This window comes from Streptomyces sp. Root1310 (assembly GCF_001426425.1).
Lineage (GTDB): Bacteria > Actinomycetota > Actinomycetes > Streptomycetales > Streptomycetaceae > Streptomyces.
The window spans coordinates 1-54,566 of record NZ_LMEQ01000033.1; the positions used below are offsets into that span (position 1 = coordinate 1).

Annotated in this window: 55 protein-coding genes, 1 tRNA gene and 4 pseudogenes (1 of these 60 running past the window's edge); 33 read left to right on the forward strand and 27 right to left on the reverse strand. The window is 71.5% G+C overall.

The genetic code is table 11. The annotated features are described in order from the left end of the window. The 4 genes and pseudogenes from ASD48_RS36165 to ASD48_RS36175 form a co-directional block, all read left to right on the forward strand. Nucleotides 1-1,563, forward strand: a 1,563-nt coding sequence (locus tag ASD48_RS36165) for a (Fe-S)-binding protein (RefSeq protein ID WP_057606473.1), incomplete at both ends; no start/stop codon positions are given. Between the two features lies 1 nt (nt 1,564). Further along, nucleotides 1,565-1,789, forward strand: a pseudogene (locus ASD48_RS43945) (hypothetical protein); the annotation flags it as partial. A 157-nt stretch (nt 1,790-1,946) separates the two neighbouring features. After that, nucleotides 1,947-3,038, forward strand: coding sequence for a Yip1 family protein (locus tag ASD48_RS36170; protein ID WP_057606136.1), 1,092 nt, complete (start codon nt 1,947-1,949; stop codon nt 3,036-3,038). A gap of 218 nt (nt 3,039-3,256) precedes the next feature. Beyond that, nucleotides 3,257-4,033, forward strand: coding sequence for a hypothetical protein (locus ASD48_RS36175; RefSeq protein WP_242432837.1), 777 nt, complete (start codon nt 3,257-3,259; stop codon nt 4,031-4,033). 128 nt (nt 4,034-4,161) lie between these two features. On the opposite strand, the gene ASD48_RS36180 is transcribed toward ASD48_RS36175, so the two are convergent. Together ASD48_RS36180 and dcd are read right to left on the reverse strand one after the other, a co-directional pair. After that, nucleotides 4,162-4,680, reverse strand: a complete 519-nt coding sequence (locus ASD48_RS36180) for a phosphoribosyltransferase (protein WP_057606474.1) — start codon at nt 4,678-4,680, stop codon at nt 4,162-4,164. Between the two features lie 11 nt (nt 4,681-4,691). Next, nucleotides 4,692-5,267 (reverse strand): dCTP deaminase, encoded by a 576-nt coding sequence (gene dcd, locus ASD48_RS36185; RefSeq protein ID WP_057606138.1) that lies wholly within the window; start codon nt 5,265-5,267, stop codon nt 4,692-4,694. A 527-nt stretch (nt 5,268-5,794) separates the two neighbouring features. Here dcd and ASD48_RS36190 point away from each other — a divergent pair. Continuing rightward, nucleotides 5,795-5,868: transfer RNA gene (locus ASD48_RS36190), tRNA-Gly, on the forward strand. Nucleotides 5,869-6,010: 142 nt separating this feature from the next. On the opposite strand, the gene ASD48_RS36195 is transcribed toward ASD48_RS36190, so the two are convergent. After that, the gene (locus tag ASD48_RS36195) at nt 6,011-6,862 is read right to left on the reverse strand and encodes a LysR substrate-binding domain-containing protein (RefSeq protein ID WP_242432838.1); all 852 of its coding nucleotides are present in this window, start codon (nt 6,860-6,862) and stop codon (nt 6,011-6,013) included. 80 nt (nt 6,863-6,942) lie between these two features. Between ASD48_RS36195 and ASD48_RS36200 the strand changes: the two genes are divergently transcribed. Both ASD48_RS36200 and ASD48_RS36205 read left to right on the forward strand, forming a co-directional pair. Further along, a complete protein-coding gene (locus ASD48_RS36200; protein ID WP_057606139.1) occupies nt 6,943-7,452 on the forward strand; it encodes a cupin domain-containing protein in 510 nt (169 codons plus the stop codon). Between the two features lie 151 nt (nt 7,453-7,603). Then, nucleotides 7,604-7,966: a DoxX family protein gene (locus tag ASD48_RS36205; protein ID WP_057606140.1), complete on the forward strand. Its 363-nt coding sequence runs from the start codon at nt 7,604-7,606 to the stop codon at nt 7,964-7,966. Here the strand turns inward: ASD48_RS36205 and ASD48_RS36210 are convergent. Further along, entirely contained in the window at nt 7,926-10,340 is a 2,415-nt protein-coding gene (locus ASD48_RS36210; RefSeq protein ID WP_057606141.1) for a histidine kinase, read from the reverse strand. The two genes, ASD48_RS36205 and ASD48_RS36210, sit on opposite strands and share 41 nt — an antisense overlap. A gap of 137 nt (nt 10,341-10,477) precedes the next feature. On the opposite strand from ASD48_RS36210, the gene ASD48_RS36215 reads away from it, so the two are divergent. The 3 genes from ASD48_RS36215 to ASD48_RS36225 all read left to right on the forward strand — a co-directional run bounded on the left by ASD48_RS36215 (nt 10,478) and on the right by ASD48_RS36225 (nt 13,418). After that, nucleotides 10,478-11,569, forward strand: coding sequence for a CPBP family intramembrane glutamic endopeptidase (locus ASD48_RS36215; protein WP_079074200.1), 1,092 nt, complete (start codon nt 10,478-10,480; stop codon nt 11,567-11,569). Between the two features lie 107 nt (nt 11,570-11,676). Then, nucleotides 11,677-11,964 (forward strand): DUF4190 domain-containing protein, encoded by a 288-nt coding sequence (locus tag ASD48_RS36220; protein ID WP_057606477.1) that lies wholly within the window; start codon nt 11,677-11,679, stop codon nt 11,962-11,964. 392 nt (nt 11,965-12,356) lie between these two features. Beyond that, nucleotides 12,357-13,418 carry a YihY/virulence factor BrkB family protein gene (locus tag ASD48_RS36225; RefSeq protein ID WP_057606142.1) on the forward strand — a complete coding sequence of 354 codons (1,062 nt, stop codon included), beginning with the start codon at nt 12,357-12,359 and terminating at the stop codon, nt 13,416-13,418. Nucleotides 13,419-13,494: 76 nt separating this feature from the next. Here ASD48_RS36225 and ASD48_RS36230 read toward each other — a convergent pair whose 3' ends face one another. Continuing rightward, complete coding sequence (locus ASD48_RS36230) at nt 13,495-14,685, reverse strand: saccharopine dehydrogenase NADP-binding domain-containing protein (RefSeq protein WP_063887538.1); 1,191 nt, start codon at nt 14,683-14,685, stop codon at nt 13,495-13,497. 151 nt (nt 14,686-14,836) lie between these two features. On the opposite strand from ASD48_RS36230, the gene ASD48_RS36235 reads away from it, so the two are divergent. Next, the gene (locus ASD48_RS36235; protein ID WP_057606143.1) at nt 14,837-15,841 is read left to right on the forward strand and encodes a helix-turn-helix domain-containing protein; all 1,005 of its coding nucleotides are present in this window, start codon (nt 14,837-14,839) and stop codon (nt 15,839-15,841) included. A 154-nt stretch (nt 15,842-15,995) separates the two neighbouring features. Here ASD48_RS36235 and ASD48_RS36240 read toward each other — a convergent pair whose 3' ends face one another. Both ASD48_RS36240 and ASD48_RS36245 read right to left on the reverse strand, forming a co-directional pair. Continuing rightward, entirely contained in the window at nt 15,996-17,150 is a 1,155-nt protein-coding gene (locus tag ASD48_RS36240) for an aromatic acid exporter family protein (protein WP_057606144.1), read from the reverse strand. Between the two features lie 123 nt (nt 17,151-17,273). After that, nucleotides 17,274-17,750, reverse strand: a complete 477-nt coding sequence (locus tag ASD48_RS36245; protein WP_057606145.1) for an SRPBCC family protein — start codon at nt 17,748-17,750, stop codon at nt 17,274-17,276. Nucleotides 17,751-17,875: 125 nt separating this feature from the next. Between ASD48_RS36245 and ASD48_RS36250 the strand changes: the two genes are divergently transcribed. The 4 genes from ASD48_RS36250 (at nt 17,876) to ASD48_RS36265 (ending at nt 22,894) form a co-directional block, all read left to right on the forward strand. Next, nucleotides 17,876-19,408: an FAD-dependent oxidoreductase gene (locus ASD48_RS36250; RefSeq protein WP_057606146.1), complete on the forward strand. Its 1,533-nt coding sequence runs from the start codon at nt 17,876-17,878 to the stop codon at nt 19,406-19,408. A 260-nt stretch (nt 19,409-19,668) separates the two neighbouring features. After that, nucleotides 19,669-20,511: a polyphosphate polymerase domain-containing protein gene (locus tag ASD48_RS36255; protein WP_057606481.1), complete on the forward strand. Its 843-nt coding sequence runs from the start codon at nt 19,669-19,671 to the stop codon at nt 20,509-20,511. After that, nucleotides 20,508-21,185 (forward strand): DUF4956 domain-containing protein, encoded by a 678-nt coding sequence (locus ASD48_RS36260; RefSeq protein WP_020133233.1) that lies wholly within the window; start codon nt 20,508-20,510, stop codon nt 21,183-21,185. The genes ASD48_RS36255 and ASD48_RS36260 overlap by 4 nt, the downstream gene beginning before the upstream one ends. Next, nucleotides 21,185-22,894 (forward strand): CotH kinase family protein, encoded by a 1,710-nt coding sequence (locus ASD48_RS36265; RefSeq protein WP_057606147.1) that lies wholly within the window; start codon nt 21,185-21,187, stop codon nt 22,892-22,894. The genes ASD48_RS36260 and ASD48_RS36265 overlap by 1 nt, the downstream gene beginning before the upstream one ends. A 130-nt stretch (nt 22,895-23,024) precedes the next feature. Here ASD48_RS36265 and ASD48_RS36270 read toward each other — a convergent pair whose 3' ends face one another. Continuing rightward, nucleotides 23,025-23,543, reverse strand: coding sequence for a lamin tail domain-containing protein (locus tag ASD48_RS36270; RefSeq protein ID WP_057606148.1), 519 nt, complete (start codon nt 23,541-23,543; stop codon nt 23,025-23,027). Nucleotides 23,544-24,041: 498 nt separating this feature from the next. Further along, complete coding sequence (locus ASD48_RS36275) at nt 24,042-24,698, reverse strand: response regulator transcription factor (protein ID WP_057606149.1); 657 nt, start codon at nt 24,696-24,698, stop codon at nt 24,042-24,044. A 447-nt stretch (nt 24,699-25,145) separates the two neighbouring features. Between ASD48_RS36275 and ASD48_RS36280 the strand changes: the two genes are divergently transcribed. After that, complete coding sequence (locus tag ASD48_RS36280; protein WP_157880766.1) at nt 25,146-25,466, forward strand: hypothetical protein; 321 nt, start codon at nt 25,146-25,148, stop codon at nt 25,464-25,466. Nucleotides 25,467-25,500: 34 nt separating this feature from the next. Here ASD48_RS36280 and ASD48_RS36285 read toward each other — a convergent pair whose 3' ends face one another. Next, on the reverse strand, nt 25,501-26,358 hold the full coding sequence (locus ASD48_RS36285) for a polysaccharide deacetylase family protein (protein WP_057606482.1): 858 nt from the start codon (nt 26,356-26,358) through the stop codon (nt 25,501-25,503). Nucleotides 26,359-26,492: 134 nt separating this feature from the next. Between ASD48_RS36285 and ASD48_RS36290 the strand changes: the two genes are divergently transcribed. The 4 genes from ASD48_RS36290 to ASD48_RS36305 all read left to right on the forward strand — a co-directional run bounded on the left by ASD48_RS36290 (nt 26,493) and on the right by ASD48_RS36305 (nt 30,308). Continuing rightward, nucleotides 26,493-26,960: a DUF5990 family protein gene (locus tag ASD48_RS36290; RefSeq protein ID WP_242432839.1), complete on the forward strand. Its 468-nt coding sequence runs from the start codon at nt 26,493-26,495 to the stop codon at nt 26,958-26,960. Nucleotides 26,961-27,033: 73 nt separating this feature from the next. Beyond that, on the forward strand, nt 27,034-28,149 hold the full coding sequence (locus tag ASD48_RS36295) for a substrate-binding domain-containing protein (protein ID WP_057606152.1): 1,116 nt from the start codon (nt 27,034-27,036) through the stop codon (nt 28,147-28,149). Between the two features lie 33 nt (nt 28,150-28,182). Next, nucleotides 28,183-28,962 (forward strand): ATP-binding cassette domain-containing protein, encoded by a 780-nt coding sequence (locus ASD48_RS36300; protein ID WP_199876136.1) that lies wholly within the window; start codon nt 28,183-28,185, stop codon nt 28,960-28,962. Further along, a complete protein-coding gene (locus ASD48_RS36305) occupies nt 28,953-30,308 on the forward strand; it encodes an ABC transporter permease (RefSeq protein ID WP_079074202.1) in 1,356 nt (451 codons plus the stop codon). The genes ASD48_RS36300 and ASD48_RS36305 overlap by 10 nt, the downstream gene beginning before the upstream one ends. Nucleotides 30,309-30,351: 43 nt before the next feature. Here the strand turns inward: ASD48_RS36305 and ASD48_RS36310 are convergent, their stop codons facing one another. From ASD48_RS36310 to ASD48_RS36320, 3 genes are all read right to left on the reverse strand, one after another. Then, nucleotides 30,352-31,296: a CPBP family intramembrane glutamic endopeptidase gene (locus ASD48_RS36310; RefSeq protein WP_079074203.1), complete on the reverse strand. Its 945-nt coding sequence runs from the start codon at nt 31,294-31,296 to the stop codon at nt 30,352-30,354. Nucleotides 31,297-31,429: 133 nt separating this feature from the next. Then, nucleotides 31,430-32,161, reverse strand: a complete 732-nt coding sequence (locus tag ASD48_RS36315) for a response regulator transcription factor (RefSeq protein WP_057606153.1) — start codon at nt 32,159-32,161, stop codon at nt 31,430-31,432. Then, on the reverse strand, nt 32,158-33,468 hold the full coding sequence (locus ASD48_RS36320) for a histidine kinase (protein ID WP_242432840.1): 1,311 nt from the start codon (nt 33,466-33,468) through the stop codon (nt 32,158-32,160). Before ASD48_RS36320 ends, ASD48_RS36315 begins: the two co-directional genes overlap by 4 nt. Before the next feature lie 405 nt (nt 33,469-33,873). Between ASD48_RS36320 and ASD48_RS36325 the strand changes: the two are divergent. The 7 genes and pseudogenes from ASD48_RS36325 (at nt 33,874) to ASD48_RS36355 (ending at nt 39,463) form a co-directional block, all read left to right on the forward strand. After that, nucleotides 33,874-34,777 (forward strand): annotated as a pseudogene (locus tag ASD48_RS36325) (glycoside hydrolase family 11 protein). A 37-nt stretch (nt 34,778-34,814) separates the two neighbouring features. Then, nucleotides 34,815-35,719, forward strand: a pseudogene (locus tag ASD48_RS36330) (polysaccharide deacetylase family protein). A gap of 320 nt (nt 35,720-36,039) precedes the next feature. After that, nucleotides 36,040-36,243: a cold-shock protein gene (locus ASD48_RS36335; RefSeq protein ID WP_020133169.1), complete on the forward strand. Its 204-nt coding sequence runs from the start codon at nt 36,040-36,042 to the stop codon at nt 36,241-36,243. A gap of 216 nt (nt 36,244-36,459) precedes the next feature. Further along, nucleotides 36,460-37,950, forward strand: coding sequence for a DEAD/DEAH box helicase (locus tag ASD48_RS36340; RefSeq protein WP_057606154.1), 1,491 nt, complete (start codon nt 36,460-36,462; stop codon nt 37,948-37,950). Nucleotides 37,951-38,005: 55 nt separating this feature from the next. Beyond that, nucleotides 38,006-38,293, forward strand: coding sequence for a CBS domain-containing protein (locus tag ASD48_RS36345; protein ID WP_057606155.1), 288 nt, complete (start codon nt 38,006-38,008; stop codon nt 38,291-38,293). A gap of 6 nt (nt 38,294-38,299) precedes the next feature. Next, complete coding sequence (locus ASD48_RS36350; RefSeq protein ID WP_057606156.1) at nt 38,300-38,611, forward strand: SCO5918 family protein; 312 nt, start codon at nt 38,300-38,302, stop codon at nt 38,609-38,611. Nucleotides 38,612-39,118: 507 nt separating this feature from the next. Next, nucleotides 39,119-39,463, forward strand: a complete 345-nt coding sequence (locus tag ASD48_RS36355) for a MerR family transcriptional regulator (RefSeq protein ID WP_057606157.1) — start codon at nt 39,119-39,121, stop codon at nt 39,461-39,463. 70 nt (nt 39,464-39,533) lie between these two features. On the opposite strand, the gene ASD48_RS36360 is transcribed toward ASD48_RS36355, so the two are convergent. The 6 genes from ASD48_RS36360 to ASD48_RS36385 all read right to left on the reverse strand — a co-directional run bounded on the left by ASD48_RS36360 (nt 39,534) and on the right by ASD48_RS36385 (nt 43,885). Beyond that, complete coding sequence (locus ASD48_RS36360; protein ID WP_057606158.1) at nt 39,534-39,884, reverse strand: hypothetical protein; 351 nt, start codon at nt 39,882-39,884, stop codon at nt 39,534-39,536. Further along, nucleotides 39,881-40,102 carry a hypothetical protein gene (locus ASD48_RS36365; protein ID WP_057606159.1) on the reverse strand — a complete coding sequence of 74 codons (222 nt, stop codon included), beginning with the start codon at nt 40,100-40,102 and terminating at the stop codon, nt 39,881-39,883. Before ASD48_RS36365 ends, ASD48_RS36360 begins: the two co-directional genes overlap by 4 nt. A 94-nt stretch (nt 40,103-40,196) precedes the next feature. Continuing rightward, the gene (locus tag ASD48_RS36370) at nt 40,197-41,294 is read right to left on the reverse strand and encodes a CU044_5270 family protein (RefSeq protein ID WP_057606160.1); all 1,098 of its coding nucleotides are present in this window, start codon (nt 41,292-41,294) and stop codon (nt 40,197-40,199) included. Further along, nucleotides 41,291-41,974 carry a sigma-70 family RNA polymerase sigma factor gene (locus ASD48_RS36375; RefSeq protein ID WP_057606161.1) on the reverse strand — a complete coding sequence of 228 codons (684 nt, stop codon included), beginning with the start codon at nt 41,972-41,974 and terminating at the stop codon, nt 41,291-41,293. The genes ASD48_RS36370 and ASD48_RS36375 overlap by 4 nt, the downstream gene beginning before the upstream one ends. Before the next feature lie 118 nt (nt 41,975-42,092). Beyond that, complete coding sequence (locus ASD48_RS36380; RefSeq protein ID WP_057606162.1) at nt 42,093-42,770, reverse strand: SRPBCC family protein; 678 nt, start codon at nt 42,768-42,770, stop codon at nt 42,093-42,095. A gap of 83 nt (nt 42,771-42,853) precedes the next feature. Then, the gene (locus ASD48_RS36385; protein ID WP_057606163.1) at nt 42,854-43,885 is read right to left on the reverse strand and encodes a medium chain dehydrogenase/reductase family protein; all 1,032 of its coding nucleotides are present in this window, start codon (nt 43,883-43,885) and stop codon (nt 42,854-42,856) included. Nucleotides 43,886-44,044: 159 nt separating this feature from the next. On the opposite strand from ASD48_RS36385, the gene ASD48_RS36390 reads away from it, so the two are divergent. Further along, nucleotides 44,045-44,704, forward strand: a complete 660-nt coding sequence (locus ASD48_RS36390) for a TetR/AcrR family transcriptional regulator (protein ID WP_057606164.1) — start codon at nt 44,045-44,047, stop codon at nt 44,702-44,704. Between the two features lie 70 nt (nt 44,705-44,774). After that, complete coding sequence (locus ASD48_RS36395; protein ID WP_057606165.1) at nt 44,775-45,239, forward strand: TIGR03618 family F420-dependent PPOX class oxidoreductase; 465 nt, start codon at nt 44,775-44,777, stop codon at nt 45,237-45,239. Between the two features lie 141 nt (nt 45,240-45,380). Here ASD48_RS36395 and ASD48_RS36400 read toward each other — a convergent pair whose 3' ends face one another. Together ASD48_RS36400 and ASD48_RS36405 are read right to left on the reverse strand one after the other, a co-directional pair. Further along, the gene (locus ASD48_RS36400) at nt 45,381-46,964 is read right to left on the reverse strand and encodes a carbohydrate-binding protein (protein ID WP_057606166.1); all 1,584 of its coding nucleotides are present in this window, start codon (nt 46,962-46,964) and stop codon (nt 45,381-45,383) included. A 327-nt stretch (nt 46,965-47,291) separates the two neighbouring features. Next, entirely contained in the window at nt 47,292-48,221 is a 930-nt protein-coding gene (locus ASD48_RS36405; protein ID WP_206780427.1) for a hypothetical protein, read from the reverse strand. On the opposite strand from ASD48_RS36405, the pseudogene ASD48_RS46260 reads away from it, so the two are divergent. Continuing rightward, nucleotides 48,210-48,387, forward strand: a pseudogene (locus tag ASD48_RS46260) (TauD/TfdA family dioxygenase); the annotation flags it as partial. The gene ASD48_RS36405 and the pseudogene ASD48_RS46260 overlap by 12 nt on opposite strands. Before the next feature lie 124 nt (nt 48,388-48,511). Next, entirely contained in the window at nt 48,512-48,967 is a 456-nt protein-coding gene (locus ASD48_RS36410) for a TerB family tellurite resistance protein (protein ID WP_057606168.1), read from the forward strand. A gap of 189 nt (nt 48,968-49,156) precedes the next feature. Here ASD48_RS36410 and ASD48_RS36415 read toward each other — a convergent pair whose 3' ends face one another. Continuing rightward, on the reverse strand, nt 49,157-49,519 hold the full coding sequence (locus ASD48_RS36415; RefSeq protein WP_057606490.1) for a DUF952 domain-containing protein: 363 nt from the start codon (nt 49,517-49,519) through the stop codon (nt 49,157-49,159). 22 nt (nt 49,520-49,541) lie between these two features. Next, nucleotides 49,542-49,835, reverse strand: coding sequence for a hypothetical protein (locus tag ASD48_RS36420; RefSeq protein WP_057606169.1), 294 nt, complete (start codon nt 49,833-49,835; stop codon nt 49,542-49,544). Nucleotides 49,836-50,203: 368 nt separating this feature from the next. Here ASD48_RS36420 and ASD48_RS36425 point away from each other — a divergent pair, with 368 nt between their 5' ends. Both ASD48_RS36425 and ASD48_RS36430 read left to right on the forward strand, forming a co-directional pair. Then, entirely contained in the window at nt 50,204-50,407 is a 204-nt protein-coding gene (locus tag ASD48_RS36425) for a cold-shock protein (protein WP_020133270.1), read from the forward strand. A 131-nt stretch (nt 50,408-50,538) separates the two neighbouring features. Then, on the forward strand, nt 50,539-52,047 hold the full coding sequence (locus ASD48_RS36430; RefSeq protein WP_057606170.1) for a DEAD/DEAH box helicase: 1,509 nt from the start codon (nt 50,539-50,541) through the stop codon (nt 52,045-52,047). A 24-nt stretch (nt 52,048-52,071) separates the two neighbouring features. Here the strand turns inward: ASD48_RS36430 and ASD48_RS36435 are convergent, their stop codons facing one another. The 4 genes from ASD48_RS36435 to ASD48_RS36450 all read right to left on the reverse strand — a co-directional run. Next, nucleotides 52,072-52,284: a DUF4287 domain-containing protein gene (locus tag ASD48_RS36435; RefSeq protein ID WP_057606171.1), complete on the reverse strand. Its 213-nt coding sequence runs from the start codon at nt 52,282-52,284 to the stop codon at nt 52,072-52,074. A 92-nt stretch (nt 52,285-52,376) separates the two neighbouring features. After that, on the reverse strand, nt 52,377-52,730 hold the full coding sequence (locus ASD48_RS36440) for a hypothetical protein (protein WP_057606172.1): 354 nt from the start codon (nt 52,728-52,730) through the stop codon (nt 52,377-52,379). A gap of 266 nt (nt 52,731-52,996) precedes the next feature. After that, entirely contained in the window at nt 52,997-53,338 is a 342-nt protein-coding gene (locus ASD48_RS36445; RefSeq protein ID WP_057606492.1) for a VOC family protein, read from the reverse strand. A 52-nt stretch (nt 53,339-53,390) separates the two neighbouring features. After that, nucleotides 53,391-54,566, reverse strand: partial view of an AAA family ATPase gene (locus tag ASD48_RS36450; RefSeq protein ID WP_057606173.1) — the 3' portion only. The gene runs 1,851 nt beyond the window's last position; the window shows 1,176 of its 3,027 coding nt (coding positions 1,852-3,027); its start codon lies off the right edge, out of view; the stop codon is at nt 53,391-53,393.

The following is a 54,566-nucleotide window of genomic DNA, read 5'->3' on the forward strand; positions in this document are numbered from 1 at the left end:
TCGTTCATCTGGATGATCGTGGTCTCGCTGAACACCAACATGGGTGTGGCCTGGCACCGGTTCCTGGCGTTCCCGAACATCTGGTTCAAGCGCAACGCCGACGGCGCGACCGCGCTGGGCGCGCTGCTGCCGATGACGTCGGGCGGCAGGCCGATCGACTTCGCCGATCCCGGCGACGACGACGTCTTCGGCGTCTCCCAGGTCGAGCAGTTCTCCTGGAAGGGCCTGCTGGACTTCTCCACCTGCACCGAGTGCGGCCGCTGCCAGTCCCAGTGCCCCGCCTGGAACACCGGCAAGCCGCTGTCGCCCAAGCTGCTGATCATGTCGCTGCGCGACCACGCACACGCCAAGGCCCCCTACCTCCTGGCCGGCGGCGGCAAGAGCGCCGAGGGCGAGGAGAAGGCCTCCGCCGAGCAGCTGGCGCAGGTCCCCGCCGCCGCGCTCGCCGAGGCCGAACGCCCCCTGATCGGCACCGCCGARGAAGGCGGCGTCATCGACCCCGACGTGCTGTGGTCGTGCACCACCTGCGGCGCCTGCGTCGAGCAGTGCCCSGTCGACATCGAGCACGTCGACCACATCGTCGACATGCGCCGCTACCAGGTGATGATCGAGTCCGCGTTCCCCTCCGAGGCGGGCACGATGCTCAAGAACCTGGAGAAGAAGGGCAACCCCTGGGGCCTGGCGAAGAAGCAGCGCCTGGAATGGCTCAAGGAGGTCGACTTCGAGGTCCCCGTCGTCGGCCGCGACATCGAGGACCTCACCGAGGTCGAGTACCTGTACTGGGTCGGCTGCGCCGGCGCCCTGGAGGACCGCGCGAAGAAGACCACCAAGGCCTTCGCCGAACTCCTGCACATCGCCGGCGTCAAGTTCGCGATCATGGGCGGCGACGAGAAGTGCACCGGCGACTCCGCCCGCCGCCTCGGCAACGAGCCCCTCTTCCAGGAGCTCGGCATGGAAAACGTCATGGCGCTCAACACGGCCTTCGGCGAGGAGACCGACGACGACGGCAACGTCACACCCGAGTCGAAGAAGCCCAGGTCGGCCAAGAAGATCGTCGCGACCTGCCCGCACTGCCTCAACACGATCGGCAACGAATACCCGCAGATCGGCGGCGACTACGAGGTCATCCACCACACCCAGCTGCTCCAGCACCTCATCGACGAGGGCAGACTGATCCCCGTCACCCCGGTCGAGGGCCTCATCACCTACCACGACCCCTGCTACCTGGGCCGCCACAACAAGATCTACACGCCCCCGCGCGAGATCATCGCCAGCGTCCCGGGCCTGCGCAACGAGGAGATGCACCGCCACAAGGAACGCGGCTTCTGCTGCGGCGCCGGCGGCGCCCGGATGTGGATGGAAGAACGCATCGGCAAGCGCATCAACAACGAGCGCGTCGACGAGGCCCTGTCGCTCAACCCCGACATCGTCTCCACCGCCTGCCCGTTCTGCCTCGTCATGCTCACCGACTCCGTCAACGGCAAGAAGAACGAAGGCAAGGCCAAGGAGTCCGTCCAGGTCGTCGACGTCTCCCAGCTGCTGCTGGAGTCGGTCAAGACCACGNCCCTGTGGCTCCGCTGGGACCCTCTCCACCGCCTGCCCGTTCTGCCTCGTCATGCTCACCGACTCCGTCAACGGCAAGAAGAACGAAGGCAAGGCCAAGGAGTCCGTCCAGGTCGTCGACGTCTCCCAGCTGCTGCTGGAGTCGGTCAAGACCCCGGTCGACGACGAACCCCCGGCGGGCGAGGCGCAGACCGAGAACGAGCCCGAACCGCAGCCGGTCAAGTAGCCCGAACGGCCGCATCGACGCCCCCGTGTCCCACCGTGGACACGGGGGCGTCGCCGTTCACGCCCTCACTCCCCCGCACACCCGCCACAACCCCCGCACCCCCTACGACCCTCCCCCGAACAACCACTGATTCCCGCCCCGTTACTCCCCTTAGGGGATGTCACAGCTCGGCAGCAAAGCCGTGCCCGAAGGGCAGGCTCCGCCGCGTCACTCTCCGGGACCAGGTACGTTCGAAGGCGTGGCTGGATTCAGGATCGGACGCGGCGGCCGGGACAACCGTGCCCCGCAAGCGCGACCGCAAGACCCTCCGTACGGGCAGCAGGCGCCCCGGGGGCCGTCGCGGTCCCCGGGACCGTCGGGACCCTCGGGGCCGTCGTACGGCTACCCGTCGGCCCAGCCGCCGTACCCGCAGCAGCGCCCGCCGTACGGCGGTACCGGCGCGGGCGGCGGCCAGTGGCCGCAGGCGAACGGCGGAGGGTACGGCGGCCAGAACGGCGACGAGCCGGAGTACTTCGGCGGCGACGCCCCGTACGGCGCTCCGGGCGGCCCCGGTGGGCCCGGCGGCCCGGGTGGTGCCCCGCACGACCCGTACGCCGCGAACAATCCGGGGCACACCCAGGCCTTCTCGATCGACGACCACAACCAGTACGACCAGTACAACCAGGGGGGCACGTATCACGCGGGTTCCGCCCCGGCGGGCCCGGTCGGCCCGCGTCTGCACTGGAAGGAGCTGCTGAAGGGCATCGTCCTCAACCCCAAGCAGACCTTCCTCCAGATGCGGGACTACACGATGTGGGGCCCCGCCCTCATCGTCACGTTCCTCTACGGCCTGCTCGCGGTCTTCGGCTTCGACGACACGCGCGCGGACGCGATCAACGCGACGCTGTCCAACGCGATCCCGATCGTCCTGACGACGGCCGTCGCGATGGTGCTGAGCTCCTTCATCCTGGGCGTGGTCACCCACACCCTGGCCCGCCAGCTGGGCGGCGACGGCGCCTGGCAGCCCACGGTCGGCCTCTCCATGCTGATCATGTCCCTCACGGACGCCCCGCGTCTGGTCGTCGCGATGTTCTTCGGCGGCGACGCGTCGTTCGTGCAGCTGCTGGGCTGGGCGACATGGGTGGCGGCCGGGGCCCTGCTGACCCTGATGGTGAGCCGCTCCCACGACCTGCCGTGGCCGAAGGCGCTGGGCGCGTCGTCGATCCAGCTGATCGCACTGCTGTCGATCGTGAAGCTGGGCACCTTCTAGTACCGGCGGACACCCGCAGGGCCCTCGGCGGATCGCCGGGGGCCCTTGGCATGTCGTCACCGATAGCAAGATGTCGCGAGCATCCACGGGCGGCACCCGAGCATCCACGGTCGGCACCAGGGCAGAACAAACCAGCCGAACAACCGCATGTCGCATCATGACAACTACAGAGCGTAATTTAGTGTGACTGTTCCCTACACCTCCTACAAGGAGTGCGCGTGAAAGCTCGCTTTGGCGTGAGGCGGGGAACGGCGCTCGTGGCCGCCCTGCTGGTCGCCGTCATCGCCCTGGTCCTTCCGGGATCGGCAGCCGCACGGACGGACGACAACGGAGCCCACTCGGACCACTGGGGCGTGATCGCCCGCAGCACGTTCGGCTCCCCGGTCGCCGAACTGCGCAACGGGCCCTACGGCCCGTTCGGCACGACGGGCGGGACCGCCAGGCCGCCGTACGGGCGAGGCAGCCTCGGCATCGAGGTGTCGGGCGCCACACGGACGGTGACCCCGACAGTCGTCGAGAAGGTCTACTTCGGCAACGAGGTGGACTTCTTCGGGAAGCAGGTGCTGGGGCTGCGGCGAGTCGGTTTCCACGTGTTCCAGACGAGCCAGAACGTCGGCTACGGCGGCCCGACGAACATGCCGAACATCAGGTTCGAGATCGACCCGAACGTGACGTCCACCGACGACTACGCCACGCTGGTGTGGGTGCCGACCGCGTCCCCGGTACGGAACGGCTGGAGCCCCTTCCTCGACGCCACACGGACCGGCTACTGGTACCTGACGGGCGGCGAGACGACCTGCAACCGGGCCGCCCGGTGCACCTTCTCCCAGCTGAAGGCGTCGTTCACCCGCGTCAACGCCAGGCCGACGGTCTACACGGTCGCCGTGGGCAAGGGACCCGACTTCATGTGGATCGGCGCGGTCGACGGCCTCCGGCTCAACGACTACGTCTACGACTTCGAGCGGGCCGGCGTCAGAGTACTTCGCGCGAAGTGAGCAACGGCAACGCCGAGAAACAGAAGAAGACATGAGCCGGACCGGGCCTGCCGACGCCGGAAACGGCCGGCCCGCCTCGCCCGGGCCCCGGACGGCCCACTCCGGGAGGGCCGTTCCGCACAGGGTCGCTAGAGGGCTTCCCTGGAGGGCGTGACGGCCTCCCCCGCCTTACGCACCACCGGCAGCACGCTCCACGGGAAGTTGATCCAGTCGTCGGTCCGCTTCCACACGTACTCGCACTTCACGAGCGACTGCGGCTTCTCGTAGATGACGGCGCTGCGCACCTCGGCGACGGCGTCCAGGCAGAAGTCGCGGACGAGCTTGAGCGTCTTGCCCGTGTCGGCGACATCGTCGGTGATCAGGACCTTCTTTTCCGAGAAGTCGACGACATCGGGGACGGGCGCGAGCATGACGGGCATCTCGAGCGTGGTCCCCACCCCGGTGTAGAACTCGACGTTCACCAGGTGGATGTTCTTGCAGTCGAGGGCGTAGGCGAGCCCGCCGGCGACGAACACTCCTCCCCGGGCGATGCTCAGCACGACGTCGGGTACGTAACCGTCGTCGGCGATGGTCTGCGCGAGCTCACGGACGGCGGTGCCGAACTGCTCGTAGCTCAGGTTCTCCCGCGCAGGGTCCGCGCCGCTCATGCCGTCGCCGCTCACACCTGGGTCCGGTGGAAGTTGAGGAAGGACCGGGAGGCCGTCGGCCCGCGCTGGCCCTGGTACCGGGATCCGTACCGCTCGCTGCCGTAGGGGGACTCGGCCGGCGAGGTGAGCCGGAACATGCACAGCTGGCCGATCTTCATGCCGGGCCAGAGCTTGATCGGCAGGGTGGCGAGGTTGGACAGCTCGAGCGTCACATGCCCGGAGAACCCGGGGTCGATGAACCCGGCGGTGGAGTGGGTGACCAGCCCGAGCCGCCCGAGGGAGGACTTGCCCTCGAGCCGGGAGGCGAGATCGTCGGGAAGCGTGATGACCTCGTAGGTACTCGCGAGTACGAACTCCCCCGGGTGGAGGATGAACGGCTCGTCGCCCTCGGGCTCCACGAGCCGGGTCAGGTCGGCCTGCTCGATGGAGGGGTCGATGTGCGGGTACCGGTGGTTCTCGAACACCCGGAACAGCCGGTCCAGCCGCACGTCGATGCTCGAGGGCTGCACCATGAATTCGTCGTAGGGATCGATCCGTACTCGCCCGGCGTCGATCTCGGCCCGGATGTCCTTGTCTGAGAGAAGCACGTCCCGAGGATACGCAAAGCGCGCGGAGCGACCACCATCGGACGACTCCGCGCGCCAGACCGGCGGCGCCTCCAGCGCCTCCGGCTCCTGTTGCCGCTACCGCTTCTCGAGAACCACCGGTACGGCACTCCGCAACCGGGTGCACCGAGGGCACCGGACGAGCCGCCCGGGACCGAGCCGCTCGGCCTGCTGCATCGGGAACGAAGCGGTGCTGAACACGTGCCCATCGGCACAACGGACGACGGTGCGCTCCATCAAGTCCTAGAGTCCCTTCCCCAAGAGCCCTGTCCGGCTGCTGCCCGCCGGACCACGAAAGCCACATTACGGGACGAACGGGACGGCCCTCCAGGCGGCACTCCGACCCCGCCCGGCCCCACTTCCACCACCCCACCGTACGCCCCAACTCCGGCCGCCCGCAGCAGGATCCACCCCCTGAAACGCCCTCAGGCCCCACGGCTTCATCGCCCGGGGCCTGGCATGAGGTAGAGTGACGGAGCGTTCCGACACCGGTCGAACCGGCGTCTTACGCGGGTGTAGTTTAATGGTAGAACATCAGCTTCCCAAGCTGAGAGCGCGAGTTCGATTCTCGTCACCCGCTCCACAGTCAAGGCCCAGGTCATCGACCCGGGCCTTTTTGCTTCAGTGTGGCTTCCTCCGGCGTTTGGCGCTCGTAGCCCATCGTGCGATCGAGGGGCGTAGCCGGCCGGTGCGAGGCCGGGACACGCCGGCCCGGGGCGGCAAGCTCAGTGGCGGTACGCGGCTGTCGCGATGTCGGTGAACGAGCGGATCAGCGGGTTGGTGTCGTCCTCGTTCCACACCGCCACCACGCGGCTCGGCGCCATGTCGGTCAGCGGGACCACGGCCAGTTCCGCGGGCAGGTCGTGCCCGAGCGGGGCCAGGCCGACCGTGCCGTTCCAGAGCACGGCTTGCAGGCATTCCTGGACGACGCGCACCACGGGGCCCTCGCGCGGCTCGCCGCCGTTCCAGTACGACTGCCAGATCGGGTCGGTGCCCTGCGGGAACTGGAACCAGCGGCGTTCGTCCAGGTCGGCCAGCCGCAACCGGCTGCGGCGGGCCAGCGGATCGTCGGCGCGCAGGACCACACCCACCGGATCGGTACGCAGCTCGCGCACCGTCAGGGCGGTCTCGTCGAACGGCGCCCGGGTCAGGGCGACGTCGACGAGTCCGGCGCGCAGCCCGCAGGTCGGGTCGGTCAGGTCGGTGTCGCGGACGCGGATGTCGATGCCGGGGTGGCTCCGACGGTAGGCGGCGGCCAGCCTGGCCGTTCCCGGGTCGGTGCCGTCGCCCAGGATGCCGACGGTGATGGCCGCGACGCCGGCGGCCGCGCTCACGCGTACGCGGACGCGGTCGGCCTGGTCGAGCAGGGCCCGCGCCTCGTCGAGCAGCACCGCGCCCACCGGAGTGAGCGTGACGCCGACAGGAGAGCGGACGAACAGCGGGGCACCGATCTCGGTCTCCAGTCGCTTGATCGCCCGGCTCAGCGGCGGCTGGCTCATGTGCAGCCGAGTGGCGGCCCGGCCGAAGTGGAGTTCCTCGGCGACCGCCACGAAGTAGCGCAGGGTACGTAGCTCCACGCTGCAACGATACCCAAGCGGTATGGGCGTCGCGGAACAGGTCTTGGACAGTCGCGGGGCCCTGGCGGTGCACTCGGAGCATGACCGAAGAAGCGAAGACCGGCGCACCGCAGGCCGACCCCGCCGTATCGGTGGTCGGTCCGGACGACGGTGAGACGATCGTCCTGGGCACCACGCGCATGCGCGTCCTCGAGGACGGCAGCCATACCGGGCACCGCCTCGGAATCGCCGAGTCCGTCCTCGCCCCGCACACCCCGGGACCGCCGCAGCACCGCCACGCCCGGCACGACGAGGGCTTCTACGTCGTCTCCGGCACGGTGCGGTTCACCGTCGGGGACGAGGACCACGACGCCACCGCGGGCGCGCTGGTGATGGTCCCGCCCGGCGCCCCGCACACCTTCGCCAACATCACCGACCAACCCGCCGTCATCCTCACCACCTTCACGCCCGACCTGTACGTGCAGTACTTCCGGGACCTCCGGAACGTGACCGTCAGCGGCGGGCCGCTGACGCCACAGGCCGGCATCGAGGCGATGAGGCGCTACGCGACCGAGCCCGCCGGCGACCCCACCCGAAGCCGTTCGGGATGACACCACCCGGTCGTCCCCTCACCTGCCCCGCGCAGCCGGGACGTCCCACCTTTCGACTTCCGGGTCACTCGGACGAGGGCCCGGTCCATCTCCGGGGGTTGCCCTGGAAATCGACGGGTCACCCGCACATCGGTGACCGTGGACGGGAACCATGAACCTCGCGTATTGGATCGTCGCCGGACCGCTCGCCCTCTTCTACCTCTACTCGGGCGCGATGAAGGTCATCCGCAGCCGAGATCAGCTCCGCCCGATGATGGCCTGGGTCGATCGCATGCCCCTGCCCGCTGTCAGGGCGCTGGGGGCGGTCGAGACGCTCGGTGCGACCGGGCTGATCCTGCCGCCCCTGACCGGCATCGCACCCTGGCTGGCACCGGCCGCGGCCATCGGGTTCGTGCTCCTGCAGATCGGGGCGATCGCCGTCCACCTGACCGGCGAGGACCGCCGGATCACACTCAACATCGGGCTCGTCGCCACTACGGCCGTGGCCGTCTGGGCGGCCACCACCCGGCTGTGACCGACGCCGGTGACGCCGGTGACGCCGGAAGCGCCTCCCGTACGGGCGCCGGACCGGGCCGGGTCGACATCAACGCCCTGACGACACCGGCCTGTTCGAGAGTGATGCGTCCGGCACCCGTCCCCGCCCGCACCTTCAGACGTTCGGCCACGGGGCCGGTGACGGCCAGTGGTACGCCCGACACCGTCACACGCAGGGTGTCCCGCCGTCGCCTCAGCGTGACCCGGGCCGGCCCCCGATCGCCCGCGCCGAGCGCCGCCTCGACGATCCGGTACGCCGACAGGGCCACATCGGGCGGCAGCTCCCGGGCGGCCTCGGGAAGACCCCTCAGGGTCACGTCCCGCCCGGTCGCCCGCACGGTCCGGCACAGCGTGTCGAGGTCGGCGGCGGTGGGCGCCGGAGCCAGTCCCGGTCCGGGATCCTCCGACTCGCCCAGGCTGTGCAGGAGTTCACGCATGGCGGCGAGTGCCGAACGGGCCTCGGCGGCCACCGCCTCCAGTCGCCCCTGCCGGGCCTGCTCGACCAGTGCCGCCGTGAGGTGCAGGACGGCGTCGCGCAACTTCGCCGCCAGCCGGTGCCGTTCGGCGTCCGCGGCCCGTTCCGCGTGCCACAGCGCGCCGGCCAGCGCGAAGTCGTCCAGGGCCAGGATCCGCAGCCGTCGGCGCCGCACGGCGAGCCCGGCACCCCACAGGCCGGCGAACAGCGCGCCCAGCACCATGGCCAACGGCACGGACATCACCACGGCCGTGGGCCACATCGACTCCTCGCCCGACAACGCGCCGTCCGCGCCCGCCGTCGCGACGAGGGTCCCGGAGAGCGAGACCGTCGCGGCGCACCACGCGGGCCAGGTACGGGTGGCTCCCCGGCCGTAGACCGCCACCGCGTACACCGCCAGCAGCTCCGCGAGCGCTCCGCCGGCGAAGAACACGAACACCCGCGACGGCAGCCCGGCCCCGGCGACCGCCGCCGGCCACAGCCACGACGTGGCCAGCACGCCGAGGAGCGCCTGCCACGGAGCACGCCGCCGCCACAGCAGCGGCAGCGCGTGAGCGGTCAGCAGCACCGCCACGACGAGCAGTCCGGGCACCGCGGCGCGCAGGCTCGCACCGGTCCACTCCTCCGCCGTGATCAGGGCGAACACCAGGGGAAAGAGTGTCGCCGTGCACACCAGCGCGGGGTCGGCCAGCCGCTGATCCCGCAGCACGTCACGCCGGCCCGTGCCCTCGGGCGGACCCCACGGCCCCGTGACGTCGGGCAGGGTGGCCCGGACCCGCCAGCCACCGCCGGGTGCGGGGCCGGCCGTCAGTTCCCCGCCGACGGCCGCGGCCCGCTCCCTCATCCCGGCGACGCCGCGTCCCGACCCCAGTCCGTCGACGGCGCCGACGCCGTCCGGTGCCGAGCCGCGCGGCGGAGCGTTGTCGACGCTCAGTTCCAGGACGCCCTCCCCGCGCCGGACACTGACGTGCGCGGCGGAGCCCGGGGCGTGCCGCAGGGCGTTCGTCAGGGCCTCGCGGACGATCCCGTGGACCGCCTCGGCCGCGGGTCCGGCCAGGTCGTCGGGGAGCACGGCGTCGATCGGACGCCCCAACCGGCCGAATCCGGCGATGAGTTCCTCGATGCGCGCGGTCATCGGCGGGGGAGCCGGACGGTCGGCGTCACGCAGCAGACCCACGAGCCGCTGCAGCGCCGTCAGGGTCTCGGTGCCGGTGCGCTCGGCGAACGACAACGCCTCGGCCGTCAACTCGGGCCTGCTGTCGCCGAGTCTTCGCGCGGCGTCGACCGTGATGACGACCGAGGTCAGGTGATGGGCGCTCACGTCGTGCAGTTCACGGGCCAGCCGCCGCCGTTCGGTATCGCCCGCCCGCCGCCGGGCCTCCTCCGCGCCGGCCAGCAGACGGGTCGCGAGCGACCGCCCCTTGAGCCACTGCCGTCGGGCCTCGCCGAGCCCCGCGCAGACGACGTACAGGAGCGCGCCGAGCACCCACTCGGAGGCGAGTGCTGGCCGGACCCCGACAAGGAGGAGGGACAGGAGCCACTCGACGCCCACGGCCGCGGCGACCGCGCGTACGGTCACGGGCACGGGGCGGCGGACCGCGACCGAATACAGCGCGATCGGCGCGCCCACCCCGAAGTAGCCGTCCTCCCAGACCAGTTGGCCCAGCAGGAGAGTGCCGAGGGACCAGGCGAGGGCCCGGACCGGCGCCTGCCGTCGGCGGCCCAGCGCGGCCGTCTCCACTACCAGCGCGCCGAGCACGGCGACGACGGCGGCCGCCCCGGGCATCTCCTCGCCGGCCAGCCCGGCTCCGGGCCACAGCCAGGCGAGCTGTCCGGTCGCGAGCAGTGCGGGGAGCAGCCAGTTGCGTATCGTCTCCATCTCGGCACGAGCGTAGGGCGGGCTGCGACGGCGCGGTATCGGCCCCGGGCAGGAGGCCGCTCTCCATCCTCCGACAGAGACGACCTTCGTGCCCGCGGCCGATGTGGGCGCACGCGCCCGCCGGGAGGCTTGTCGCCATGACGCATCCGCTCGCCGCCCCGCTGCCCGCGCTCCTCCCCGAACTGCTCCCCTACCACCGCATGGCACGCGTCTCGCCACGTCACCGGTGGTGGCGGCCCGTGCTCGGGACCGGGTTCGTTGCCGTGGCCGGCGTGCTGGTGGCCGTCCTGCTCTACGCCCTCGCATCCGCCCTGGGAGCGGCCAGGGGGTACCCCGAAGCGCCCGACGGGACCGTCGAGTTCGGCCCCGTCTCCGGCACCGCCCTCGACCTGCTGGCGATCGCCTCCGCGCTCCCCGTCGTCCTGCTCGCGGTGCGCTGGATCGGCCGCCGCCCGGCGGGCACGGTCTCGTCCGTGACGGGCGGACTGCGGTGGCGCTGGCTGGGGCTGTGCGGGCTGGTGGCCCTCCCGGTCCTCGCCGTGACCACCGGGGCCATGCTCCTGCTGCCCACGGACGATGCCGCGCCGTCGCGGTGGGCGGGCTGGGAGGTCTTCGGACCGGCCCTCGCGATGCTGGTCGTCCTGGTACCGCTGCAGGCGGCCGCCGAGGAGTACGTCTTCCGGGGCTGGCTCGCCCAGACGGTCGGCGCCTTCCTGCGCTCCCCCTGGTGGGCGCTCGTGCCCCAGGCCGTCCTGTTCGCCGCCGCCCACGGCTGGGGCACCCCGTGGGGCTTCGCCGACCTGGTTCTGTACGGAATGGTCGCGGGCCTGCTCACCGTACGCACCGGCGGGCTGGAGGCGGCCATCGGCCTGCACGCCGTGAACAACCTGCTGGCCTTCGGGATCTCGGCGGCCGCCGTCGACGGACTCAAGAGCGACGACACCGCCGCCGACGCTCCCTGGCAGGTCGTGGCCCTCGACCTGGCCGGCATCGCCCTGTACGCGGCGGCCGTACTCTGGCTGGCCCGGCGCCGCACGCCGACCCGCACCGTCCCCGCGCCGGCAACGGCACCGGCACCTGTTCCGGTCCCCGCACCCATTTTTGTCCCCGCCCCCGTCCCCGCCCCCGTCCCGCCTCCGTGGGCCTTTCCCGACCGGCACCCCCGGACCCTCGACGCCCAGCCCCCTGACCCCTGGTCGCCGACGTTGCGTGATCCGCAACGAAACTGACGGTCCGTCGACATGGGAACGCGCCTGAGGGGCACCCGGAGGAGCAAGTCGAAAGTGAGGAGCGCGTGGCCCGTCCGGTCCGTGCAACCGACAACCGGGAGTGTTCGATGACGAGTTATGGCAGCTCTTCCACCGCGTCCTCGGGATCACGCACCAACGGCCTGGCGATCGCGAGCCTCTGCTGCGGCATCGTCGGGCTGTTCATCCTGAACATCGTCCTGGGGCCGCTGGCCATCGTCTTCGGTGCCGTCTCCCGGCGCCAGGCGGGAGTCAGGAGCGGCGCCGGCATGGCGAAGGCCGGCATCATCCTCGGCATCGTCGACGTGGTGCTCTGGCTCGTACTGCTGGCGGTCGCCGCCAGCAACGGCGGATTCAGCTGGTACGTGGGCGGCTGACCGACGCAGGCGCGCGGCGGGGCGCCGGCCCGAGGTGACAACCTCGGCCCGGCGCCGACGCGTTGGCGGGAGGGGTCCGGGGCCGAGGCCGGGGCCAAGGCCAGGGGCCAGGGGCCAGGGGCCAGGGGCCAGGGGAGATATTGGGTGCGAGCTCTCGGATCCGGGTCCGGCGATCCGGGGATCCGGGATCCGACGTCCGGGACCCGAGACCGGGGATCCGAGGTCCGAGGTCCGAGGTCTGGGGTCCGAGGACCGGGGTCTGGTGTCTGGGGACCGGGGTCCGGGGTCCGGGGTCTGAGCTCCGGGATCCATGGGAGATATTCACACCGTCGTAAAGTCCGATATTTCCCATATCTGCGCATGGGTGATGCCCAGCCGGATACCCGTACGGCATGGTACGGACACTGAGGCCGCACAGGCGGCACGGCGAGCGCACGGCGGACCGCGAGGGCGAGGACGGACAGGATCCGGTCGCCGCCGGTCCGGACGAGCAGGTGGAGCGGCAGGCCCCTGACAAGCCCACGGACCTGCCCAAACGCTCCTGGGCAGCGGTGCTCAAAGGCACCCTGAAGGAGTTCAAAAAGGACGAGCTGGCCGACCGTGCGGCGGCCCTGACCTACTACTCGATCCTGGCACTGTTCCCCGCGCTGCTGGCGCTGGTGTCGCTGCTGGGGATCGTCGGGCAGTCGGCCACGCAGGCGGTCCTGGACAACATCCAGAAACTCGCGCCGGGCGCGGCTCAGGACATACTGCGCAGCGCGGTGCAGCAGATGCAGGGCAAGGGCGGGGTCGGCTCGGTCATGGCCATCGTCGGTCTGCTGCTGGCGGTGTGGTCGGCGTCCGGCTATGTCGCCGCGTTCATCCGCAGCGCCAACGCGGTCTACGACATCCCCGAGGGCCGTCCGGTGTGGAAGGTGCTGCCGGTGCGGGTCGGGGTGACCGTCGTCCTGATGGTCATGGCGGTGATCAGCGCGCTGATCGTGGTGTTCACCGGCAGCCTGGCCCGGCAGCTCGGCACCGCCCTCGGGGTCGGTGACACGGGGCTCACCGTGTGGTCGATCGCCAAGTGGCCGGTGCTGGTGGTCCTGGTCACGGTGATGATCGCGGTCCTGTACTGGGCCACTCCGAACGCGCGCGTGCGCGGCTTCCGCTGGGTCACGCCGGGCAGCTTCCTGGCCCTGCTGATCTGGCTGGTCGCCTCCGCCGGGTTCGCGCTGTACGTGGCCAACTTCGGCTCGTACAACAAGACCTACGGCACACTCGCCGGTGTGATCATCTTCCTGGTGTGGTTGTGGATCACCAACCTGGCGATTCTGCTCGGCCTGGAGTTCGACGCGGAAATGGTCCGCCAGCGCGCCGTCGCCGGTGGCCACCCGGCCGACGACGAGCCGTACGTCCAGCCGCGCGACACCCGCACGTGGGACGAGGAGGACCGCCGCCGCCTCGGGTCCTGACCCGGCGGAGACGGTCAGGACCACCGTCGGCAAGGACCACCGTCGGCAAGGACACGGCCGGCCGGGACACGGCCGGTCAGGAGACCGTCCGCTCCTGCGGCGGTTCGAGGGAGATGTGCGGGGACAGGGCGCGGAGGAAGTCCGGCGCGTCGAAGATCTCGCCGGCCGAGGCGACACCCACCGTGCGGGTCCGGCCGGTCAGGATGCGGTGGACCGCCTCCACCGCGAGCGGTGCGGTGACGGCGTAGATGTCCCGGCCGCTCGCCGCCGCCCGCCGTTCCGTGTCGCCGGAGCGTACGACGACGTCGACGACGAAGGTCTGGTCGGACCGCCCGTTCTCGTCGGCCGCCGTCGGCGCCGGCGTGTCCGAGGCCGCGAGGTCCGTGGCCGCCTCGGTCGTCATGTGGGTGCGTACGGCGGGGACGGCGAGATGGCTGGGGAGGGTGACCACGTCGGCCATCGTGAACTCCCCGACGACCTCCCTGGTGCCCATCGGCTCGGGAAACGCCCACTTCAGGAGCGTCGGCCGGTCGTCGTGGTACTCCAGCCGCCCGCCGGTGTAGCGGACACGCCGGCCACCGCGCCGCTCCCGGGAGACCGTGCCGGCGGTCCGCGTCCCGGGGGTCGGATGCCAGCCGCTCAGCCCGTAGGCGACGGTCGCCTCGTCCGCCGTCGTCCAGTCGCCCATCGCGGCCGTGGCCAGCAGGTCGCCCAGACCGCCGTAGAAGGCCATCGCGGGGACGATCACCGCTCCCGCAGCGCGGGCCCGGTCCGAGAAGTGCGCGAACGTGTCGAGGTTGGCCTCGATCTCGGCCGCCACATCGACGTACGGGATCCCGGCGCGCAGTGCCGCCTCGATCAGCGGAGCGGCGGTCATGGCGAACGGGCCCGCGCAGTTGATCACCGCGTCCGCACCGGCCAGGGCACGGTCGAGCGAGGCGGGGTCGTCGACCGAAGCCGGCCGGATCTCGAGTCCGGGTGCGGATACGGACGTCGATGCGGACGCCGATGCCGATGCCGATGCCGATGGCGATGGCGATGGCGATGGCGATGCCGCTGGCCCTACGGACAGCGCCGCCGCTCGCAGCTTCTCGGCGTCTCGGCCGGAGAGGACCGGAACGAATCCACGGTCCCGCAGCTGTGCCACCACGAAGCGTCCGGTATGGCCGTACGCGCCGTACACCGTCACCTTGCGTCCCGACCCCGACCCCGACCCCGACCCCGACCCCGATCCCGCCGCCGTTCCCGATTCTGATGCCGACGCCATGGCTTCTCCCCCGCCTTTTGAAGATCCCTGATCCGCGTGATCCGCGGGTCCGCGTGGTCTGTCCGTCCGTGTGATCCGTTGAGAACATCCTGGCGAGGGCGGGCGGCTCCGTGTGAGTGTCCGGAACGACACGCCCCGTACAGTTTCGGACATGGGTACCGTCGCGCTGGCCGTCACCGAGGGAATGCTGCACTTCGAACTGTCCATGGCGTACGAGGTGTTCGGCGCCGCCCCGGTCGGCGTGACCGTCCCCTGGTACGAGGTCGAGGTCTGCGGGTCGGCCGCCGTGCGGTTAGGCCGGTTCCGGCTGGAGCCCGACCAGGGGCTCGACCGCCTCCACCGGCTGCGGCGCGCCGACACGGTGATCGTCCCCGGCTGGGCGGACGTCGACGAGGAGCCGCCCGCCGAACTCGTCGGCGCCGTGCGCGCGGCCCACGAGGCGGGGGCACGCGTGGCCTCGCTGTGCACGGGCGCGTTCGTGCTGGCCGCCGCCGGGCTGCTGGACGGCAGGCGCGCGACCACGCACTGGGCGCACACCGAGGTCCTGGCCGCCCGCCACCCGCGGCTGGAGGTCGATCCGGACGTCCTCTACGTGGACAACGGCAGCGTGCTCACCTCCGCGGGCAAGGCGGCCGCGATGGACCTGTGCCTGCATCTCGTCCGGCTCGACCACGGCTCGTCCGTCGCCAACGCCGTCGCCCGCCGTCTGGTCGTGCCGCCGCACCGGGCTGGCGGCCAGGCCCAGTTCGTCGCCGCCCCGGTCCCCACCCGGGACGACCACCCGCTCGGCTCGCTGTTCCCCTGGGCGATCGAACGCCTCGACCGGCCCCTCACCGTGGAGGACCTGGCCCGCCGGGCGGGGATGAGCTCACGCACCCTGGGCCGCCACTTCCGGACGGTGACCGGCACCACCCCGCTGCAGTGGCTGCTGACCCAACGGATCTGCCGAGCACAGGAGCTGCTGGAGACCACCGACGACGTCGTCGACGTCATCGCGACGGCCACCGGCATGGGCACCGCCACGACACTGCGCCGACACTTCAACCGCACGGTCGGCGTGCCACCGGACACCTACCGCCGAACCTTCCGCTCACGGCCCGGCACCGACCCGGCGCAGGCCACGTCAGCGCAGAACACACAGGTGCGGAACACGTAGGCGCAGGCCACAGGGACACGTAGGCGCAGGCCACATAGGCGGGGGGCACACAGGAGCGGATCACACAGGAGCGGGTCACATCCTGGAGCGCCGGGCCGGACGTGCCGGTGCGTCGGGGGACGCGCGCCCGGTGCGGCGGGAGACACGCGGGGGGTCAGTCCCGGACGAGCTGGTCGGCCAGGCGGTGCGCCTGGGCCAGCAGCGTTCCGTACGTCACCAGCGCGTCCGGGTCGTCGGGCACGGCTCCCGGCAGCTGCCGGCGGAACTCGTCGAGAGTGCGGCGGAGCTCCTCGACCGCCTCGCGCAGTCGTTCCGCCGCACGGTCGTCGGAGCCGCCCGGGGCGAACCGGGTCCGACCGTACAGCCGGACAGCGCGCGCCGTGTGGCGCAGGAAGTCCGCGTAGGCGCGGGTGATGCCGGCGGGCGGCCGGGCCTCCTCCCCGCTCTCGGCGATCTCCCACACGGTCCGGGTCACCCCCACGGTGTGGACGGCGACGTGGTCGAGCACGACCAGCGCGTCGTCGTACGCCTTGCCGTGCGAGGAGAGGAGCCGCGTGCGGCGCCCGCGCGGATTGCCGCGCATGCTCTCGCGGCTCCAGCCGATCGCCGACCGTGCCTGGTCGACCAGCCGTCCCAGCCGCAGGGCCCGCTCGTGCCTGCTTCCGGCCGCCTGCCCGTCCCACGCGCCGTCGGCCAGACCGTCGGCCACCGAGTCCAGGATCTCCTGCGCCTCACGGGCCGCGTCCTCCAGCGCGGAGCGGGCGTCGCGCAGGTAGACCGGCGGCCGGATCAGCACGTTGACCGCCACCCCGACCACCGCGCCGAAGACCGCCTCCGCGATGCGGGCGGCCGACGAGACGACGCTCACCTGGCCACCGGTCAGCACGAAGAGCGCACCGGTGGCGGCGTAGACGCCCTGGCTTCCCAGCCGCTGCCACTGCCCCAGCAGCAGCACCGCCGGAAGGACCAGGGCCATGGCGGCCATCGCGCTGCCCAGCAGCAGCGCCCCGGCTGTCGCCACCGCCGTGCCCACCGCGATCGCCGCGAGCTGCTGGAGCCCGTGCGCGACGGACCGGTACACGGTCGCCTCCACCAGCACGACCGCGACCCACGGCGCCACGAACGCCATCGGGGCCTCGAGCCACCAGCCCACGACCGCCCACGCCAGCCAGGCGGCCAGCGCCGCCTTGCCCGCCTGCACCGCCAGATCCCGCTCCCGGCCCGGCCCTTCCCCCGCCCGCCGCACCGCGGCGACGACGGACGCGACCCAGCGCCGAACAACCCATGCCGTCCTACGCGTCCACTCCATGGCACGGCGAGTGCCACACCAGGGACGAGACGCACCCGCCGACCACGACTTCACTCACCGCCTGGCCGACTGACCGCCTGACCGACTTGCTGTCCTACCGACTCGACGACTCGACGAACCCGATCAGAGGGGCGAACCGGGGTCGCCGGGCCGGATGCGGCCCCGCCAGGCGCCGGTCTCGCCGCCGCGCTGCTCGATGTAGTCCTTGAAGCGGTGCAGGTCTCCCTTGACCCGGCGGTCGATCATGCCGAGCATGTCCGCGCCCTTCTCGACCATGCCGGTGGGCTCGACGTCCATGGTGAGTTCCACCCGGGTGTGGCTGTCGTCCAGGCGCTGGAACCGGACCGATCCCCGCTGCCGGGACTCGCCGTCGACGACCCGCCAGGTGATCCGGTCGTCCTGCAGCTGGTCGACGATCTCGGTGTCGAACTCGCGCCGCACCCCGCCGATCTTGGTGGTCCAGTGGTTGTGCCGCTCGTCGAGCTGGCGCACCTCCTCGACGCCCTCCATGAAGTTCGGGAACTCCTCGAACTGCGTCCACTGGTTGTAGGCCGTGTGGACGGGGACCTCGACGTCCACCGCTTCCTTCACCGTGCTCATCGTTCCTCCTCGCTGATGGTCGTTCCGTTCCGCAGGGCGCCGGGTACCCGGCCGTGCAGCAATGAAGACCAACATATGAGGGCGTATCGCGGCGTATCACTCCGTCCTGCGGGCACTCGGCGGCCATGAACGCCGAGACAGGAACCCAGGGCTCCTACTGGCTGGAGACCGCGCCGCCCGGCGCCCCGGCTCCGCCGCCGTCCGGTGACCTCACCGTCGACGTCGCCGTGATCGGCGCCGGCATCGCCGGCCTCAGCACGGCCTGGGAGCTGGTCCGGCAGGGGCGCGAGGTGGCGGTGCTGGAGGCCGACCGGATCGCCGCCGGGGTCACCGGCCACACGACGGCCAAGCTGACCGCGCAGCACACCCTGATCTACGACCGTCTGCGGCGCACCCGCGGCCCCGAGGGCGCCGCCCTGTACGCGCGCTCGCAGACCGAGGCGATCCGGCACGCCGCCGAGATCGTCGCGGAACTCGGCGTCGACTGCGCGTGGGAGGAGGCGGCGGCCTTCACCTATGCCGAGGATCACCGGCACGTCGCGGAGTTGCGGGCGGAGGCCGAGGCCGCACGTGAGGCGGGGCTGCCGGCCGAGTTCGTGACCGGGACCGAGCTGCCCTTCGCGGTCGCCGGCGCGGTCCGGGTGAGCGGACAGGCCCAGTTCCATCCCCGTAAGTACCTGCTGGCGCTCACCGAGGACCTGATCGGGCGGGGTGGCACGGTGTACGAGGGAACACGGGTCGTCGGCCTCACCGAGGGCGAACCCTGTGTGCTGCGCACCGACGCCGGTGTGTCGATCCGCGCCCGCGAGGTCGTGGTCGCCACCCACCACCCCGTCTTCGACCGGGCCCTGCTGTTCACCCGGCTCAGCCCCCGCCGGGAACTCGTCGTCGCCGCGACCATCGACGAGGACCGTGCCCCGCGCGACATGTACATCACGCCGGAACGGGCCACCCGCTCCGTGCGCACCGCCCCGTACGGCGACGGCAAGCGCCTGCTGATCGTCACCGGGGAACACTTCACCCCCGGCACCGCGGACGCCGAGGAGAGGTTCGCCCGGCTGTCCGCCTGGGCCGACGACCGCTTCGCCGGTCTCACCTTCACCCACCGCTGGGCCGCCCAGGACAACGACTCCACCGACTCCGTACCTCTGGTCGGACCGCTCCACCCCGGCAGCCGGCACACCTATGTGGCCACCGGCTTCGGCGGCTGGGGCATGAGCGGCGGCATCATGGCGGGCCGTCTGCTCGGCGACCTGATCAACGGCCGCGAGTCCGCCTGGAGCGGCCTCTACGATCCGCGCCGCCTGGCGTCCGTGGTCCGCGAGGGGACCACGTTCCTCAAACACCAGGCCCAGGTGGCCCGGCACTTCGTCGGCGACCGGCTGCCGGCCGTGACGGCTCCCGCGCCGGCCGACATCCCCCGTGGCCACGGCGCCGTGCTGCGCCTGGGCGGACGGCAGTACGCCGTCCACCGGGACCAGAACGGCGACCTCCGTGCGGTCTCGGCGCGCTGCACCCACCTGGGCTGCATCGTGTCCTTCAACCACGGCGAGCAGGCCTGGGAGTGCCCCTGCCACGGCTCCCGCTTTGCTCCGGACGGACAGATCCTGCAAGGCCCGGCGGTCCGCCCGCTGGAGCGGCGCGACCTCCCGGAGTAGGGACACCCGCGGGGACACCGTCCCCGCGTTCACTTCGCGTTCATCCCCGGTACTAACGCTGTTCAGAGACGCCCCTCATCGGCCTTTCATGTCTTACCTGTTTCTTACAGGGATGTGATTGATCGCCGACGATCTGAAGGGACGTCATGACTGGCTGGTTGAAGCGCCGTCGCTCCGGCGACGGCGGGCCGGGCGGCGACGAGGCCCCCGTGCGGGCCGGGGGACCGCCGCCGCAGTTCGCGGACGACGAGGCGCTGCGGGTGGCCAGCAGACTCCACGCCTTCAACCGGTACGAGCTCAAGTACCTGGTTCCGGTGGAGCAGGCGGCGCACATCCGGGACGAGCTGGGCGAGCGGATGGACCGCGACCTGCACAGCCCCGTCGGCGGCTACGGCGTGTGGAGCCTCTACTACGACACGCCTCAACTCCGCTTCTACTGGGAGAAGATCGAAGGCCTGAAGTTCCGCCGCAAGCTGCGTATCCGCCACTACGGGGACCTGGACGGGGTCACCGACGCCTCCCCGGTCTGCGTGGAGATCAAGCAGCGGGTCAACCGGGTCACCCAGAAGCGCCGCATCACCGTGCCCTACGCCACCGCCCGGAAGCTGTGCGACGAGCGGGAGATGATCGAGCACTCGGCGAAGGAGAGCGCCTTCGTCGACGAGGTCCTCGAGCTGGTGGTCCGGCTCAACCTCCAGCCCACCGCCATCACCGGTTACCAGCGTGAGGCGCTGGTCGGCCGCGACCAGGACACGGGACTGCGCGTCACCTTCGACCGCCGCATCCGCGGCCGCGACCGGGACTTCCACTTCGGCACGCCGAACGCCGAGAACCGGTTCACCGTCCCGCCGCACCTGTCGGTGATGGAGATCAAGGTCAACGAGCGCACCCCGTACTGGATCACCGACCTGGCGGCCAGGCGCAACCTGAGCCTCGTCCGGGTCTCCAAGTACGTCCAGAGCATCGAGGCGTTCGGCCTGGCCCCCAGGTCCGTCTTCCACGTCCGGGAGGAAGACCTCCCGTCGGCGCCCGGCGCCGTCCCCTTCATCCCCTCGCCCGCGTCCCCCACGACGCGACGCCCCACGGAGGCATCCCACTCGTGAATCTCAACGTCCAGGACCTGAGCGGTACGTTCAGCGTCACCGACATCGTGCTCGCCATGACCCTGTCCTTCGTGCTCTCCGCGATGATCGGCTACGTCTACCGGGCCACGCACAAGAACGTCTCCTACAGCCAGTCCTACGTGCAGACGCTGGTCATCGTCGGCATGATCGTCGCGCTGATCATGCTGGTCGTCGGCTCCAACCTGGCCCGCGCCTTCTCCCTGGTCGGAGCGCTGTCGGTGGTCCGCTTCCGCAACGCGGTCAAGGAGACCAGGGACGTCGGCTTCATCTTCCTGGCGATGGCCGTCGGCATGGCGTGCGGCGCCCGCTTCTACACACTGGCCGCGGTCGGCGGCACCGTGATCGCCCTGATCATCCTGGCGATGAGCAAGTTCGACTGGTTCGCCCTCAACGTCCAGCGTCAGGTCGTCAAGGTCCAGGTCCCGGCGGGCGAGGACCACACCCACGCGATCCAGGACGTCCTGCTGCGCCACACCGACGAGTTCGAGCTGGTGAGCACGGAGTCGATCCGCGGCGGCACCCTGACCGAGGTGTTCTACACGGTCCGCATCAAGAAGGGCCACGAGCCGGGCGAGCTGGTCGCGGCCCTCCAGGAGCGCGCCATGGGGCAGCGCGTGACCGTGCTGACCGGTTACGACCAGACGGACCTCTGATGACCGCCCCCCGCAAGCGGCTGGCGCACCGCATCCCGCTGCGGCTTCGCCACCACTGGAAGCCGGCCGGCTCCCTCGCCGTGGGGCTCTCGGTTCTGCTGATCTTCTTCGGGGACGTCCGCGTGACCCCCTTCGTCACCAGCGCCTCCACGGCGGACGGGGACGAGATCACGGACAACGTCACGGGAGCGGTCGACCTGTTCGACGACTCACGGACACACTCGATCCAACTCGAGTACAGCGAGACCGACTTCACGGACATGATGGAGAAGTTCCAGGACGAGGGCGAGAAGGAGTACATCAAGGCCGACCTCACCGTCGACGGCGTGTACCTGAACGACGTCGGTATCCGGCTCAAGGGCAACTCCACGCTCCAGAGCCTGCGTGGCGGCGGCATGGGAGGCGGCGGCCAGGGCGGCCCCGCGGGCCAGGACGGCGGCGCGCAGAACGGCGGTCAGCGGCAGAACACCGGGGCGCAGAACGGTGAGCAGCAGCAGAACGGCGGTCAGCAGCAGGCTCCACAGGGCGGCGGCACGGAAGCGGCCGGGGGCGGCGCGGGAGTGGCTGGTGGTGGCGGTGGCGGGATGACGCAGTTCAGCCTCTCCGCCTCCAAACCCGAGGAACTGCCCTGGCTCATCAGCATCGACGAGTACGTCGAGGGCCGCGCCTACGAGGGCCACCGCGAGCTCTCGCTGCGCCCCGGTGTCGACGAGGCCCTGCCGCTGAACGAGGCCCTGTCGCTGTCGCTGATGAAGAAGTCGGGCCAGACGGCCGAGAAGTTCGCCTTCACCGCGGTGAAGGTCAACAGCCGTCCGGTCGCGACCCGGCTCATGGTCGAGAACCCGAGCAAGGACTACGTCGACGCGGAGCTCGGCAGCACGGGCGTGGCGTACAAGGCCAGGGCGGGCAGCAGCTTCGACTACGTGGGCGACGACCCCACCGACTACGAGGAGTCCTTCAAGCAGCTCAACCTCAAGGGCAGCCAGGACCTCTCGCCGGTGATGAAGCTCCTGAAGTGGGTCAACCAGGCGTCGGACGCGGAGTTCGCCGAGAACCTCGACAAGTACGTCGACGTGGAGTCCTTCTCGGAGTACGTGGCGACGCAGAACCTGCTCCTGAACTTCGACGACATGGCCGGACCGGGCAAGAACTACGTGCTCTGGTACGACCTCGGCACGAAGAAGTTCTCCGTCCTCGGCTGGGACTTCAACCTGACGTTCAGCGGCACCGCCACCACCGGGCCCGACGACAGCACGAGCATGGGCGGCGGCGGAGGACGCGGCGGCGCAATGCCGGGTGGCACCGCGCAGGACGGAGCGGCGGGCGCCCCGTCCGGGATGCCGTCCGCACTGCCGTCCGGGATGCCGCAGGCTCCGGGCAACGGTCAGCAGGACGACCGGCAGGACGCGGACACGGCGGAGGCCGGCGGTCCGGGCGGCGGCGGAGGCGGCGGCATGGGCGGCAACCTCCTCAAGGAGCGGTTCCTGGCGGCGGACGCCTTCGACGACGCGTATCACGCGGCCTACAAGAAGCTGTACCAGGAGTTCTACGCCTCGGGCTTCGCGCTCGACGCTCTCGACTCCCTCGCCGCGCAGGCCGAGCGGGCGGGCGCCGACACCTCCGGAGTCTCCGCCACCGCGAAGTCCCTGAGCGGCACGGTCACCTCACGGACCGAGGCTCTCGCGAAGAACGAGGTGATCACCGGCTGACGGCGGTCCCGTCGCCTCGACGGCCACACATGCGAGCGGCGCGCCCGGGCCCTGGGGGGCCGGGGCGCGCCGCCTGTTGCGCGCCGGTGTGCCGAGTCAGGTGCTCATCGGCTCACCGGGTCCGGAACGGTCAGTGGTGGCCGTGGCCCCCACCGTGGCCTCCGCCGTGGTTGCCGTCGTGGTGACGGTTGCGGCCCCAGGACTCGTCGTCCACGAAGCGGCCGCGGTCGTTGCGCAGGGTGGCGGTGTCGGAGCGGTTGTCCCACACCTCCCGGTTGCGGTCCTGGAAGAGGTCCCGACGGGTGTCGCGGCCCTCGCCGGTGTGGACGCGGACCGTGGAGCGGCCCTCCAGGCGGTAGTGGTGGAACGTGTAGGTGCGGCCGTCCTCGTTCCTGAGGGTCCAGCCGTCGAGGTTGATCGTGTGGCGCGTGGTGTTGGTGAGTTCCACCCACTCCCTGTTCAGCGAGCTCCGGGAGCGGTCGTCACGTCCCGGGGCGTCGTACTGGACGGCGCTGATCCGCACCTCCGGGCGGTCGGGACGAGCGTGGTCGGACGCGGACGCCGGCAGTGCCATCGCACCGACCAGGGCGCCGGCCGTCAGGGCGGCGGCGGTCAGACGACGAGCGGTGACAGAAGCGGAAGTGGACAAAGAGTTCCCCTGGGATGTGCGGGCACCCTCCCACAGCGGCCTTGGTGGACGCCGTGGGGCTTGGTGCGATGTGCGGGTGCGGTCGGCTGGCCGCAGACACACTCTGTCCACGGAGTGCGGGAGATGGGTAGGAAACATGGCGTGTGTTACCTGTTGTCCACATCTCTGTGACTCTCGGCTGCAACGTCCATTTAAGTGACTAAGTACTGAAGTTGACGTTCCGACAGCTGATGACCCCTTGTGGGAGTTGGCCTGTGTGGCCCGGACGCCATGGCGCGCCACCCCACCGGGAGACGGAGCGTCACCCGAAAGTGAGTAACGGCCAACCGTCCGTTGTCACCCTCCCGTCACCGGGCGCCGTCGCTCGGTGAGCACGGAAGCCCTCGGCCGGCGCGGTGCGCAGTGCGCGGCGGGTGGGGATGTCGGTGGTGGGGAAGCCCGGGGCGGTGACCGTCCGGCGCCGGGTGCGGCCGTGTCGGCCCCGGTCGGCGGGGGAGGTCAGCCGGCCGTCGCCCCACGGGGGCGGATCAGCCCGCTCTCGTAGGCCAGGATGGTCGCCTGCACCCGGTCGCGGAGCCCCAGCTTGGTGAGCAGGGCGTTGACGTGGGTCTTGATCGTTCCGGTGGTGACGCCCAGGACGGCCGCGATCTCCGCGTTGGCCAGGCCCGAGGCGATGTGCAGCAGCACCTCCCGTTCGCGGGGGGTGAGCCCGCCCAGGGCGCCGGTGACGACGGGCGGCGGGGGTGCGCCCTGGGCGAAGGTGTCGATCAGGCGGCGGGTGACCGCCGGGGCGAGGATCCCGTCGCCGGACGCGACGACACGCAGAGCGGTCAGGAGTTCCTCGGGCCGGGCGTCCTTGAGCAGGAAGCCCGAGGCGCCGGCGCGCAGCGCCTCGTACACGTAGGCGTCGAGGTCGAAGGTGGTGAGCACCAGGACGCGGGGTCCGGTCTCCGGCGCGGTGATGAGCCGGGTGGCGGTCAGGCCGTCCATGCCGGGCATCCGGATGTCCATCAGGACCAGGTCGGGTGTCTCGCGCCGGGCGAGTTCCACGGCGCTCGCGCCGTCCCCGGCCTCGCCGACCACGGTCATGTCGGGTTCGGCGTCGACGATGGCGGCGAACCCGGCACGGACCACTGCCTGGTCGTCGACGACCATCACGCGTGTGGCGACGGGGCACCTCCTGGGCGCGGGCCGGACCCGGTCCGGTCGGCGACGGCAGCAACGCCCTCACCGTACCGGCCTGTTCGGCACCTCCCCCGGCGGCCGACCGGGCCCGCGGCACGCACGGCGGTGAGCGCCGCGCGGGCCTCGGCGGCCACCTCGTCCGGCCGCCCCGCCGCCGTGGGCGGGGGCGGGGGCGGGGGCGGCCGTCCGTCCGCCCGTCGGCCCCGACCCACCGCCGCACCAGCTGTCCGTCGGCGAGCGGTCCCGCGGAACGCCCGGTTCCGTGCCGCCGCCACGGCGGGCGCGCGCGTGGGTCCCGCGGCACGGTCGGAGCGCCGGGACGGCCAGGACCCCGGGACGGTCTCCACCCTGCGACAAAGGCTCTGTTCCTCCGTCGCGCCGACGATTCGGCGGCCGGCCGACGGGATGCCGAAGGCCATGGACATCACCCCGCTCGTCGTCGTGCCCAGCGTGGTCGTGATCGTCGCGGCCTCGGTCCTCACCGCCTCCAACGAACCCCCGCTGCGGGTCCACCCGCTGACCGGCACGGGCTCCCTGCCCTTGAGCCACGCCCTGCTCGCCTCGCACAGTCTCAGCTCCGCCGTCGGGGACAGCGGCGTCGCGCCGTGGGTCGTGCGGCTCGCCGTCATCGGCACCCTGACGGCCGCGTTGAGCTTCTTCGTCGGCGGGGACGGACGCGGGCGCGCCGAGGACGACCGCACCGCCGACGGCGCCCCGTCCTCCCGTGCGGCGGCCTGAACGCGATCGCGCGCCGTGGAAAGCCGGACCGACCCTAGAGGTAGTCCTCGAGGCGGGCGACCGTGAAGCCCTGCTCCTGGATGTGCCGCAGCAGGTTGGCGGTCATCTCGGTCATGGTCGTGCCCTTGAGCTCGGACGGCCCGCGGAAGTGGGCCAGCACGATGTCGCCCGGGTGGAGCTTCTTGTCGCCGCGCTGGTACTGCATGTTCTTGATCTGCATGGACTCGCGCCACAGGACGATCGCCTCGACACCGCAGGACGCGGCGGCGGCCCGGGTGTCCTCGTTCCAGTTGCCGTAGGGCGGCCGGAACAGCCTCGGCTGGGTGCCGTATCGATCCTTCAGCTTGGTCTGCTGGCCGCAGATCTCCTGCTTCTGTGCGGCCGCGCCCAGGGTGCGGAGGTTGGGGTGGTTCAGCGTGTGGTTCTGGACGCCGCCGCCGAGGGCCTGGAGCTTGCCGAAGTAGCCGTAGTCGGCGCGGATGGCGGAGTCCGTCAGGAACATCGTGAAGGGGATCTTCAGCTCCCGCATCATCGTCAGGAACTCGGGGTCCTTCTCCGCGCCGTCGTCGAAGGTGAGAAAGACGATCTTCTCCTGGGTGGGTATCTCGCTGATCACCGGCACCCGGCCGTCGGCGGCCGGCAGCCCGACCGGCTTGGCTTCCGGTGGGGCGGGCGGGGCGGCCGGCGGTTCGAGGCCCCACTTGGCGTAGGCGGCCTCGACGCCCGCCCGCGCGCCCGCCTCGCCGCGGGGCGACGGGGTGGACGGTGCGGAGCCGGACGGTGCCGCGGCGGGGCGGCGGGACTCCGCCGGGGTCTCGGCCCCGCAACCCGTCGCCACGCCTGTCGCGAGAAGGACGCAGGCCAGCGCCGCCCCTCTGATCCGCCTGTCCATCGTGTGCACCCCATGTCGTCCGTACGCCTCGCCCCGTCCACTGCTTGATGTCGAACGGACGTCCGAGGTTCCGCCGCGGGGCGGACCGGGTGCCGCGTCTCCCCGGTAAGGACGGGCGCGGGATGATGGCCGGCATGCGCATCCGCATCGACGCCGTCGACCTGCCCGGCCTCACCCGAGCGGCCTCCGCCGACGGCAGGGTCCCCGCGTACGGCAACCTGCACGTCGCCGTGCAGCGTCGCGACCGTCCGGCCGAACTGCTGGAGCCGCAGCCCGGCGACGCGCCGTCCGCGACCTGGACCCTGGAGTGCACCACCAGCACCTCGCCGACCGGCACCGAGGTCCGAGGGCCCTACGTGCAGGACCGTCTGGGCCGGCGGTTCGTCTACCTGTCCTGGGGCACGGTCGACGAGGCGGGCGTCTTCACGATGTTCCGCCGCGCCAAGCTCATGCTCGACGCCGTCCCCGCCGACGTGCTCGCCGCCGCCGCACGGGACGGGCTGCTGGTCGGGCGCCTCGGCCTGACCGACGCGCAGGGCGGCCCCCGCTGCGCACGCGTCGAGCCCCCGGACATCACCTGGACCGCCGAACGCGCCGAGTAGGGCGGCATGGCTACGCTTGGCGTTAAGCGCCTATTACGGGGCAATGGCGGACAAATGTCCTAAGGAACCGAAGATGGGTCTCGGTGCCGGCCTCCGGGCCGTGAAGCGCAGGTCCCTCACCCGCGCGTCCGTGGCGGTCGCGGTCGCCGCCGGCCTGACCCTGGTCGGGGCCTGCGGCGGAGGCGACGGAGACGACGAAGGCGACGGAGGGCTCGCCGTCGGGGTGCTGCTCCCGGGGGGCGGGGCCTCCCGCTTCGGACAGTTCGACAAGCCCCTGCTCGTGCAGCAGCTGAAGCGGCTCTGCCCGGACTGCCCGGCGCCGACCGTCGCCGCCACCTCCGACCCGGCCGTCCAGCGGCAGCAGATCGAGTCCATGATCACCCGACAGGTCGACGTCCTGATCCTCGCCGCCGTCGACCCCCAGCTGCTGCGCCCCTCGGTCGAGGCCGCGCACCGCGCCGACATCCCGGTCGTCGCCTACGACCGGCTCGCCCAGGGCCCGATCTCCGGTTACGTCACCTTCGACGGCGCGACGGTCGGCAGGCTCCAGGGCGAGGCGCTCCTGAAGGCCATGGCCGCCGAGGCGCGCGGCGAACGGATCGTCATGATGAACGGCGCCACGACCGACCCCAACGCCGGCTGGTTCAAGCGGGGCGCGCTCTCCGTCATCGAGGGCAAGGCCGAGATCGGCAAGTCGTACGACACCGTCGGCTGGCGCCCGGAGAACGCCTTCGTGAACATGACCAACGCGATCGCCGACCTGGGCGCGGGCGACATCGACGGGGTCCTGGCCGCCAACGACAGCCTCGCCGGCGCCGTGGTCGCCGCCCTCAACGCCGCCGAGGTCAGACCGCTGCCTCCGATCACCGGCCAGGACGCCGACCTGGCGGGCGTGCGGCGCATCGTCCGGGGCGACCAGTACATGACCGTCTACAAGCCGTTCGCGCCCGCGGCCGGCGCCGCCGCGAAGATGGCCGTCGCCCTGGGGCGCGGCGAGCCGGTGGACTCCCTCGCCTCGGGCACCGTCGACAACACCACCACCGAGGACATCCCGGCGGTCCTGCTCCCGTCGGTCCCGGTGACCGTCGGCACGATCAAGGACACTGTGGTCAAGGACGGTATGTACACCATCGAGCAGATCTGTACCCCCGAACTCAGGTCCGCCTGCGCCAAGGCCGGACTCACCTGACGCGTCGTCCCCGAAGCGGAAGGAGGTGACCCCGTGGCGGCTCAGCCCCTGCTGGCGTTGCGCGGTGTCTCCAAGCGGTTCGCCGCCGTCCAGGCACTGGAGGACGTGGAGCTGGAGATCAGGGCCGGGGAGGTGGTCGCCCTGATGGGCGACAACGCCGCCGGTAAATCCACCCTGGTCAAGGTGATCTCGGGAGTCGGCCCCGCGGACCGGGGCGTCATCGAGTGGCAGGGCGGCGCCGTCCAGATCAGGCGTCCCCAGGACGCCCAGGTGCTGGGGATCGCGACCGTCTACCAGGACCTCGCGATGTGCGGCAATCTCGATGTCGTCGCCAACCTCTTCCTCGGCCGGGAGATCCACCGGCTCGGCATCCTCGACGAGGTGGAGATGGAGCGCCGCACCCGTGAGCTGCTCAAGACCCTGTCCATCCGCATCCCCGACGTGCGCGTGCCGCTCGCCACGCTGTCCGGCGGCCAGCGGCAGGTCGTCGCGATCACCCGCTCGTTCCTCGGCGAGCCCCGGCTCCTGCTGCTCGACGAGCCCACCGCCTCCCTGGGCATCGAGCAGACCAGCCAGCTCCTCGACCTCATCGAGGAACTGCGCGACCAAGGCCTCGGGGTGCTCCTGATCAGCCACAACATGGGGGACATCAAGGCCGTCGCCGACCGGGTCGCCGTCCTGCGCCTCGGCCGCAACAACGGCTTCTTCGACGTGACCACCACCTCCCAGGAACAGATCATCTCCTCCATCACCGGCGCGTCGGACAACGCCGTGGCACACCGCACGACCCGCCCGGAGGAAGCATGGCCCTGAGGGGGAGGAGGAACCGGACCCGCGCCACCGATGCCGTGCCCGCCGCCGATCCCGTGCCCGCCGCCGACCGGGAGGACGACGGCCACCGGAGCCGCGCCGGACGCCTCGGGGTGTACGCCGGACGTCTCGGAACCTACGCCGGACGGCTCGGGGCTCCCGGCGGACCTCTCGGGGCCCCCGCCGAAGCGGTGCGCCGCAGGCTGCGGGAAGGCGGGACCGGCCCGGTGCCGGTCCTGCTCGCTCTCGCCGTGATCTGGCTCGTCTTCCAGTCCCTCGACGACAACTTCCTCTCGCCGCGCAACCTGTCCGTCCTCAGCGTGGACATCGTCGGGACCGGCATGGTCGCCGTCGGCATCGTCTTCGTCCTGCTCATCGGCGAGATCGACCTGGCGGTGGGCTCGCTCGCCGGCCTGGCGGGCGCCGTGTTCGCCTCGCTCAACGTGAACCTCGGGATGCCGGAGTGGCTCGCCGTGCTCATCGCGGTGCTGTGCGGCACGGCCGCCGGGGCCGTCCACGGGTTCTCCTTCGCCAGGATCGGCGTGCCCGCGTTCGTCGCGACCCTCGCCGGTCTGCTCGTCTGGAACGGCGTGATGCTCTACCTGCTGGGCCCCGACAGCTCCATCAACTTCAGCGAGGACGGGCTGGTCGCCACGCTGACCAGCCGCTACTTCGACTCCACCGTCGCCGTCTACGGGCTCGCGGCGCTCTGCACGGCCGCGTACCTCCTCGTCTCCCTCCACGACCGCGGGCGCCGGGCCGCCGCCGGGATGCCGTGCCGGCCGGTCGGCGAGATCTGGGCGCGCACGGCCCTGCTCGCGCTGGTCTCGTTCTCCGTCGTCTACGTGCTGGGCCGGTTCGAGGGGCTGCCGCTGGCGCTGCTGATCTTCCTGGCGGTGATCGTCGCCTCGGATCTGCTGGTGCGCCGCACGCCCTACGGCCGGCAGGTCCTCGCGCTGGGCGGCGGGGCCGAGGCGGCCCGGCGGTCCGGCGTCGACGTGGCGCGCGTGCGGATCTCGGTGTTCATGGTGTCGGGGACCCTGGCCGCGGTCGGCGGCCTGTTCATCGCGTCGCGGCTCACCTCGGCGAGCCAGATCTCCGGCTCCGGCGTGCTGCTGATCAACGCCATCGCCGCGGCCGTCATCGGCGGCACCAGCCTGTTCGGCGGACACGGCTCGACCTGGTCCGCGCTGCTGGGGGTGCTCATCATCCAATCGATCGGCTCGGGCATGGCGCTGCTGGGGGTCGAGCCCCCGGTCCAGTTCATGATCACGGGCGGGGTGCTGTTCACCGCGGTGGTCTTCGACTCGCTGACGCGGCGCTCCGCTCAGTCGCGCGGCCGGGTCTGAGCACCGTCCCGTCCAGGGCGGCGCCGGTGCGCGCGGCCGCCGCTCAGGAGGTCGCGGGCGGCGTGGCCGCCGGGGTGCGGCGGGGGCGGAGATGTCCCCGCCGGCCGGCCGCGCGCAGGAACACGACCGTGGGGACGGCGCAGACGAGGATGGCGGCGATGCCCGCCTCCGGACCGAAGCCGCCCCCGGTGAGCGCGTCGGGACCCGACAGCACGCCGTGCACCAGACCCGCCGGGGCGTCGTCGTTGCCGGAGACCGTGGTGCCGAAGAGGCCGCTCTCGGCGAAGTTCCAGCCGAAGTGCACACCGATCGGGAGCCAGAGGCTGCGGGTGGCGACATAGGCGGCGCCGGTCAGCAGGCCGCCCTCGACGGCGATGGCCAGGGCACCCCACACGGTGGCGCCGGTGTTGAGGAGGTGCAGGCCGCCGAACAGCAGTGCCGAGATGGCCAACGCGCCCCGGGTGCCTGTGAGTTCCTCCAGCAGCCGGAAGACGATGCCGCGGAAGAGAAGCTCCTCGGTGACGGCGACGCCCGCCATCATCCCGAGGTAGGTCACCGCTCCGCCCGCGGACACCCCGCCCTCCGTGCCGTAACCGCCGAACAGGGCGATCACCGCGATCGTCGCGACGAAGAGGCCGAGGCCGACGAGCGTGCCGGTGCGCAGCCCGGAGGCCGCCGTCGTCGGGTCAAGTTCGGACACCGGGCGTTGTTCCAGGGCCCGTACGACCGCCGCGTAGGCCGGCAGCGCGACGACCACGACGACCGCGCCGAACAGCAGGGACAGCAACGGGCTGTCCCCCGCCACGGCCCGCGCCCCGGCCGCGAACGCCGTCACCACCAGGAACAGCACCACCATGGCGACCAGCCGCACCCCCGCCGGACGCACCCGCCGCGCGACGGCGAACGGCTCCTGCGCGAACAGGTCCTTCGAGCCGTTCGGCAAGTACTCCAGCGTGCTCTTCAGCGGACCCGCGCCCTTGAGCGGCATGACGTTCCTCCCCTGCCGGACGGCGGTCCGGTCGCCGCCGCGTCGCCGGGAACGCTATGGGCGAGGGGCACCCGTGGTCGTCGCCCCGTGGTGGACAGTCGCCTGTAGCTCTCCCGGGGGACAACGGCCCGTCTCAGTCGCGGACGGTGACCAGTCCCGTCCGGTGGGCGAGCACCACCGCCTGAACGCGGTCGCGCAGGTCGAGCTTGGTGAGGATGCGGGACACGTACGTCTTGACCGTCTCGCGGCTGAGGACCAGCCGGTCGGCGATCTCGGCGTTCGACAACCCCTCCGCGATGAGTTTCAGCACCTCGGTCTCCCGGGGCGCCAGGACCGACAGCGCCTGCGGGACGGCGGCCCCGCGGGCGTTCGGACGGATCCGGTCGGCGAACCGGCCGACGAGTCGCCGGGTGACGGCGGGCGCCAGCAGGGACTCGCCCGCGGCGATCGTCCGGATCCCCTGCACCAGGTCGCGGGGCGGCGCGTCCTTGAGCAGGAATCCGCTCGCGCCGGCCCGCAGCGCCTCGTACACGTACTCGTCGAGGTTGAAGGTGGTGACCACCAGGATCCTGACCGGATCGGCGACGCCGGGTCCGGCCAGCAGCCGGGTCGCCTCGATCCCGTCCAGGAGGGGCATCCGGATGTCCATCACCACGACGTCCGGGCGCAGCCGTCTCGCGGCCTCCACCGCCGCGCGGCCGTCGGCGGCCTCTCCCACGACCTCGAGGTCGGGCTGCGCGGTGAAGATGGTGACGTAGCCGGTGCGCACGAGTTCCTGGTCCTCGCAGACCAGGACGCGGACCGGCGTTCCGGCCGTGGTGCCTGTTCCGGTGCCGATGGCGTTGCCGATACCGCCGCCGGTCATGCGTGCCTCCCGGTGTGCGCGGTGGTGGGCGCCGTGGCGGGGGCGGGGATGCGGGCGCGGACGCCGAAGCCGCCGTCCGGCAGGGCACCCGCGTGCAGTTCGCCGCCGAGGACGCTCACCCGCTCGCGCAGTCCGTCCAGTCCGTGGCCGCCGCCACCGCCGAGCGGCCGGGGCGCGGGACGGGCCGGCCCCGCGGGCCCCGAGGGCCCTACGGGCCTCGCGGGCGCTCCTTCGGTGGTCACGTCGACCTCGATCACCTCACGACCGTGGTGGACCAGGACGAACGTCCCGTGGCCCGGCGCGTGCCGGAGCGCGTTGGTGAGCGCCTCCTGCACCACGCGGTACACGGCCAGTTCCAGGGCCGAGGGCCAGGTCCTCCGCTCTCCGCGCTCCGTCAGCTCCACCGGCTGGCCCGCCGCCCGGACCTGCTCGACCAGCTCGCTCAGGCCGCCCGGCCCCGGCCCCCGGTCCGCCTCGTGCGACGCCTCGTACGACGCCTCGCCGGGCGCCGGGCCGCCGGGTACCGGGCCGCCGGGCCTGTCGCCGGAGGCCTTCAGCACGCCCAGCAGATGCTGGAGGTCGGTCAGGGCGTGCCGGCCGGAGTCGCTGATCGCACCGAGTCCGACGGCCACGCGGTCCGGCGCGTCGGCGAGCAGGAACCGCGCCGCGTCCGCCTGGACCACCATCGCGGTGACGTGGTGGGTCACCACATCGTGCAACTCCCTTGCGATACGGGCCCGTTCACGAGCCGTCGCCATCTCGACACCGACGCGCCGCCGTTCTTGCTCCGCGGCCCGCCGGGACCGTACCGAGCGGCCCACGGCCCAGCACGCCACGAGCACGAGGTGGATGAGGACGAAGTCGGACACCCGCTGCGGTGAGCCCCTGCCGTGCAGTCCGATCGCGAACAGCGCGAACAGCCCGGTCGCGACGGCCACCGGTACGGCGAGGCGCACGCCTCCCGCGCGGTCCGCGTGCGCGCCCGCGCTGTACAGGGCGACATACAGGCCCACACTCGCGAACGTCTGTGGATAGCCCGCCAGTTCATGGATCGCGGATGCTCCCGCCACCAGCGCGAGGCACACCCCGGGCCACCGCCGACGCAGCACCAACGGCAGCCACAGGGCCGCCGTCACCAGAACACCCGGGACGTCGTACGGACGCTGCGCCAGATCGCCGAACTCCGCGCCGACGGGGGCGGTCACCGGCGCGAACACGACCGGCGCGAGGGCGACGGTGAGAACCCCGTCCCGCAGCACGACGCCCCGCGCGCTCCACCGCGTCACGACGGCTCGCGCACCGTCCACCAGTGATGACAGTGATGACGTCGTCGCCTCGAACACAGGGGCGAGCCTAGCCGCCACCCGGCCTCCGGCCGCTCCGCTTCCGGGCGCCGGAAGAGCCCGGAAAACTCGGCGAATTTACGAAACATTCGAAGACGCGACGAGAGGTCATTTGATCTTGCCTTGACCGATCTTGCTCCAGTGAATTGATGCATGTGAGTCAATACAGCAACTGAGCAGCCAAGATAGCCATGCATACACCGCTGGAACGCTTCGAATGTTTCGAAGTGAAAACCGAAAGTATTGACAGTTGTCGTGCCCAGGCCAACACTGGCGCCGTCATCGGCCGTATGAGGACGAGGAGGAAGCACGCACATGAAAACCGCACCCGCACAGCGACTCAGGCTGCTCATCAGCGGTGTCTGCACCATGCTGCTGGTCGCCGTGGCCGCGCTCACCCTGCCCGGCACCGCGCACGCCGACACGGTCGTCACCACGAACCAGACCGGCACCAACAACGGCTACTACTACTCGTTCTGGACCGACTCGCAGGGCACGGTCTCCATGAACCTGGGCTCCGGCGGCAACTACAGCACCTCCTGGAGCAACACCGGGAACTTCGTCGCCGGCAAGGGCTGGAGCAACGGGGGACGCAGGAGCGTCACCTACTCGGGCACCTTCAACCCGTCCGGCAACGCCTACCTGGCCCTCTACGGGTGGACGTCCAACCCGCTCGTGGAGTACTACATCGTCGACAACTGGGGCACCTACCGGCCCACGGGCACGTACATGGGCACCGTCACCAGCGACGGCGGCACCTACGACATCTACAAGACGACGCGGTACAACGCCCCGTCCGTCGAGGGCACCAAGACCTTCGACCAGTACTGGAGCGTCCGGCAGTCGAAGCGGACGGGCGGCACCATCACCACCGGCAACCACTTCGACGCATGGGCCCGCGCCGGAATGACCCTGGGCAGCTTCAACTACTACATGATCCTCGCCACCGAGGGTTACCAGAGCAGCGGCAACTCCAACATCACGGTGGGCGGCACCGGTTCGGGCGGCGGCACCGGCGGCGGCGGGAGCAGCGGCTGCACCGCGACCCTGTCCGCGGGCCAGCAGTGGAGCGACCGGTACAACCTGAACGTCGCGGTCACCGGCTCGGGCAACTGGACCGTCACGATGCCTCTCCACCTGGAACACCAGCGCCAGTTACCCCAGCGCCCAGGTGCTGACCGCCAAACCCAACGGCAGCGGCAACAACTTCGGCGTCACCGTCCAGCCCAACGGCAACTGGACCTGGCCCACGGTCTCCTGCACCGCGAGCTGACCCCCACACCCCGCACCAGGCTGGAGGACCACTCCGTATGAGCACCAGACCACGTCTGTCCTTACGCGCCCTGGTCACGAGGCTGGTCGTCGTCGCGACGGCCGCCGCGTGCACCCTCACCGTCCAGGGCGCCGCCGCCCCGGCACAGGCCGCCACCTGCAACGGGTACGTCGGGCTCACCTTCGACGACGGCCCGGGCGGCACCACGACGGCCCTGCTCAACGCCCTCACCCAGAACGGGCTGCGGGCCACGATGTTCAACCAGGGGCAGTACGCCGCCGCCAACCCGTCCCTGGTCCGGGCCCAGGTGAACGCCGGCATGTGGGTCGGCAACCACAGCTACACCCACCCGCATCTGACCCAGCTCGGCCAGGCGCAGATCGACTCGGAGATCTCCCGGACCCAGACGGCGGTCGCGGGAGCGGGCGGCGGCACCCCGGTGCTGTTCCGCCCGCCGTACGGCGAGACCAACGCGACGGTGAAGGCGGTCGAGGCCAAGTACGGACTGACCGAGATCATCTGGGACGTCGACTCGCAGGACTGGAACAACGCGAGCACCGACGCGATCGTGCAGGCCGCCGGCCGGCTCACCAACGGCCAGGTCATCCTCATGCACGACTGGCCCGCCAACACCCTCGCCGCGATCCCGCGCATCGCGCAGGGTCTGGCCGCGCGCGGCCTGTGCGCCGGCAGGATCTCCCCGCAGACCGGGCGGGCCGTGGCCCCCGACGGCAGCGGCGGCGGTGGCGGCGGCACCGGCGGCTGCACCGCGACCCTGTCCGCGGGCCAGCAGTGGAGCGACCGGTACAACCTGAACGTCGCGGTCACCGGCTCGGGCAACTGGACCGTCACGATGCCAACGGCAGTGGCAACAACTGGGGGGTCACCATCCAGGCCAACGGCTCCTGGACCTGGCCGACGGTCACCTGCACCGCGACCTGAGCGCGGCCGCCGTCCCGTGACGGCGCACCACCGCACCCGTGGCGCGGCGACCCCGGCCGCCGCGCCACAGCAGGGCCCGGCGACGCCGGTGGGGCATTATCTGTTGTCGCAAAGTGAGAAATGGACGGGACACGCGATGAGTATTTCTCGGCCGACAGACAGAGCGTAATTATCGGTCACGCAACGTCGATCGCGGCATGCTACTGTCTTTATCAGTTGCAGTTGTGGTCTCCAGAAGGTTTGTTCCGACGGGGTGATCATCACGGCGACCGGGATCCGCACAGGGTGGATTCCGACACCGTTCCCGAAGGAGATTCAAAATGGCTGCTGGCACCGTGAAGTGGTTCAACGCTGAAAAGGGCTTCGGCTTCATCGAGCAGGACGGCGGCGGTCCCGACGTCTTCGCCCACTACTCGAACATTGCCGCCCAGGGCTTCCGCGAGCTCCAGGAGGGCCAGAAGGTGACGTTCGACATCGCCCAGGGCCAGAAGGGCCCGACGGCCGAGAACATCGTCCCCGCCTGACCCACGCTGACGCGGACACAATAATTTCGCAGCTGGGGCCCGCACCTTGGGGTGCGGGCCCCAGCTCGCTGCTTTCACGCGGATAAAACCCGCGGCGCATTTTTCGTCGTCGACCCGATTCGACGCCATCGCCTTTGGCCCGTTCTCGCGATTCTCAGCGCCGCACCAGTGCCGCGGGAATTCCTTGATACGCGCCGACGCATCAAGGAAGGTCCCATGAACTACGCACGCACGCCCACCCGCAGGAACGATCGCTTCGCCGACCACCGCTCCCGGCCCGACCGCTCCGGCGCTCCCCGCCGCGGCAACGACGGCGGACGCCGACGGATCTCGCCCCAGGGCGAGTTCGCGCCGCCGAAGACGATCACTCCGGCGCTGCCCGCCGTCGAGTCGTTCGCCGAGCTGGCCATGCCGGAGGGCCTGCTGGCCGCGCTGGGTCACGAGGGCGTCGCCATACCGTTCCCGATCCAGGCCGCGACCCTGCCGAACTCGCTCGCGGGCCGCGACGTACTCGGCCGCGGCCGCACCGGCTCCGGCAAGACCCTCGCCTTCGGCCTCGCGGTGCTCGCCCGCACGGCGGGCCGACGCGCCGAACCGCGACAGCCGCTCGCGCTGGTCCTCGTACCGACCCGCGAACTCGCCCAGCAGGTCACCGACGCGCTCTCGCCGTACGCCCGCTCCGTCGGGCTGCGGCTGGCCACGGTGGTCGGCGGGATGTCGATCGGCCGCCAGGCCGGCGCGCTGCGCAACGGCGCGGAGGTCGTCGTGGCCACGCCCGGCCGGCTCAAGGACCTGATCGACCGGGGTGCCTGCCGACTGGACGCCGTCGACATCACCGTCCTCGACGAGGCCGACCAGATGGCCGACATGGGCTTCATGCCCCAGGTCACCGCGCTCCTCGACCAGGTGCGGGCGGACGGCCAGCGGATGCTCTTCTCGGCCACCCTGGACCGCAACGTGGACCTGCTGGTCCGCCGCTACCTGGTCGACCCGGTCGTCCACTCCGTCGACCCGGTCGCGGGTGCCGTCACCACGATGGAACACCACGTCCTCCACGTGCACGGCACGGACAAGCAGCAGGCGACCACCGAGATCGCGGCACGCGACGGCCGGGTGATCATGTTCCTGGACACCAAGCACGCGGTCGACCAGCTGACCAAGCACCTCCTGCACAACGGCGTCCGCGCCGCGGCCCTGCACGGTGGCCGGTCCCAGCCGCAGCGCACCCGGACACTGGCCCAGTTCAAGGACGGCCACGTCACGGTGCTGGTGGCGACCAACGTCGCGGCCCGCGGCATCCACGTCGACAATCTCGACCTGGTGGTCAACGTGGATCCGCCGAGCGACCCCAAGGACTACCTGCACCGCGGCGGCCGTACGGCACGCGCCGGCGAGTCCGGCAGCGTCGTCACCCTGGTCACCCCCGACCAGCGGCGCGGCATGAGCCGGCTGATGGTCTCGGCCGGCATCACCCCGCAGATCACCCAGGTCCGCTCGGGTGAGGCGGAGCTCAGCCGCGTCACGGGTGCCCGGACGCCGTCCGGTGTCCCGGTCGTCATCACCGCGCCGGCCGCGGCCACGCCCCGTCGCCGCACCGGGTCGTCCTCGTCGCTCTCGTCGCCGTCCGCCTCCTCACGGTCCGCCTCCTCCCGGGGCCGCCGCGGGCGGCCGAGCCGGAACCGGCCCGCCGTCAATCCGGCGGCCTGATGCCGGACCCGGTTCACGCGGCCGGAAGGCTCCCCCATCTGCGCAGGAGGCACCAGTGACATCGGTTCAGACGCACCCGGTACGGACGCGGCGGCATCACGACGACTCCGGACCGCGGGTCCGTGACGACATGACCGTCGAGGTGGCCCTGTCCGTCATGGCCGGTGCCCAGGTCGATCATCTGATCCTCTGCGACGCCGACGACCAGTGCACGGGCTCGGTCACCCGCGCCCAGCTGGCCGTGCTGCGCGCCGGAGCCACATACACGGACCGGCTCCGCCTGCGAGACGTGCTCGACACTCCGGTCCGGCTCTCTTCGAGGCCCTGCTCCTTCTCTCTGTGAGGCAACATGCGCTGTGTCATCGCCCGGTACCCGTTCGACCTCACCAAGGACGGCGTCATGGACTCGATGAAGGGCATCCCGGCCGAGCCCGTCACGGGTGAGTCCGTGACCATCGGCCGCCGCCGCTACCCCGTCAAGCAGGTGGGGGAGATCATCACCCGCCAGGACCGCCGTGACTTCACCAGCGGCGAGGTCGTCCGGGCCATGGTCCGCCTCGGCTTCACCTGCCACGATCACCCCGCCGAACCCGTGCAGGTCCTGACGCCGCTCCAGAGCGCCTCGGCGCTGCTCGGCGCGCCCGGGACATGGGAAGCCTGACGGGCCGAAAACCCCGGGAAGCACCTGAGAAACCCGGAAGCACCCGGAAGCACAGTGAGGGCCCTGCCGACATACGTCGGCAGGGCCCTCGCGGCGTTGTGGGTGCGCGAGAAGGCGCCGCGCCTCGCCGGCGCCGACGTATCTACACCCTCGGAGATCTGAAATCTACTCTCGCCAGAGTAGACATTGGCATGCGGCTTGGGTAGCGTTTCTCGCGTACGCACGACCAGGCACTGGTCGGTTCAGAGGAAGGACGGAAACGCATACGCCATCAGGATCGCCCGGCCCGAGGAAGACTCCGGGTCCGGGTACCGCAAGACCATGGATGGGAAGGTGGTCCCCGGTCACGCAGCCGCGATCCACGCGCCCCCGCCCCCACACCGGGCCCGGGTAGCGAAAACAGAAGGTCGGCACAGCAGTAAGGCCGGCCGATGGTGTTGAATTTCCCTCGGGGCCCTGGTGCCGTACGGCACCGGGGCCCCTCGACGCGTTGCTCAACGAGGTGAAATGACAGCAGATACCCCGCTCGGTGGTCGTCTGGAAGACGACGACTATCCCGCATACACGATGGGCCGGGCCGCAGAGATGCTCGGCACCACACCGGGCTTCCTCCGCGCCATCGGCGAGGCCCGGCTGATCACGCCGCTGCGCTCGGAGGGCGGACACCGCCGCTACTCCCGCTACCAGCTACGAGTCGCCGCCCGCGCCCGCGAGCTCGTCGACAAGGGCACCCCGATCGAGGCCGCGTGCCGCATCGTCATCCTCGAGGACCAGCTCGAGGAGGCTCAGCGCATCAACGCCGAGTACCGCCGCGCCGCGAACGACACCTCCGACAGCTCGAGCTCCGGCTGAGTTCAGGCTCCAGCTGAGTTCAGGCTCCCGCCGAGTTCAGGCTCCCGCCGAGTTCAGGCTCCGGCTGAGTTCAGGGCGTCGGGTCCGGGCGTCCGCCGCGGCGCGGGGCACGGGCGCACCAGCCGATGACGGTGGCGTTGACCAGCGCGCCGAACACGACGGCGAGGACGAACATCGCGACGCCGTCCGGCAGCACGAGGACCACGAAGCCGGCCGGAGCGGTGGCGAACAGGGGGATGACACCCGCCATGGACTCGTCCGAGCTGTCGAGCGCGGTCACCACGAACGCCCACACCAGCAGGCCCGCGCAGAGTGCCAGGTAGACCAGGGCGAAGACGTCGCCGAGGGCCTGGCCCACACGGTGGAGCAGCCGGTGACGCGGACGTCGTGGGAAGGTACCGCCGGAACCGGTATCGGTCACGGGTGGACTCCTCGGTTGCGCTCGGTTGCGCACCCACCGGCCACGGCCGACCCACCCGGTCGGCGCCGGGCCACCGCCGGGGCGACGACTGCCGCACCGGACGCGTCCGCGGACGGGACCGGCACCAGCGCCGCCGCACGTGACACGTCCGCCGCGATCGCCGCGCAGGCGGCGAGGATGCTCAGCGCCGGGAGCAGCCGGTCGTCGGTTCGGTTCATGGCCGGTCCGGGCCAGGCCGCAGGTGAGCGGGTCCCCCTCCGGCCGGAGGGGGATTTCCTCCTCTTACCTGGGTTGCAGTTCCTCTGTACGGGCTCAGCCGGCCTGGGACGGCGTCTGCTTGATGCCGTCGACGATCGCCCGCTTCAGGATGGCGCTGGTGTAGATGACCGTGCCGGGCTTGATCAGGGCGTCCGTACCGGTGAGGCGCTTCACCTGGACCGAGCGCTCACCGAGGAAGACATGGGTCTTCGCGTCGAAGATCCACTCCTCGCGCAGGCCGCTGGTCTCGTCCAGCCGCGCCACCGCCACCCCGTGCCGGCCCACCGCGTCCACCGCGTCGTTCACGACCACTACACCGGGGATCTTCGCGGCGGCCTTGAACAGCGCCGAGTACAGCTCCGCCGGCGGGTAGCTCTGGGTGAGCAGATCTCCGATGGTGGTGAAGGCCTGCTGGTCCGGGGTGTTCCCCTGGCCCTCGGTCTCCTTGTAGATCTTGGCGAGGAGCTCGTCGGGGTCGGTGGTCAGCTTGGTCAGGTAGTCGTACGACGGGGCGCCCAGGTGCGCCTTCGGGGTGTTGCCCTGCTCGTCGGGGAGGCTCAGGGTCTCGCCCTCGGGGCTGTCGTTGACGGCGGGGTCGATGAGCCAGCCCTTGGTGCCGTCCGGGGACTCCCACAGCTGACGGGTGTGCAGCTGGTGACTGGCCAGGCTGGTCTTGTCCCCGACGGTCTTCAGGAAGGTGTCGGCCGACTTGGACTCGATGTAGACGTACTGACCGGGCTTGACCACCGGGTGGACGTCCTCGGCGGCCGCCAGCGTGATCTGGTCGAGCAGCTGGGGCAGGCCCTTGGTGGTGGCGACGCCGACGGTCGTGGTCAGGGCCGGTCCGGTGGCGACACCGCCGTCCCTGACGCCGTTCCCCCCGGTGTTCGCCACGCCGAAGACGACCACACCGGCCAGTGCGGCGGCCAGCACGGGCAACGCGATCGCCGGGCGCGGCAGCCGCAGCCGCCGGGTGCCGCCCGGGGCTGCCGCCGTCGTGCGCTCTTCCTGTCGCGCTTCGTGGATCTGGGCCATCAGACGCTCCTTGTGGAACTGGTGACGGCCCGACGGCAGGTCACGCGCCGTCCGGGTGAAGAGCTGTGCGCTCTCCTCCCCCTCGGCCGGACTCTGCCGGGACGTGTTCGCGTTCATCGGTTTCCTCCCTGCGCGGGCCGGACCACGTTGGTGTGATCGCCTCTTGTCTGTCGACCGGTGCGGCCGCCTTCCCGATTTCCGCGAACTTTCTCGGAAGTGCGGTCGGGCGCCGGGTGGCGGGCCGGGCGGAGGGCCGGGTGGCGGACCGGTTCGTCCGCGGCGAGCGTCCGCAGCTTCTTCCGGGCCCGGGAGAGACGGGAGGCGACGGTGCCGACCGGGATTCCCAGGGCTTCGGCCGCGGCCTCGTAGTCCAGCCCCTCCCCCATACAGAGCGCCACGACCTCGCGCTCCGGTCTGCGCAGTCCGGCCAGGGCGGTGAGGGCCGTCGCGAGCCGCCGCCGGTCGTCGATCCGGTCGGCGACCTCGTCGGCGTGGTCGGGCACGGACAGTTCGGCGGCCGCGGCGGCGCCGGCCGCCGCCCGGTACCGGCGGTTGCTGCGGTACTGGTTGCGGGCGGTGTTGGTGGCGATGCCCAGCAGCCAGGGCCGCAGGGAGCCGCCCTCCGGGTCGACCCGTTCGCGCAGCCGCCACGCCTCCATGAAGGTCGCGGCCATCACGTCCTCGGCCGTCGACCAGTCGGCGGTCAGCCGGAAGGCATGGTTGTAGACGGCGCGGGCGTAGGCGTCGAACAACTCCGCGAACGCGCTCGACTCCCCGGCCCGTACCCGGGTACGCATATGAGTGCTCACCTCAATGAGCTGTCCGGCACACGACACCGACTTCCCGTGACCTGCGCCACACTCGCCCCACCGGCTCGTACCGGCCCCGGCGTAGAGGTTCGCACGCGGGCGCCCGTCACTTCCGGCGGTGTTCGGCGGTGGTCTTCAGGTCGTGGAGCCAGGCTTCGAGGCCCGCGCCGAGTGCCGCGGTCGCGGTGGGGACGTCGGCTTCGACCTGTGCGCCGGTCCAGGTCTCCTCGGTGTGGACGCGGACGCCGCCCCTGACCTCGGTGAAGGTCCACAGGTGGACGCCCTCGTCGATACGCAGGCCCGGGCCGACCGCGGGTCCGCTCCACAGGACGCAGTCCCCGCTGCGCAGTTGCCGGACGGTGGAGGTGATCTCGAGGGTGGTGGCCGGGGTGGTGGGCGTGGCGGGCGCCGGGGTGGTCCAGCGGAACCGCGAGCCCTTCCCGAGCCGGCCGGTGTCGAGGCGTTCGGCGGACAGGACGGGCTGCTGCCAGGACGGCCAGCGTTCGACATCGGTCTGGAGCTTCCAGACGGTGCTCAGCGGCGCCTTGATCAGCACGTCGGACCGGTAGCGGATCCGGGCGGAGGCGTCCACGCCCTGCCCTCGACACTGGGACGTACGGCTGTGGTGGCCACCGGCCTGGGCGGGGGCGGCCTGGGCGGGGGCGGCCTGGGCTGCCGCGTCCTGGGCGGCCGGAGCGGCAGGGCCGGCGGTGGCGAGGGTGCCGACGACGGCGAGTGCGAGCGGGAGAGCGAACGTCAGCGTCCTGGTCCTGGTGCCGGGCATGAGGATTCCCTTGGTCTGATGGCCTGATGGGCCGGTTGGCGAGGTGTGAGAAGTAGGGCGTGCAGGGGTGCGGGCGCCCGCTCTTACGGGTGGAGGACGACCTTGCCCGCGACCGTTCCGGACTCGGCCAGACGGAGGGCGTCGGCGACGTCGGCGAGCGGGAGCCGGGCGGCGATCCGGGGTGTCACGTCACCGCGCTGGAGGGCGGCGAACAGCTCGGTGAGGTCGGTCCGCAGACGGGTCCGGAAGCGGTTCCTGGCCAGGGCACGGCCGGCCCAGACGTTGAAGAAGTAGGCGCGGCGGCGGTTGGGCAGCGCGTTCCACAGCCACAGCCGGCCGAGCAGCTTCAGCACGGGCCACTGCTTGGACCCCTCGTCGTCCCGGGTGGAGGCGGTGCCGTACGAGACGAGCGTGCCGCCGGGCGCGAGGAGGCGCCAGGAGTCGACGATGCCCCGGCCGCCGACATGGTCGAAGACGGCGTCCACGCCATCGGGGGCGAGTTCGCGGATCCGCGCGGCCAGGTGGGCGGTGCGGTAGTCGACGGGGGTGACTCCCTGTTGCCGCAGGGCGTCGTGGTGGCGGGTGGACGCCGTGCCGATCACCCGCACGCCGGCGGCCCGGGCCAGCTGGACCAGGACCGAGCCGACACCGCCGTTGGCGCCGTGCACGACGATGGTGCCGCCCGCGCGGATCCGTGCCTTGCGGTGCAGCATCTGCCAGGCGGTGATGCCGTTGACCACCAGGGTCTCCGCCTCCGCCGGGTCGATCCCGGCGGGCACCGGCACCACGTCGGCGGCGTCGACGAGGACATGACTGGCCCAGCCGCCGACCTTGAGCAGGGCGGCCACCCGGGTGCCGACCAGGCCGGGTCGGACGCCGTCGCCGGTCGTCAGCACCGTGCCGACCAGGTCGTAGCCCGGGACGAAGGGGAACGGCGGCTGGTCGTAGTAGCGGCCGCGGCGCATCTGCTGCTCGGCGAAGGAGACCCCGGTCGCCTCCATCCGGATCAGCACCTGCCCGGGGCCCGGGGTGGGGACGGCTCCGTGCCGGATCCGCAGCCCTTCCGGCTCGACCTTGCCCGGCAGGACGACCTCGACGAGTCCCTCGGCGTTCATGACAGCCTCCAGTGAGCGTTACCTCTGCTTGCGTTCGTTAGAAGTTGTAACGCAGATCGAAAGGGAGTGTCAATAACCTTCGTGATAGCCTCTAACTAAATCTTGGGCCTGTACTCGGGCAAGCGAGTGCGCGAGCGAGCGGAGAGGTGGCGGCAGGCCATGGCGGAGACCGGTACGACGACCCCGCGCGAGCGCTATCGCGCCCAGGTACGGGCGGAGGTCAAGGAGCGCGCGTGGGAACAGATCGCCACGGCGGGGGCGTCCGCGCTCTCCCTCAACGCGATCGCCAAGCAGATGGGGATGAGCGGACCCGCGCTGTACCGGTACTTCGCCGGCCGTGACGAGCTGATCACCGCGCTCGTCCGGGACGCGTACCGAAGCCTCGCCGACGCCTTCCGCACCACCTCGGCCGCGGGCGGCGGCCTGACCGGACTGGCGCACACGCTGCGCGACTGGGCCCTGGACGATCCCCAGCGGTACTTCCTCGTCTACGGCACGCCCGTCCCGGGCTACCACGCGCCCGACGACGTCACCACGATCGCGTCGGAGATCATGACGGCCCTGCTCGACGCCTGCGCCGACCTGCCCGCCGACGGCCCGCCGACCCCGCTCGGCGCCCACCTCGAAGGCCTCGGCGACCAGTGGACGAGCGGCCACCCCGCCCCACCCGCCGCCCTCCACCGGGCGCTGACCTGCTGGACCCGCCTGCACGGCGTCCTGTCCCTCGAACTGGCGGGCCACTTCGACGGAATGGGCTTCGACCCCGCCCTGCTCTTCACCGCCGAGCTCGACACACTGACCGGCGCGTCGGCGAACTGACCGCGACCCCGATCCACCGGTCCGCGCCGCGCCCTGAAATACCCGCGGGCCCAAGGGAGTTGACCACGGCATGACTCAAGGTCCCGCACCTCGCACGTTGTCCGACGAAGCGCTCTCCGAGCTGCTCGGCCGGCAGCGGTTCGGCACGCTCGCCAGCGTCCGCAGTACCGGTCACCCGCACCTGACCACGATGCTCTACAGCTGGGACGCCGACGCCCGGATCGTGCGGTTCTCGACGACGGCCGACCGCGTCAAGGTCCAGCATCTGCGCCGCGACCCGCACGCCGCCCTGCACGTAACGGGCGACGACGTGTGGTCGTTCGCCGTCGCCGAGGGCGAGGCCGAGGTCTCGGAGGTCACGGCCGTCCCCGGTGACGCGGTCGGACGGGAGCTGCTCGGGATGATCCCGGCGGAGGCGCGGCCCGAGGGTGAGGACGAGGACGCGTTCCTGGAGCAGCAGGTCGCCGAGCGCCGGGTGGTCGTCCGGCTGAAGGTGGACCGGCTGTACGGGACGGCTCTCGACGTCGACGGCTAGTCCCGGCTCGGGCGTGTACGGCCGCATACGACCGCGTATGGCCGTGTACTGCCGTGCTTGACCGCGTATGGCCGTGCACGGCCGTGCTTGACCGTGGACGGGTGCGAGGGGAGGACCCTCGCACCCGTACGCGGCCGCTGGTTACAGCGTCACCTTGGTGCCGCCCAGCGTCACCACCAACTGGCCGTTCGAGGCGAAGGACCAGGCGAGGGCGCCGCCGTAGGAGGAGACGCACCGGGAGCCGTTGGTGCCGGTCCAGAACTGGTTGGTGCCGTCGGCGTCACCGACCGTCTTGTCGTTGGAGCCGCTGACGTTGTACCGGCAGGACGTGTTGGTGCGGAACACCGAGGTCCCCGCGTCCCACGAGTAGTTGCGCTCGGCGTTGTCCACGCTCAGGTTGTTCGACACGGCCATGGAGCCCGGGTTGCTGTTGTACGTGAACCCGTGGTGGCCGTTGCGGTAGGCGATGCTGCGCCGAACGACGTGGTTGACGGCGATGTCGTCGCCGCCGAGCTTGTAGCCGTTGCGGTCGCCGTTGGTGTTCACGGTGCCGTCGGAGAGGGTGCCGTTGCCGTAGGAGAGGGAGTCCTCGACGGTCACCGGGCCGATGGCTCCGGTGTCGGTCTTGGTGTAGAGGTCCCAGCCGTCGTCGATGTTGTGGTGCGAGACGGCGTACCGGAAGACGTTGCCGGTTCCGGTGGTGAGCTTCGCGGCGAAGCCGTCGGCGTCCTCGCCGTCGGAGTCGGCGTTGTCGTGCGACTCGGCGGACAGGATCAGGTTGTCGGAGGGCCACTGCGCGGCGGGCGTGCTGGAGGCGATCCGGCCGAGCTGGAGCCCGGTGTCGTGGTTGTAGCGGGTGACGGTGCGCTCGATGACGTTGTGGCTGCCGCCGACGTAGATCCCGTTGTCCCCGGCGTGCTCGACGACGATTCCGTAGACATGCCAGTACGAGCCGAACAGCTGGAGCCCGCGGTTCGACGAACTCTCGCTCTGAGCCGAGAAGTTGAGGACCGGCGTCTCACCCGGGTAGGCGGACAGGGTGGTCGGCGCACTCGCCGTGCCGCTGCTGGTCGCCGGAACGGTGACCGTCGACGGCTGGGCGTATGTCCCGCCGCGCAGATAGATCGTGCCGCCCGCGGCGACCCGGCCGATCGCCGAGGTGAGGGTGGTCGGTGCCGACTGGGTACCGGCCGCGCCGTCCGTGCCGCTCGGTGAGACGTAGAGCGCACCCCCGGCCGGGGGTGTGGTGCTGTCGGCGGTCGTCGCCTCCAGGTAGTCGACGTTGGGCAGGCCGGCCGCGGTGGTCGGGGTGAGCCGGACGGTGTTGCTGCCCGCGTTGAGGGACACCGTGAGCGTCTTGGTGACCCAGGTCGACCAGGCGGCGGTGGCCTCGAAGGACGGCGTCTGCACGGTCGTGCCGTTGACGGCTAGGGAGGCCGGGCGAGCCGTGCCGGCGCCGTTGGCGAAGCGGACGTTCAGCGTCGCCGTGCCGGCCGTGGCCGCGTTCACGGTGAACTGGGCGTAGCCACTGGTCGCGTTGGTGCCGTTGCAGAATCCGCTGCCGGAGTAACCGGTCCAGTCGGAGTCGATGGTGCCGGTGCACACCGCCGGGGAGGTCTCGGCCTCGTAGCGGGTGGTGGTGGCCGCCTGGGCCGTGGTGCCGGACAGCGCGACGAGCGCTCCTGCCACCAGGCTGACGCAGGCCATGACGGATCTCAGCTGCATGATTCATCTCCAGGAACGGAACGAGTGCGGGTCGGCCGGACCAGAAAGCGCTTTCTCCCGGAAGTTAGGGGCGTGGCGTGAGCGCGTCAAGAGACGCGTACCTGTTCTCTGTTCACATAGGTGGACGGAAGTGGGGTGTGTGCTCGGGTGCGCTCGATCTCCTCAAGGGATCCGTGCAGGAGCGTCACACAGACTGCACACAGTCTTTCGAACGACTCGTTAGCGTTGCCGGCCATCGGACCCCCGCGTAGGAAGACCGCAGATGGACTACTGCTCCACGTGTCGCCGGCATCTCAACGGCGCCCTGGTGTGCCCTGGATGCGGCGCCTACGCTCCGGACATCGCGCCGGTCACGGTCGACCGCGGCATCGCCCCGGCCCGGGTCGCGACGACGACACGGATACGGATGTCGACCCCGGTGCCGGATCCGACACCGCCGCGGCTCACGCTCGCGTCGACGACGTACGCGGACACCACGTCGTCGGCCGCGTCGTCGGCCGTCCCGTCACCCGAGTCCGAGAGCGTGCCGTCCGCGCCGTCCGTTCCCCACGCGCCGCAAGGGCGGGCAGCCCGTCGGCGGCAGTTGGCCCGCTGGAAGAAGAACCAGCGCCGAGCCGTGGTCGCGACGGCCGTCGCCCTCGTCGGAGGCGGTCTGACCTTCGCCGCGCTGGACCGCCAGAGCGGCGACCAGGCGCAGGCGGCCACGGTGCCGGAGACCCCGACCACGGCGGGCGGCGAGGAACCGACCCTGGAGCACAGCCTCCCGACGGTGAGCCGCTCCGGCGCGCACCGGGCCTCGCCCTCGCCCAGCACCCCGGCGTCGACGAACACCCACCCGGACTCGCAGGCCTCCTCCCCCGCCACGGTGCCCTCGGTCCCCCGGCAGCGAACCGGATCCTCGGCCGGCGACGGAACGGCCCCCGCTCCCACCGGCACGGCCGGCACCACGGACACGACCGGCACGGGCGGCACGGGTGGCGCGAGCGGCGCGAGCGGGCAGCTGTCCTCCGCCGCGACCGGCGGCGCGCAGTCGTCGACCTCGGACTCGAACTCCGGCTCGAACTCGGCCTCGAACTCCTCGACTTCGTCGTCCTCGTCGAACTCCTCGTCCTCCTCGTCGAACTCCTCGACGAGCACCGCCCCCGCGGGGACCTCGCCTTCGGACGTCTGCCTGCTGGGCCTGATCTGCCTCGGCTGACCGGTCCGGGGGTGCTCGGCCCCGGTTCGCGGGACCTGGAGCGAAACCGGCCCGAGCATCTCGTGCGCCACCGGTGGCGGCCGGGGGACGTGGCCCTGTGGGAACCGCAGCACGGCCCACTACGCCAACCGCGACCACGGCGACCGGCATCGCGTCATGCACCGCATCACCCTGCGCGGCGACCGGCCCCGGGGCACGGGGGACCAAGAGGCTCAAGGGGTCTGAGAGGTCCGAGGGGTCCGAGGGGTCCGAGGGGCAGGGGAACTTATCGGGGCGGCTGTTAGTTTCTACGTTGCTGTAGATCTTGCGCAGTCGTCTACTCCGCCCCGACCTACCTTCTGGAGTTCTCATGGCCCTGTGGGACCGCATCAAGGAGTCCGCGTCGACGATGCAGACCCAGCTCGTGTCGAAGAAGAACGACCTCAAGAGCGGCGCCTTCCGCGACGCGAGCATGGCGATGTGTGCCCTGGTCGCGGCGGCGGACGGCACCATCGACCCCGCGGAGCGGCGCCGGGTGGCGCAGCTGATCGCCTCCAACGAGGTGCTGCAGAACTTCGACGCCACGGATCTCCAGCGGCGCTTCGACGACAACCTGAACAAGCTGACCGCCGACTTCGACTTCGGCAAGGTCAGCGTGCTCCAGGAGATCGCCAAGGCGAAGAAGAAGCCGGCCGAGGCACGTGCCGTCATCCAGATCGGCATCGTGATCGGCGGCGCCGACGGGGACTTCGACAAGACCGAGCAGGCCGTCGTACGGGAGGCGTGCTTCACCCTCGACCTGCCGCCGCACGAGTTCGACCTCTGAGCGCGCCCTCGCCCGGGACGGCGTGGCCACGCCCGGCAAGGTGAGGCCGCGCGGCCGAACCGGCCCGCCGAACCGTCAGCGCCGATGCCCCTCGGCCGGTGTGCGTCAGCCGATGCCCCTCAGCCGGTGTGCGTCAGTCGATGCCCCTCGGCCGGTGTCCCTCGGCCGATGACTGTCACCCGGTGTCCCTCAGCCGAAGTCCGTCAGGCCGGTCGCCAGGCCGTTCTCGTCCCAGCGGACCTCCAGGACGCGGGTCACGGCGTCCCGGTCGATCGGACCGAACACGTGCGGGAAGCGGGTGCCCTCGGCGACCCCTGGCGGCGGGGCGGGCGCGGCCGCCTCCCATGCGCAGGTCGCGGTGAGCCGGCTCTCGTCGAGCACGAGCGCCAGCAGCGGCCGGGGGCCGGTCCGGTAGAACGCGTTGACGACGGCGAGCGTGGTCGCCTCGTCGGGCGAGCAGTGGACGAACCCGTCCTCCGCCAGCGAGGCCGGCGCATAGGGCCGCTCGGGGGCGGTGTGCCAGTCGTCGAGCGGTACGACGTGATAAATCATCATCCCGTTATACAACGGGCGTTCAGCCGCCCTCGGGGAGCTCGATGATCTCGCCCTTCTCGTCGAGGGTGCGGGTGCTCCAGTAGGTGTCCCACTTGTCGCCGATCTTCTCGGGGACCTTGCCCTCCGGATAGCGGGCCCAGCCCCGCGCCGGCTCCTCGCCGTCCGGCACACAGTCGCTGCCGCCGCTGTCCACCGCCAGCACCGGGTACTCGCCGTCGCCGCAGACCGCCTCCTCGATCCCGAAGGAGCAGCCGGTCAGCGTCGTCACGGCCACGGCGGCCGCCACGGCCGCACCGGCCAGGGCACGGCCCACTCCCACTCGGCTCCTGGTTCTCCGCACGGTCGGCTCCTCTGCGCTGCTCGACGGCCGGCCGGCTCGACGGCCGTACCGGGTGTGCGATCAGCCTGCCGAGCGGCGGGAGTGTTCCTCTTGAGTACGGGTACTCATATGCCTGGGACGACGTCCTCAACACGTCCCGGTGGTGCCCTCTCGCTCCCCGGCCCCGCATCGGGACCTGTGCTACCGTGATAAAAGTGGCAGTTTCGGTTACCAGAGGCTTTTGAGTGCTCTTCGACCTTCCGTCGACGGGCACTCTTTTTGTTTTCGGGGCTTTTCCGATCCTGCCGCACCCGGGTCCGCAAGGTGCGGAGTCCGGGCATTGCCCCATAGGGAGATTCAACATGGCATCTGGCACCGTGAAGTGGTTCAACTCGGAAAAGGGCTTCGGCTTCATCGAGCAGGACGGTGGCGGCGCTGACGTGTTCGCCCACTACTCGAACATCGCCACGTCCGGCTTCCGTGAGCTTCAGGAAGGCCAGAAGGTTACCTTCGACGTCACTCAGGGCCAGAAGGGCCCGCAGGCGGAGAACATCCAGCCCGCCTGAACCGCCTGACGCCGCCTGACGCTGACGCTGACGCGATCGGCTGCGCATCACGCGGACTACGTGGCCGGGGCCCGCACTCCTGAGTGCGGGCCCCGGCCCATGGCATTTTGCCCTTTCGAGGAAGGTATCGGATGAACCGCAACAGCTCCGTCCGCTCCCGTACGGACCGGCGCCAGGGCGCCCCCTCCCGTTCGGCCAAGCCCGGGCGGAGTGGACGCGGGAGTCGTCCCGCCGCGTCCGGCGGTGAATTCGCGCTGCCCGTCACCCTCACCCCGGGACTGCCCGCGGTCGAGTCGTTCGCCGAACTCGACATGCCCGAGCGGCTGCTGACCGCCCTCGGTGCCGAGGGTGTGACCACCCCGTTCCCGATCCAGGCCGCCACGCTGCCGAACTCGCTGGCCGGCCGGGACGTCCTGGGCCGTGGCCGCACGGGTTCCGGCAAGACCCTCGCCTTCGGGCTCGCGCTGCTGGCCCGTACGGCCGGACAGCGGGCCGAGCCCCGGCAGCCGCTGGCCCTGGTCCTCGTCCCCACCCGGGAACTGGCCCAGCAGGTCACCGACGCCCTCACCCCGTACGCCCGCGCGCTGCGGCTGCGGCTCGCCACGGTGGTCGGCGGTCTGTCGATCGGCCGGCAGGCGAGCGCCCTGCGCGGCGGCGCCGAGGTCGTCGTGGCCACGCCCGGCCGCCTCAAGGACCTCATCGACCGCGGCGACTGCCGACTGGACCGGGTCGCCATCACCGTCCTCGACGAGGCCGACCAGATGGCGGACATGGGCTTCATGCCCCAGGTCACCGCGCTGCTCGACCAGGTGCTGCCCGACGGCCAGCGGATGCTGTTCTCGGCCACCCTGGACCGCAACGTCGACCGGCTGGTGCGCAACTACCTGCACGACCCCGTCGTCCACTCGGTCGACCCGTCGGCGGGCGCCGTCACCACGATGGAGCACCACGTGCTGCACGTGGAGGACGAGGACAAGCACGCCACGACGACGGAGATCGCCGCCCGTGACGGCCGCGTGATCATGTTCCTGGACACCAAGCACGCGGCGGACCGGCTGGCCAAGAAGCTGCTGGCGGTCGGGGTGCGCGCCGCGTCCCTGCACGGCGGCAAGTCCCAGAACCAGCGGACCCGGACGCTGGCCCAGTTCAAGGACGGCCACGTCACGGTGCTGGTGGCGACCAACGTCGCGGCCCGCGGCATCCACGTCGACAACCTCGACCTCGTCGTCAACGTCGACCCGCCCGCCGACCACAAGGACTACCTGCACCGCGGCGGCCGTACGGCACGCGCGGGCGAGTCCGGCACCGTCGTCACGCTGGTCCTGCCCCATCAGCGCCGGGAGATGACGCGGCTGATGGCCGACGCCGGCATCACCCCGCAGACCACCCGGGTCCGCTCGGGCGAGACCGAGCTGAGCCGTATCACCGGCGCGCAGGCGCCCTCCGGCGTGCCCGTCGTCCTCGCTCCGCCGGTCACCGAGGAGCGTCCCGCCCGCTCGGCGTCCACCGCGCGCTCGCGCCGTGGCCGTCCCGCGGCCCAGGGCAACGGCCGTCCGACCTCCCAGGGCGGACGACCCACCTCCCAGGGCCGTCGCCGCTCGCCCGCCAAGGGCAACGGCAACACCGCGAACGGCCGCTGAGGCGGGGCCGGGGGCCGGCGGGTCTCACACGCCGGCGTCCTCCGCCAGCGTGTGCGCGACCAGCGCGTTGGCGTGGCCGTGCCCCAGCCCGTGCTCGGTCTTCAGCCAGGCGACGAGCTCCATGTGCCGGGTGAGCGGAGAGGCCCGGATCAGGGTCTTCCACTCGGCGACCGGACGTCCGTACTTCTTCTCGATCGACGGAAAGTAACTCGCGGGGCCCTTCACAGTTTCGGTCATGTCCGTACGACCGGTGCGGACGGGAGAAGTGATCGGCGCCGGGGAAGTGATCCGCGTCACCCGCCTCCGGCCGTCGCGTGGCCGGCCCGCGCTCACCCGCCGGCGGCGGCGTACACGGCGTAGGGCAGCAGGATCGCGGGGAGGGTCAGCAGCCGGGGCCCGAGCGGGCGGCCCTTCGTCAGGGGGCGCAGGCCGTCGTAGAGGACGAGCAGCAGCACGACGAACACGGCGAACAGGACGAGCGTGATGCGCACGAAGCCGCCGTCCTCGATCTGGTCGTAGGTGCAGTGGTCCAGGTCGCGGCTGTCGAGGTCCGCGTAGGTGCAGTGCCCGTGGCTGAGGTACCAGCGCGCGCACAGCACGACGACGGCCGTCGGAAGGCCGATCAGCAGGTGTACCAGGAGCGGCGGCAGCCAGCCGCGCAGTACGGGGAGTGCGGTACGCATCCGGTCACCCCACCAGGGCGGGGACGGGCGGGCTGTGGCGGAAGCCACTCCTCCGGTCACAGGCCTGTCACAGCGCCTCGGCGCGCCGGGACCGAGCCCCGACCTCCCGCCTCCTGCCGCGACCTGCCGGTACCGGCCCGGTGCGCGGCTCACTGCGCGGGACCGCGGACCCGGCCGCGTATCCGGCAGTCCGGTCGCCATCATGCGGGCCACCTGGCGGGCGTCGGGCGGTCGGCGGGGGCGGGCGGTTCGGGCGGTTCGGGCGGTCAGGCGGGGCCGCCGCCGAAGCCGATCTCGTTGCCGTCCGGGTCGTGGAAGGTGACCTTGCGCACGCCGTTGGCGTAGGTCTCGCGGCGGGTCGGGGTCAGACCCCGGTCGGTGATGGCGGCGACCCGGGTGTCGAGGTCGTCGACGAAGAGGGTGTTCAGGGCGTGGCCCTCGTGGCCCGGGCGGTGCTCGATGTACAGGTAGCGGTGTTCGGCGAGCTCCCAGACGGCCTCCGCGTCGTTCGGGAAGAACACCGGCGGGGCGCCGAGCAGCCGCTCGTACCAGGCGAGGGCCGCTGTGTAGTCGTTGACGGGGATGCCTGCGAAGAGGTCGACGGCCATCTCCTCATCGTAGGTCCGGCGGCGCGCGACCACCCGGTGCCACGCAGCCGCCTCAGTCCTCCAGCACGCCCCGCAACTCGCCCCGGCGCCGAATGCCCAACTTCCGGTAGGCGCTGGTCAGGTGGGTCTCCACGGTGCGGCGGGCCACATGCAGGAGGTCCGCTATCTCGGTGTTGGTGCGGCCGTCCGCCGCGAGTTCCGCGATGCGGCGCTCGCTGCCGGTGAGGGCCCCGGAGCCGGTGTGCGCGGGCGTGGTGCGGCGGCCGCCCGCGGTACGGAGGGCCTGTTCCGCGTAGGTCAGCAGGCGGACGCTGCCCAGCCGTTCGGCGCGTTCGGCGCCCTCCCGCAGATGGTCGCGGCCCCGCCCGCGTTCACCGGCGGCGGTCAACTGGCTGCCGTGGGCGAGGAGGGAGGCCACGAGTTCCGCCTCGGCCGGGGAGTCCCGCAGGACGGCCACCGCCTCCGCGCCCAGTTCCAGGCCCCGCCGGCCCCGGGTCGCCCGGCCCAGGACCCGCAACGCCCGTCCTGTCGTGCGCGGGGTGTTCCACACCCGGGCCAGTCGCAGTTCCTCCGTCGCCAGGACCAGTGCCTCCTGGGGGTTGCCCAGTGCGAGCCGGCACTCCGCGGCCGCCGTCCGCCACGGCGTGACGACCGGACTGTGCACGGCGCGGGCGGACTGGCGCCGACCGCACTCCAGGAAGTCGTGCAGGGCACCCGCGACATCACCCTCGGTGAACCGCAGCACCCCCCGCGCGTACAGGAACCGGTTCAGCTCCCAGGAGTCGGGGGTGTCGCGGAGGTCGAAGGTGTCGGCCAGCCGGCGGGCCTGCGGCGTACGGCCCGTCTCGACCAGTGCGAGCAGGGTGTGCGCGTCGGCGTTGACCGGGCTGCCGCCGGTGCGCCGGGCGCGGCCCGCCTCGGGCAGGGCGGCGAGCAGCGTGCCGTACGCGCCCCGCGCCGCCGCGATGTCCCACCTGGTGTCCAGCAGCGCCTGTTCCATCGGGTGCAGGAGGCTCGGATGCTGGCCGGCCAGGCCGCGTTCCACCAGGCGTTCGGCCTCGTCGAGTTCGTCGGCCCACTGGGCCACCGCCGCGGCCGTGCCCAGCAGGAACGGCTCGACGAGGGGGTCGGCGGGTTCCGTCAGGAGGGTGCGCAGCCGTCGCATCGCCTCCTGCGCCGGGAGGTCGCCCGCGGTCGCCGCGTACCGCACGAGCAGGGCCTGCCCGGA

What these genes read in the sequence shown, in the direction of transcription:
- ASD48_RS36170 (WP_057606136.1), top strand. Translation starts at nt 1,947, where the DNA reads ATGTCACAGCTCGGCAGCAAAGCCGTGCCCGAAGGGCAGGCTCCGCCG.
- ASD48_RS36180 (WP_057606474.1), bottom strand. Translation starts at nt 4,680, where the DNA reads ATGAGCGGCGCGGACCCTGCGCGGGAGAACCTGAGCTACGAGCAGTTC.
- ASD48_RS36200 (WP_057606139.1), top strand. Translation starts at nt 6,943, where the DNA reads ATGACCGAAGAAGCGAAGACCGGCGCACCGCAGGCCGACCCCGCCGTA.
- ASD48_RS36205 (WP_057606140.1), top strand. Translation starts at nt 7,604, where the DNA reads ATGAACCTCGCGTATTGGATCGTCGCCGGACCGCTCGCCCTCTTCTAC.
- ASD48_RS36210 (WP_057606141.1), bottom strand. Translation starts at nt 10,340, where the DNA reads ATGGAGACGATACGCAACTGGCTGCTCCCCGCACTGCTCGCGACCGGA.
- ASD48_RS36215 (WP_079074200.1), top strand. Translation starts at nt 10,478, where the DNA reads ATGACGCATCCGCTCGCCGCCCCGCTGCCCGCGCTCCTCCCCGAACTG.
- ASD48_RS36220 (WP_057606477.1), top strand. Translation starts at nt 11,677, where the DNA reads ATGACGAGTTATGGCAGCTCTTCCACCGCGTCCTCGGGATCACGCACC.
- ASD48_RS36225 (WP_057606142.1), top strand. Translation starts at nt 12,357, where the DNA reads ATGGTACGGACACTGAGGCCGCACAGGCGGCACGGCGAGCGCACGGCG.
- ASD48_RS36230 (WP_063887538.1), bottom strand. Translation starts at nt 14,685, where the DNA reads ATGGCGTCGGCATCAGAATCGGGAACGGCGGCGGGATCGGGGTCGGGG.
- ASD48_RS36235 (WP_057606143.1), top strand. Translation starts at nt 14,837, where the DNA reads ATGGGTACCGTCGCGCTGGCCGTCACCGAGGGAATGCTGCACTTCGAA.
- ASD48_RS36240 (WP_057606144.1), bottom strand. Translation starts at nt 17,150, where the DNA reads ATGGAGTGGACGCGTAGGACGGCATGGGTTGTTCGGCGCTGGGTCGCG.
- ASD48_RS36245 (WP_057606145.1), bottom strand. Translation starts at nt 17,750, where the DNA reads ATGAGCACGGTGAAGGAAGCGGTGGACGTCGAGGTCCCCGTCCACACG.
- ASD48_RS36250 (WP_057606146.1), top strand. Translation starts at nt 17,876, where the DNA reads ATGAACGCCGAGACAGGAACCCAGGGCTCCTACTGGCTGGAGACCGCG.
- ASD48_RS36265 (WP_057606147.1), top strand. Translation starts at nt 21,185, where the DNA reads ATGACCGCCCCCCGCAAGCGGCTGGCGCACCGCATCCCGCTGCGGCTT.
- ASD48_RS36275 (WP_057606149.1), bottom strand. Translation starts at nt 24,698, where the DNA reads ATGGTCGTCGACGACCAGGCAGTGGTCCGTGCCGGGTTCGCCGCCATC.
- ASD48_RS36280 (WP_157880766.1), top strand. Translation starts at nt 25,146, where the DNA reads ATGGACATCACCCCGCTCGTCGTCGTGCCCAGCGTGGTCGTGATCGTC.
- ASD48_RS36285 (WP_057606482.1), bottom strand. Translation starts at nt 26,358, where the DNA reads ATGGACAGGCGGATCAGAGGGGCGGCGCTGGCCTGCGTCCTTCTCGCG.
- ASD48_RS36290 (WP_242432839.1), top strand. Translation starts at nt 26,493, where the DNA reads ATGCGCATCCGCATCGACGCCGTCGACCTGCCCGGCCTCACCCGAGCG.
- ASD48_RS36295 (WP_057606152.1), top strand. Translation starts at nt 27,034, where the DNA reads ATGGGTCTCGGTGCCGGCCTCCGGGCCGTGAAGCGCAGGTCCCTCACC.
- ASD48_RS36305 (WP_079074202.1), top strand. Translation starts at nt 28,953, where the DNA reads ATGGCCCTGAGGGGGAGGAGGAACCGGACCCGCGCCACCGATGCCGTG.
- ASD48_RS36310 (WP_079074203.1), bottom strand. Translation starts at nt 31,296, where the DNA reads ATGCCGCTCAAGGGCGCGGGTCCGCTGAAGAGCACGCTGGAGTACTTG.
- ASD48_RS36315 (WP_057606153.1), bottom strand. Translation starts at nt 32,161, where the DNA reads ATGACCGGCGGCGGTATCGGCAACGCCATCGGCACCGGAACAGGCACC.
- ASD48_RS36335 (WP_020133169.1), top strand. Translation starts at nt 36,040, where the DNA reads ATGGCTGCTGGCACCGTGAAGTGGTTCAACGCTGAAAAGGGCTTCGGC.
- ASD48_RS36340 (WP_057606154.1), top strand. Translation starts at nt 36,460, where the DNA reads ATGAACTACGCACGCACGCCCACCCGCAGGAACGATCGCTTCGCCGAC.
- ASD48_RS36350 (WP_057606156.1), top strand. Translation starts at nt 38,300, where the DNA reads ATGCGCTGTGTCATCGCCCGGTACCCGTTCGACCTCACCAAGGACGGC.
- ASD48_RS36355 (WP_057606157.1), top strand. Translation starts at nt 39,119, where the DNA reads ATGACAGCAGATACCCCGCTCGGTGGTCGTCTGGAAGACGACGACTAT.
- ASD48_RS36365 (WP_057606159.1), bottom strand. Translation starts at nt 40,102, where the DNA reads ATGAACCGAACCGACGACCGGCTGCTCCCGGCGCTGAGCATCCTCGCC.
- ASD48_RS36370 (WP_057606160.1), bottom strand. Translation starts at nt 41,294, where the DNA reads ATGAACGCGAACACGTCCCGGCAGAGTCCGGCCGAGGGGGAGGAGAGC.
- ASD48_RS36375 (WP_057606161.1), bottom strand. Translation starts at nt 41,974, where the DNA reads ATGCGTACCCGGGTACGGGCCGGGGAGTCGAGCGCGTTCGCGGAGTTG.
- ASD48_RS36380 (WP_057606162.1), bottom strand. Translation starts at nt 42,770, where the DNA reads ATGCCCGGCACCAGGACCAGGACGCTGACGTTCGCTCTCCCGCTCGCA.
- ASD48_RS36385 (WP_057606163.1), bottom strand. Translation starts at nt 43,885, where the DNA reads ATGAACGCCGAGGGACTCGTCGAGGTCGTCCTGCCGGGCAAGGTCGAG.
- ASD48_RS36390 (WP_057606164.1), top strand. Translation starts at nt 44,045, where the DNA reads ATGGCGGAGACCGGTACGACGACCCCGCGCGAGCGCTATCGCGCCCAG.
- ASD48_RS36395 (WP_057606165.1), top strand. Translation starts at nt 44,775, where the DNA reads ATGACTCAAGGTCCCGCACCTCGCACGTTGTCCGACGAAGCGCTCTCC.
- ASD48_RS36400 (WP_057606166.1), bottom strand. Translation starts at nt 46,964, where the DNA reads ATGCAGCTGAGATCCGTCATGGCCTGCGTCAGCCTGGTGGCAGGAGCG.
- ASD48_RS36405 (WP_206780427.1), bottom strand. Translation starts at nt 48,221, where the DNA reads ATGCTCGGGCCGGTTTCGCTCCAGGTCCCGCGAACCGGGGCCGAGCAC.
- ASD48_RS36410 (WP_057606168.1), top strand. Translation starts at nt 48,512, where the DNA reads ATGGCCCTGTGGGACCGCATCAAGGAGTCCGCGTCGACGATGCAGACC.
- ASD48_RS36415 (WP_057606490.1), bottom strand. Translation starts at nt 49,519, where the DNA reads ATGATTTATCACGTCGTACCGCTCGACGACTGGCACACCGCCCCCGAG.
- ASD48_RS36425 (WP_020133270.1), top strand. Translation starts at nt 50,204, where the DNA reads ATGGCATCTGGCACCGTGAAGTGGTTCAACTCGGAAAAGGGCTTCGGC.
- ASD48_RS36430 (WP_057606170.1), top strand. Translation starts at nt 50,539, where the DNA reads ATGAACCGCAACAGCTCCGTCCGCTCCCGTACGGACCGGCGCCAGGGC.
- ASD48_RS36435 (WP_057606171.1), bottom strand. Translation starts at nt 52,284, where the DNA reads ATGACCGAAACTGTGAAGGGCCCCGCGAGTTACTTTCCGTCGATCGAG.
- ASD48_RS36440 (WP_057606172.1), bottom strand. Translation starts at nt 52,730, where the DNA reads ATGCGTACCGCACTCCCCGTACTGCGCGGCTGGCTGCCGCCGCTCCTG.
- ASD48_RS36445 (WP_057606492.1), bottom strand. Translation starts at nt 53,338, where the DNA reads ATGGCCGTCGACCTCTTCGCAGGCATCCCCGTCAACGACTACACAGCG.